This is a genomic window from Herbaspirillum chlorophenolicum (genome assembly GCF_001189955.1).
GTDB classification, from domain to species: domain Bacteria; phylum Pseudomonadota; class Gammaproteobacteria; order Burkholderiales; family Burkholderiaceae_D; genus Herbaspirillum; species Herbaspirillum chlorophenolicum.
This window is the reverse complement of the sequence record NZ_LFLT01000030.1, coordinates 1-56982: the sequence shown is the minus strand read 5'-3', so window position 1 is coordinate 56982 and position 56982 is coordinate 1. Positions and strand designations below refer to the sequence as shown.

The window sequence follows — 56982 nt, the reverse complement described above, 5'->3', positions numbered from 1 at the left end:
CCATGCGCGGCATCTCGATATCGACCAGGAAGATGTCCGGAGTCAGGTCGTGCAACTGGCGGATAGCGTCATAGCCGTCAGTTGCAGTCGCCACCGCATAGCCTTCGCGTGCCAGCAGACGCTGCATCACCTTGCGCACGGTGAGCGAGTCATCGACGACCATCACCATCTTCTGTTCGACGCGCGGCGCGATTTCAGCAGGCCGGCTTGCCAGCCTGCGAATGCCGGTACGGCGCGCCAGCAGCAGCGGGTTGATGATCAAGGCGATCTCGCCGTTGCCCAGCACGGTGGCGCCGACCACACCGACCAGGGTGTCGAGCTGCGGCCCAAGCGGCTTGGCAACTACTTCCCGGTTGCCCAGCACCTGGTCCACCAGAATCGCCACCAGTTCGTTGCCGCCCTTGACGAACAGGACGTAGCTCGATAGCTGCGGCAAGCTGCTGTCTGCCCGCGGCTCGTCGAGCAGCCGGTCCAACGGATGCAGCACCACCATGCGCCCGCCTTCGGGCAACGCTTCTTCGTCCAGCGCCTGCCGCATCTCCTTGCCGCGCAGCTGCACTACCTTATCGATCAGCATCGATGGAATCGCGTAGGTTTGCTCGCCCTGCCGCAACAGGCAGACCTGCTTGACGGCCAGCGACAATGGCAAGTGGATCGTGAAATGCACGCCTGCGCCGGCCTGCGACTCCACCGTGACGCGCCCGCCCAGCGCCGTCACTTCGGAGCGCACGACATCCATGCCCACGCCACGCCCGGCCAGGGTCGACACTTCCGACGCGGTGGTAAAGCCGGGTTCGAAGATCAATTCGCTCACCCGCGCATCGCCCAGCGCGGCGTCTTCGCTGATCAGCCCCTGCGCCGCTCCCTTGCTGCGGATCGCGGCCAGGTCCAGGCCGCGGCCGTCGTCGGCGATGCGGATAATGGCTTCGCTGCCCTCCTGCGCGGCCTGCACACTGAGCCGGCCGGCCGCCTGCTTGCCCGCTGCGGCACGTTCGGCGCCGGCCTCGATGCCATGCACGGCGGCATTACGCAACAGGTGCTCGAAGGGCCCGATCATCCGTTCCAGAATGCCGCGGTCCAGTTCAACGTCGCCGCCGCCGATCTCCAATGCCAGCGCCTTGCCGGTTTCATTGCCCAACTGCCGCACCAGATGATGCAAGCGCTGCTCCAGGCTCTTGAATTTCACCATGCGGGTGTACATCAGTTCCTGCTGCAACTCGCGCGTCAGGCGTCCTTGCCGCCTCAAGCCTTCCTGTGTCTTGCCGGCGGAATCGATCAATTGCTTTTGCAGTGAAGCCGCGTCGTTGACGTTCTCGGCCATCATGCGCGTGAGTTCCTGCAGGTACGTAAAGCGGTCGAGTTCCAACGGGTCGAAGTGCATGCTTTCGCCGCTGGCCTGATGGGAAGCGGCCATCTGGATCTCCGCCTGGATTTCCACGTCGCGCAACTGCGCCGACAACTTGGCGATGTTCTCCGCCAGTTCTTGTGCGCTCTTGTGCAGCGCCTCGACTTCATTCTCCAGCTGCGAGCGCGCGATCGACACTTCACCCACCTGGTTAAGCAATTTGTCGAGCGCGCTGACCTTGATGCGCACCAGCGGCGAAGCCAGCTTACGTTCGCTCTCGGACAGGCGCTGCAACGGCGCGGATGCGCCATCGCCGGCACCCAGCGCGCTCAATTGTTCCAAGGCTTCGAACTGCTTGAGCGCCTGGTCGTATAGCGCCAGCAAACCGGCCACGGCATCCGGCCCTTCTTCCTTGCGCAGCATGCGCTGGACGCCGCTTTCCAGTTCATGCATCAGATGCCCCAGGCGCAAGGCGCCGGCCATGCGCGCACTGCCCTTGACGGTATGCAACGGCCGCTGCAATTCGGAGATGGCCGCGCTATCGGAGGAGTCGCGCTGGAAGCGATGCAATCCCTCGCCCACCGCGGCCAGCAGATCCTGGCCCTCTTCCAGAAAGACCGGCAGCAGGTCGTGGTCGATTTCGTCGCGCAGCTCGCCGGCTTCATTGCCAATGACGTGTGAGGTCGCAGCTACATCTGGCATAGGGCCGGGTACACCTGCGGCATTTGCGCTCGCATGCGGCTGGCGGAAATGCTGCAGTAGTGCCGATAGTGCTTCGCTCTCCGGCACCGGCGCCGCCGGCAGGGTGCCCTGCCGGTACTGATCCTGCATGGCGTTCATGGCATCGACCGCGCGTTCCACCGTCGCCAGTTGGTTGCCGTCGAGCCCGGTCGCGGCAGCCTTGATCTGTTCCAGCAAGTCATCGAGCAAGCCTGCCAATTGCTGCATGCCGGCAAATCCGGCCGCAGCGCTGCAACCGCGCAAGGTATGGATGGCGCGCATGAACAAGGGCGGCGCCGGCACAATCAGGCCGCTGTTTGCCTTGGCGCGCCAACTGCTGCCATGCTGGCGCAAGGTCTTGAACAGTTGGCGGGCCTCGTTCAGATAAATATCGCGCAACTGGGGATCGGCATTGGCGGCATCGGAAGAAGGCTCTTCCGGCCGGGCAACGGCAGGTACGAATACCGGCGGGGCAGCGGCGACAGTGTCCACCTGCAATTGCGGCGTCGCAGGGGCGATCTTATTTTCATGCGCTGCCGGCTCCGCTGCCACCACATTCTTGCGCAACACCAGCGCCGCGGCGACCAGTGACGGCGCGGTACGGCACGAGCCGCCTTGCGTGGAGAGATCCCCGATCCATTCTTCCAACAACAAGCGGCTGTTTTCCAGCAGCGTCAGAACCGGCTGCGCCAGCGCTACGCACCCGGTCGCGCGCGCTTCGGTAAGGCAGGCGTTGAGCAGGATTTCCACTGCGTGCGCCGCATCGGAAAGCGCCACCAGTCCAACCATGCGTCCGCTGCCCTTGAAGGTATGGAAGCAGCGGCGCACGCTTGCCAGCAATTCCGCATCGGCAGATGCGCCTGCGAGCCTGGGCAAATCCTCCCGCAAACTGTCGAGCATCTGGCGCGCCTCGATCAGGAAGATCTCGATCATCTCCTGGTCGCGCTCCTGCGGCTGCCACTCGCCAAGGGCATCCTGCGCGAAATGGCCCGAGGCAGGCGCCGTCGGATCGGACGGTACAGGCTCGCCTCCCTCCTGGTCGAGTACGCGCCGGATATCGGCAACCAGCGCCGGGTCGGCCGGGGCCACCATCTTTTCATCCTGGCGCTGATCCCAGTGATTGAATGGGGATCTGCATGCCTGCGCAATCAACTGCCCCAGGAGGGCGATGTCGCGCACCATCACCGCGCGCAATGCATCACCGCGCCGCTGCGCCTGCAAATCGCCATCCGGCACACGCAAGGTGTCGGGCAAGCGGGCCACTGCCTGGATGCGCAACGTCCGCGCCAGCTCACGTATTTCAACCGATCGCAGTTGGGCCGCCAGCCCCTCGATCTTGGCAAAATCGGTGTTGATGTCCGCCATCAGGGCTGCCAGTGTGGCGCCGGAAGCGGCATCGCTCTCTTCCGGGTCATCTCCCGCTACCGGTACTGCCTGCGGGTAGTCCGGCGACCACAATGTCTCCAGCGCTTGTTCGATGCCGGCGAGCTTGCCTTGTATTTTGCGTTCCACCACACCCTGCATCCGACGCGCCATGTCTGAGCGCAATTCACGCGAGAACCAAGGGAAAGGCTCCGGCTCGGTTTCTCCACGGGCGAGCATGGCAAGATGGTCGACGATGCAATCGACCTGCCCGATGAAATCCTCCTCGTTGTGGATGCGGCGGCGCAGGCCTTCGTCGAAGAAGATCAGGCAACTGCTCACCTCCCGATCGCGGCCATCGGTACGCGGCGACATCGCCAGATCCAGGGCCAACCGGCTCAACGCTGCCAGAAAACCCGAAACGCCCGGGACACGCAGGCGCGGCCAGATCCTGCGGCTCACCGCGAAGGCGCGCAATACGATCTCGCACCACTGCCAAGCGGCACCGACACGTCCGGCGCCTCCGCCAATGCCGACACAATGGTCCCAGACTCCCAGCAACTCGTCAGCCAGGAACATCAGTTTGAGCATCTGTTGCGGTTCTTCGCCCGGCCGCTGCTTGCGCGATGCCTCTTCATCGGCCATCGCCTGCAGGAAAACGATGCGGCGCAAGGCAAAGGCCGTGCGCAAGACGATGCTGGAAGGATCCGAGTGCATCGCGGCCAGCAAGGCTGCCAGCGATGCCAGCACCGACAGCGCATGCGTATCCAGCGGCTGGACACCGGCGGCAATGCGGCCGATGAAGGCCCGCGCCGGCGCCAGTTCGGGCATACTGGACAAGGCGGCTTCCATCGTCCGCACGGCAGCCAGGGTCACATCGAAGCCTCGGTCTGCCTCGAGTTCGCCCAAGGCATGTGCAAACGCCGTGCTGCGCTCATCCTCGTTGACGGGTACCGCAACCTCGATATCGACTGCATCGGCATGCGCAGATTGCAATCGCCGGCTGGCCGTGAACAGCGGCCAGTCGCATATGTCGCTGCTGCCGTCCTTGTCGTGCAAGGCATCGAGATAATCGTGCATGCTCCACAGCGCCTGCACGACGGCGGCACTATCGGCAGGAGGCCAGACGAGTGGATGTTGTTCGGCGGCCAGCAACAAATGCCGATGCGCCATGGCCATCAGCCGCGCCGCGGCATCGGCTCCGGCCAAGGTGAGCACGTGCGTCAGCTCGGACAAGCGGGCCGCCGCAAGCGCTGCCTGCTGCGCCGGCGGCGCTTCACTTTCGGCACCATTCAGGCTGGTGAGAAGCTGGTCGAGCGAATCATGCAACGTCGCCGCCAGCATCCTCAGATTGTCCGAGATTTGCGCGCGCGGCTGCGGCCCGGTGGCCGGGGCAGTTGAAATGGCAATGGAGGCATCCATCGATAAGATTCCAGCCTGCAAAAGCTCAGGACACCGTCACGCGGAAGCGTGACACCGAGCTTTCAAGTTGCCGGGCCGCATCCCACAGTTCGTTGTACAAGGTAGTGACCTGCTCGCGGCTTTGTTCGATGATTTCGTTTTCGGTCAGGATGCTCTGGATATTCTGCGCCACGCCATTGGCCGAAATCGCCTGCTGCTCAGTCGACAGCGACATGCCCTGAATCAGTTCAGCCAATTGGTTGGAAACGCTGCGGATATCCGACAGCGCGGCGCCGGCCGCATCCGACAGCACGGCTCCTTCCACCACGCCGGCAGTGGAATTTTCCATCGCCGCCACGGCATCGTGGGTATCGGTCTGGATCATGCGCACCAAAGCGCCGATTTCACGCGTAGCGGCGCTGGATCGCTCGGCCAGGCGCTGCACCTCTTCCGCCACCACCGAGAAACCGCGCCCGGCTTCGCCTGCCGACGCGGCCTGGATGGCGGCATTGAGCGCCAGCACGTTGGTCTGTTCGGTAATATCGGAAATCAGTTCGGTGATCTCACCGATCACTTGAGAGGACTCGCCCAGCCGCTTGATGCGCTTGGAGGTTTCCTGGATCTGCTCGCGGATTTCATTCATTGCCTTGACCGCATCCTCCACCGCCTTGGCCCCGCGCTCAGCTACCACCACCGAATGGCGGGCCACATCGGCCGACTCGCTGGCAGAGACGGAAACGTCGGTGATCTGCATCGACATCTCCAGCATGGATTGCCCGGTTTCCTGGATACGCCGCGCCTGCATGCGGGCCGCGCTGGCCAGTTCGGTAGTGGTGCTGCGCACATGGTCGGACGACGCTGCCACTTTCGATGCCATCTGCGTCACCTGCCCCACCAGGCCGCGCAGCGCCTCCACCGTGTAATTGACCGAATCGGCGATGGCGCCGGTGATGTCTTCCGATACGGTGGTATGCACCGTCAGGTCGCCATCGGCGACCTTCTGCAATTCGTTCATCAGGCGCAGGATGGCCGCCTGATTGGCGACATTGGTGCGCATGGCCTTTTCTTCCTGCTGTTGCGCCAGCAGGCGTTGCGCTTCGGCTTCCTGGCGCCGCGCTTCGGCATCGGCGGCATTGTTGCGGCTGTTTTGCAGCTGTACCAGCGCAATGCCGATGGCGCTGATCAGCGCGCAGACCGTCGCGGCCAGCATTGCCCAGAACGTCCAGCCGCGCGACTCCTGGACGATGCGATAGTCGGTCTGCAATATGGTCAGATGCTTCTTCAGCAGCTCGTTCTCAAGGAAGACCAGTTGCTCGGATTGCTTGGCGGCGATGAAATTCTGCAGGTTGCCAAGGATGCCGGCCACCTGCGGCTGGTATTCCCCGAAGACCTTTTCCAGTTCAATCAGCTTGTCGCGCGTGTCCTTGTCGGAGACCGGTTTCAGGCGCAACAGCTCACTGCCGTTCAAGAAACCGTCGATGATGTCGTGGAAGGTATTGACGTCCTTGCCGAGCAGGAATGCGGTTTCGGGATTGACGCCTTCGGATGTCAGGAACTCATTGGCGCTGCGCCCCAGCCGCAGCGTCAGCAGCACCAGTTGCCCGGCCGCGGTCATTTCGCGCGGGCTGGCCGATCCTTGCGACTGCAGCATGGAAATCTGCTCGCTCAGGTCAAGCATGGTCGGCAACAAGAGGTTGAGGCGCTTGAGGGTGACGCCGAAACCGGTCAGCTCCTTTTCCAGCTTGAGAATGGTGTCGGAAGCGCGGTTGGTGTGTTCCCAGATCTTTTGCACTTCGCCCAGCACCGGCTTCATCGCGGCATCGGGAAGGCTGATCCGGTAGCCCTGGTAAGAGCCGCCGGCCGTCAGCAGGCCCAGGTCCCGATTGAATTCGTTACGGCTTTCGGCGAGTTGGGCGAACGCCTCCTTGTTGCCCTGGATGGCATTCGGCACGGCCTTGCCGATGCGCTGCGAGTGCATGACCAGGTCGGAGGCGATGTGGGTCTGGAATGTGGCGTGGATATAGTTGCGCGAACCTTGCCACAAGAAAAAGAAGGTGCTGGCCAGCGACAATGCCAGCAGGCCCAGCAGAATACGGGTCTGACTGCGCAGCGAAAAACGGTTGATCAAGGGCAGCCGGGTCCGGCGCGATGGCGGCACGGCGGCATTCTCCTGCTCCTTCCCGGCTGCTTGTGTTTGCTTTTTCGACAGACGCGGCAAACTCAGTGCCATGACTGGTGCTCCTTTTTAATGTCAGATCGGCATATCCCTTGCTGCGGCAGTCCGCCGCAAGCCCCCCCCGCCGTGCTACCGGCCGATATGCAAGAAAGCGGCCTCTTTCAGCAGCGTCGCCAGACCGATTTCACTCCACTCGATTCCAGCCTTGTCTTTATAACGCCCAACAATCCCAATTAATTCATTTTTTGCATCGTGATTTTTCGATATTTGCGTCATTTCAGAGATATGCCGCAAACCCAGCACGGATGACAACAGCAAACCACAGTTTGGCGCCAGCGCAGGAGAAAACACCAGTACGCGGCTATCGCGCTCACGCGCTTGGGCTTCGCACCCGCTCAACACGGCAAGATCGACAATGCCGACCAGATTGCCGCGGAGATTGACCAGGCCCAGGTACCAGGGCTGAGTCAAAGGAACCCGCATCGGTGCGGGCAAGCTGGACAACGGCAGGATCTCGCCGGCATCGGACAGGCGGATCAGGCAATGGGCTTGCCCGATCGTCACCGCCAGCCGACGGGCCTGCAATTCCTCGCTGCTGGCCGCCTCCATGCGGGCCAGCAGCGAAGCCTGGAAGGCCTGCAGCCCCCCGCCCTTCCTGCCGGCTTCGACCAGCCCCTGCACAGGCGTGGCGGCGGCACCCGCTGCCGGTGTGCCTGCTTCGCCGGAACCGGTATTGTCCTGCCCCGTTGTCATTCGATAGCGCCGATCTTTGCCAGTAATTCGTCCGGATCGACCGGTTTGACGATGTAATCGCACGCGCCCTGGCATAACGCCCAGATACGGTCGGTTTCCTGGGCCTTGACGCTGCACATCATGATCGGCAGATCCTTCAGGCTGGGGTCGCGCGTGATCTGGCGCGTGACCTGGTAGCCGTTCTTCCCGGGCATGACCACATCCAGCAGCACCAGTTGCGGCTTGTCTTCGCGAATCTTTTGCAGGGCATCTTCACCGCTCTCGGCCGTGGCAACGGAAAAGCCGTTCTTTTCGAGAATATGACTCAACACATACCGGTCAGTCGGAGAATCGTCGACCACGAGTACCTTTTTTATTCTCATGCTTCCCCCATGGCTACGAAATGACAAACCCCGGTCAGGCGCCATCGACGCCATCGACATACGCTCTTACAATTTGCAGCAATCCCTCTTCGGAAAACGGCTTGGCCAGATACGCATCTGCCCCGGCCATGGCGCAGCGCGCCCTGTCGAACAGCCCCTCGGCATCGGATAGCATGACAATGGGCAAATTGGCATGCCGCGCATTGCGGCGAATCAGCAAACAGGCGCTCAGGCCGTCCAGGCGCGGCAAGGCGATGCCGCACATGAGCATATCGGGCGCATCCCGGTCCAGCACGGCCAACGCTTCGATCCCGTCGGCGGCCGGCAACACCCGATAGCCGGCGGCGGCCAACACTTGCCCGGCCGGACTATCGTCGGCGATCAGGATTTTCTTCACTGGCTGGAGCGAGGGCGCCATCTCTCTCTTCCGCAAATCGTTGGAGCGTATCGAGCCACTTTAGCAAATGCCCAGCCCATCTAGCACTGAAACAGCAGCAACTTCACAGCTTTATTGAAAACACTGGAATGATGCCTTCCAGCAAATTAAGTTTCCATACAAACAAGTTTGATACGAGAAGCGGTAATCCCCGTGGCAAACAATGATTGCCGAAAAAGAAAATTGCTGGCAGCAGGCGCCGGCAATGAAAATCCCGAAGGAAATTGCGCCTCGGCTTGATCCAGATCAAACGCGCAAAAAAGAGAACAACAGGGGGATATGTGCGGCGGCTGGCGGGAAGAAACAGGCCGCCGCATAGAGAAGGGGGAAAAAATTTAGATTTCGACCATTTCGAAGTCTTCCTTGCGCGCGCCGCACTCGGGACAGGTCCAATTGATGGGAACCTCCTCCCAGCGGGTACCAGGAGCGATCCCTTCTTCCGGCAGACCTGCCTCCTCGTCGTAGATCCAACCACAGATCAGGCACATCCAGGTTTTGAATTCGGTTTGGCTATTGCTCACGGCTGACTATCCCTCAAATCAATTCAAGTAAAATGCTTGAAACCCGCTTCATCGGGAAACCCCGGCAAGCCCCGAAACGGCAGCCATGAAAAGTCAAACAGCCGCTCTGCGAAAGCTTGATGAAACGAGTTCTAAACGCGCTATCTTAATATACTCGACGTGCAAAACCAAACCTCCCCTCTCATCCTGACCTTCGGCGCGGCCGACCCGGTCGGCGCCACAGGCATCCAGGCCGATCTCGCCACCTTCGCAGCCATGGGCTGCCATGGCCTGTCGGTAGTGACGGCACTGCTTATCGGGGATACCGCCCGCGTGGAAGACGCGCAGATCATCGAAGTCGACTGGGTGGCGGACCAGGCGCGCGTCATCCTCGAGGACATGCCGGTCGCCGCCTTCAAGGTCGGCGCCGTAGGCAGCATCGAGAACATCTCGGCGATTGCCGAGATCGTCTCGGATTATCCCGACGTGCCGCTGATCCTCGATCCATTTATCTCTTCGCTGTCCAATCTGGAGGAAGAGGAAGAACGCCTGATCGCCATCCGCGAGCTGCTGGTGCCGCAAACCACGCTGATGCTGGTTTCCGCGGCCGAACTGACGCGGCTGGCCGAAACCTGGCGTGAGCCTACCCCCAGCGAAGCGTTGATGCTCGATGCCATGCGCATTATCGAGATGGGCTGCGAATACCTGTTCGTCACCAACACGCAAACCGATCTGCAAGAAATCGGCAACACCCTCTTCGACGAGTCCGGCCTGGTACGCCAGGATGCCTGGCAGCGCTTGCCGGGCTCCTTCACCGGCGCCGGCTCCACGCTTTCGGCCGCGATTGCGGCGATGCTGGCCAACGGCCTCGAAATCCCTGAGGCGGTCACCGAAGCGCAGGAGTTTACCCTGGCCTCGCTGGCCAACGCACAGCGCTTCGGCATGGGCAAGCTGGTGCCGGACCGCTACTTCTGGGCACGCGAAGCAGAAGATCCCAGCAACCCCAGCTAACGTATTTAAGTATTTGAATCGGTAAGGAATATGTCCCAGACTAGCAATGAATCCCTGTTCGCCCGCGCCCAGAAAACCACGCCGGGCGGCGTCAACTCTCCAGTGCGCGCCTTCCGTTCGGTCGGCGGCACGCCGCGCTTCATCGAACGCGCCGACGGCCCCTATTTCTGGGATGCCGAAGGCCGCCGCTACATCGACTACATCGGTTCCTGGGGCCCGGCCATCGTCGGCCACGCCCATCTGGACGTCATCAAGGCCGTGACGGAAGCGGCCGCGCGCGGCCTTTCCTTCGGTGCGCCGACCGAGGCCGAAATCGAGATGGCCGAGGAAATCATCAAGCTGGTGCCCTCGATCGAACAGATCCGCCTGGTGTCCAGCGGCACCGAAGCCACCATGAGCGCGCTGCGCCTGGCGCGCGGCGCGACCAAGCGCGACAAGATCGTGAAGTTCGAAGGCTGCTACCACGGCCACGGCGACTCGCTGCTGGTCAAGGCCGGCAGCGGCTTGCTGACCTTCGGCAACCCGACCTCGGCGGGCGTGCCGGAAGATTTCGCCAAGCACACGCTGGTACTGGACTACAACAACACCGCGCAGCTGGAAGAAGCCTTCAAGGCCTCCGGCAACGAGATCGCCTGCGTGATCGTGGAACCGGTGGCCGGCAACATGAACCTGGTGCGCGCCAGCGACGAATTCCTGCAGGCGATGCGCCGCCTGTGCACCGAGTACGGCGCCATCCTGATTTTCGACGAAGTGATGTCGGGATTCCGCGTGGCGCTGGGTGGGGCGCAAGAGCTCAATGGCATCAAGCCGGACCTGACCGCGCTGGGCAAGGTGATCGGCGGCGGCCTGCCGGTGGCAGCCTTCGGCGGCCGTGCCGACATCATGAAGCACCTGGCGCCGCTGGGCGGCGTGTACCAGGCCGGCACGCTCTCCGGCAACCCGGTGACAGTGGCGGCCGGCATGGCCACGCTGAAGATCATCCAGCAGCCGGGCTTCTACCAGAAGCTGGGCGCGCAGACCCAAAAGCTGGCCGACGGCCTGGCGGCAGCGGCCAAGGCAGCCGGCGTCACCTTCGCCGCCGATGCCGTGGGCGGCATGTTCGGCCTGTATTTCGCCGCCTCGGTGCCCGACAGCTACGCTGAAGTGATGAAGGGCGACAAGGAAAGCTTCAACCGCTTCTTCCACAAGATGCTGGACGCCGGGATCTACTTCGCGCCATCTGCGTTCGAAGCCGGCTTCGTCTCCGCGCAGCACGACGATGCGGTCATTGACGCCACCATCGCAGCCGCCGCCAAGGCATTTGCAGAACTGGGCTGAAACAGAAAGGCCGCCGGTGCATGCGCGGCCTTTTCTTCCCGCCAATAAAAAGGACGCCGAAGCGTCCTTTTTATTGGCTAAAACTTCTTCCTGGCGATCAGGCCGAGAACGACGAACCGCAACCGCAAGTGGTCGTGGCATTCGGGTTCTTGATCACGAACTGTGCGCCTTCCAGATCGTCCTTGTAGTCGATCTCTGCGCCAACCAGATACTGGTAGCTCATCGAGTCGATCAACAGCTGCACGCCGTTCTTGGACATGGTGGTGTCATCTTCGTTGACGATTTCATCGAAGGTGAAACCATACTGGAAACCGGAGCAGCCGCCGCCTTGCACGAATACGCGCAGTTTCAGGTCGGGGTTGCCTTCTTCTTCGATCAGTTGGGCCACCTTGGCGGCGGCACTGTCGCTGAAGTTGATCGGGGTCGGCATTTCGGTTTGTTGCAGTTCGGCTACGGCATTCATTTCGGGCTCCTGCTTGGCTTGGGCGGACAATGATTCATTATAAGCCCTTGCGGATTTTCATGCTTCGGACGACACGGCCAGCTTCAGCAGCGGCGTTTCTTCCGTCTGGTCATGGCTGAGCTTGCCGGAAACCAGCGCGCCGCCATGCATTTCCAGCGCCTTGTAATAGACATTGCCAGTAATGCGGGCTTTGGGTTGCAATTCAAGCAATTCGGTCGAATAGACGTCGCCGACGATCTCGCCGTTGACGATCAGATGCGCCGCGCGCACCTCGCCAACCACCTTGGCATGCTCGGAAATCACCAGCACGCTGGATTGTCCGCTTTCGCCGCTGATGTTGCCATTGATATGGCCGTCAATGCGCAGGCCGCCCTTGAAGCCGATCTCGCCCTTGATGCTGGTCGACATGCCAATCAGGCTGTCAATCGTGCTTTTGGTCTTGCGTCCGAACATGAAATCACCTCACAGGTCTACCGACTGCTGGGCGCGCACCTGGCCGCGGTCGAGAATACGAACTGCAACCGCTTTGATGGTCGCTCCCTCCGGCAAATTCAACACGCCTTCAACCCGCTGGTAGTACTTGAATGCGAGCCTGTAACGCGCAAGATCGGTCGAGTTGGATTCCGGAAAATTTATAATAGCACTCTTACCCGCCTGCCAAATCGTGATACTGAGCTGTAAATTCCCGGCAAATTGCTGGGTACCTCCCCCCCCTTGCATGACCAGAACACGATAACGCACCTGGCTGGGCCCGGCCAACTCAGCCTTGAAGCGCTGAATGGTGATACCGGGCGCGCCAAGATTGGTCGGCAACAGGCTGTCGAAAAAGGCAAGATCCTCCTTCTGGCGGTTGTTTTCCGCTTCCAGGTTCTTCACCTGGCTTGCCAGTTGCGCCTGGGCAGCCTGGGCGATCTTCAGCTCGTTCTGCGACGCGTTCGAGGCGGTTTGCAGCCGCTCGTTTTCCGCCGACAGCTTTTTGACCTGCCCGGAGAGCGTCGATAACTGCTCGCCGGCGTCACTCTGGATCCCGGGCAGGTTGTTACGCCCAAGTTCATAAGCCCATACCGCCAGCGCTCCACCACCGCCCAGCACGATCGCCCACAACAGGGCCTGCAGCGGCCACGGCAGATGGCGCTTGATGGTCATCTTCGGCGCCGAAATCGTCAGGCGCCGTTGCCATAGCTTGTACTTCACGGCAGGACGGGGACTTGCAACAGACCGGTGGTTTCTTCCAGGCCGAACATCAGGTTCATACACTGCACTGCCTGGCCGGACGCGCCCTTGACCAGGTTGTCCTGCACCACCAGCACTACCACGGTGTCGCCATTGTCCGGACGATGCACCGCCAGGCGAAGCATGTTGGAAGCGCGCGTGGTGCGGGTTTCAGGATGCGAACCGAACGGCATCACGTCGACGAAAGGCTCATTCTTGTATGCGTCTTCGAACAAGGCCTGCAGCGCAGCGTTGTCGATATCCTTGGTCAGGCGCGCGTACAGCGTGGAATGCATGCCGCGAATCATCGGCACCAGGTGCGGCGTGAACAGCAGGCCGACCTTATCCTTGGTCAATTTGGAGAGGCGCTCGATGGTTTCCGGCGAATGGCGATGGCCGGATACGCCGTAGGCCTTGAAGTTGTCCGAGGCTTCCGAGAACAGCAGCGACAGCTCGGCCTTGCGTCCCGCGCCGGACACGCCGGATTTGCAGTCGGCAATCAGGTGCGAGGCATCGATCACGCCGGCCTTCAACAGCGGTGCGAAACCCAGTTGCATGGTGGTCGGATAACAGCCCGGATTGCCCACCACGCGCGCCTTGCGGATCTCTTCGCGATTGAGCTCCGGCAGGCCGTAAGCGGCTTCCTTCAGCAGCTCGGTGCAGCTGTGCGGCAGCTTGTACCATTTTTCAAAGGCGGCGACATCCTGCAGGCGAAAATCGGCGGCGAGGTCGATCACCTTCACGCCTGCGGCCACCAGTTCAGGCGCCTGGGCCATGGCCACACCGTGAGGGGTGGCAAAGAAGACCACGTCGCAGTCGGTCAAGCGGGCCTTGTCCGGCGAGGAAAATGCCACGTCGACGCGGCCGCGCAGGGACGGATACATTTCCGCCACCGGCATGCCGTCTTCCTTGCGCGAGGTCACGGCCTGCACGCTGGCTTCCGGGTGACTGGCGAAAATACGCAGCAATTCGACGCCGGTGTAACCGGTTCCACCGACGATACCTACCTTGATCATGTCTTATCCTTGCGAAAAAAAGCGGACGAGAAACGTCGCAGAAGCGAAGTGTCTCAAACTTTTTCATTCTAGCAGGAGAATATTTCCCACTGATTTCTGTTCGGGAAGTTATTTCGCCAGCAAGCTGCAGGAAATCCCACCTCGCGGGAACGGCTGTGCTGGCCTGAAAATCACTATGCCCCCCATCGAACACCCTCTCCAGGCGCCGCAAAAAGCAAAAAGCCGCCAGCAAGCATGCCGGCGGCTTTCTGTGATGCGAGAAACGATTAACGCTTCGAGAATTGCTTTGCGCGACGTGCCTTGCGCAGACCAACCTTCTTACGTTCGACTTCACGCGCGTCACGGGTGACGTAGCCTGCGTTCGACAGAGCTGGCTTCAGGCCGGCGTCGTAGTCGATCAGGGCGCGGGTGATGCCGTGGCGCACTGCGCCGGCCTGGCCGGACTCGCCACCGCCGTGCACGTTGACCATGATGTCAAAACGCTCGACGTTGCCGGTCAGTTCCAGCGGCTGACGGATCACCATCAGGCCGGTTTCGCGGGAGAAGTATTCAGCGGCGGGCTTGCCGTTGACGACGATATTGCCAGAGCCTGCCTTGATGAAAACACGAGCCACAGCACTCTTGCGACGGCCGGTTCCGTAATTGTAGTTACCGATCATGTCTGTTCCTTAGAGCGCGAGGGGTTTCGGTTGCTGGGCGGAGTGCGGATGGTTGCCATCTGCGTACACCTTCAGCTTCTTGATCATGGCATAGCCCAACGGACCCTTGGGCAGCATGCCCTTGACTGCCTTCTCCAGCGCACGGCCGGGGAAACGCTGCTGCATCTTCAGGAAGTTGGTTTCGTAGATGCCGCCCGGATAGCCGCTGTGACGGAAATACGTCTTTTCAGTAGCCTTGGTGCCGGTGACGCGCAACTTGCCAGCGTTGATCACGACGATGAAATCGCCGGTGTCGACGTGGGGAGTAAATTCCGGTTTGTGTTTGCCGCGCAGTCGGAGTGCCACTTCGCTGGCAACACGTCCGAGGACCAAGTCCGTCGCGTCAATCACGAACCACTCGCGCTGAACCTCATGGGCTTTAGCGGAAAAGGTCTTCATGTTTGACTTCCTAAATGAAAAATAACGCTCAAAGTGGCGGTTCCGTTCGTCCGTGCCGACCGTACCTAGATGCTCTAGACGGGCCTTCACGCCTTGCGGACTCATCCTTTTATCTTCCCGAGCGCATGGGAAAGCCGAGAATTATAGCCTTTTCAATGACTTAGCGTCAAAAGGTTTGACGGCTTTTGTCGTATTCCGAGACTCCGGGACACGAAACAAGCGGCGGGCATGTCTTTTTTGATGTCAAAGTAGAAATTTTTCGACGGATCCGACTGGGATTGCGAAAAAGCGGGCAAAAAAAAACCCGGAAACAGTGGTTCCGGGTTTAATCCACACCAATGAGGAGGGTGGAGGAGACATCGTTACGTGCTGCAAATACATCCGTTGAAACCAATATAGCAAAGCATTTTGTGCATTGCAATACACCCTCGGATATTTTTCTTCACTTCTTTAAAAAGCACGCCACTGTTGGGTTTACACGACTCGAGTGCATTTTCAATACAATAATAAACAAACAATTTTTCTGCACCGCAAAACAACCTGCCCCGCCGCAGCCGCACGCCTGTGGATCGCTACAGCAGCGGCCCTGCCCGCCAAAAGCTACAATACGCAGCTCTTTCAACCAATTTGGACTACAAGATGGAATGCACAGTGCGCTGGACCGGATTGTCCGGCATGACCTTTACGGCGGAAACAGGTTCGGGACATCTGGTCACCATGGACGGCGCGCCCGACGGCGGCGGCCGCAATCTGGCCCCGCGTCCGATGGAAGTGGTGCTGGCCGGCACCGGCGGCTGCACCGCTTATGACGTGGTGGTGATCCTGCGCAAGAGCGGCCAGGATGTGCGCGGCTGCGACGTCACGCTCAAGTCCGAGCGCGCCGAGACCGACCCGAAGGTGTTCACCAAGATCCACTTCCACTTCACCGTGCGCGGCCGCAATCTCAAGCCCAACGTGGTCGAACGCGCCATCAAGCTGTCCCACGAGAAATACTGCTCGGCCTCGATCATGCTGGAAAAGACCGCAGAACTGACCCACTCCTTCGAGATCATCGACGATCTCGCCGAAGTGGCGCCGACGCTGGGCCAGCAATAAGAAACGCTTGCCGTTCGCCGCACGGACGGCCATCAAGACAAACGCCGCACCGGCTTGCACCGGATGCGGCGTTTGTTTTTCCCTTGGCGGCGTGGACGTACTCAGACGTAATACGCCACTCCCGTCATCACCTTCGACATCGCCTTCATCAGCCCCTTGATGGGCGCAGGCATCTCGGCTGCGCCCAGATCCTTGGCGGCCTGGCCATGTTCGACCTCATCGATGCGCATCTGCTCGACGATGGCGCGCGACTTGTTGTCCTGCGCCGGCAGCTTTTCCAGGTGGCTCAGCAGGTGCAGCTCGACCTGGCGCTCGGTCTCGGCAACAAAGCCTAGGTTGCGCGCATCGCCCACGCGGGCCGCAATGGTACCCAACACGTAGGAACCGGCATACCAGACGGGATTCAACAGGCTGGTGCGCGAACCCAGCTCGCGCAGGCGTTCGGCGGTCCAGGCCAGGTGATCCTCCTCTTCGATGCCGGCATGCTCGAAAGCCTGCTTGATCTCGCGCTTCTGGGCGAATCGCCCCTGTGCGTCATACAGCGCCTGGGCACATACCTCGCCGACATTGTTGACCCGCATCAGGCCGGCCGCATGCCGCTTCTCGGCCTCGTCCATCACGCCGTCCGCCAGGCCGCGCCCGGGATTGGGCCGGCTTTCGGACACCACGCCGCTGACCACGCGCAGCGCCTTATCGAGATCGGTAATCAGTTGGTCGACGAATTGCATGCTTACCCTTCCCAGTGGTGGCTCAGGCCATCTTCCAGTTGATCTGTTCGCCGGCCGACAGCGGCACCACGGTGGTATCGCCCATCGGCAATTCGGCCGGGATAGTCCAGCTGTCGCGCTTCAAGGTGACGGTGCCCTGGTTACGCGGCATGCCGTAGAAGGCCGGACCGTTGAAGCTGGCGAAGGCCTCGAATTTGTCCAGCGCGCCGGCCTGGTCGAAGGCTTGCGCGTACAGCTCCAGCGCGTGCAGCGCGGTGTAGCAGCCGGCACAGCCGCAGGCGTGTTCCTTGAGGCCCTTGGCGTGCGGCGCCGAATCGGTGCCGAGGAAGAATTTGTCGTTGCCCGAGGTGGCCGCCGCCACCAGCGCCTGGCGGTGGGTCTCGCGCTTCAATACCGGCAGGCAGTAGTAATGCGGACGGATGCCGCCCTTGAAGATCTCGTTGCGGTTGAACAGCAGGTGGTGCGCGGTGATGGTAGCCGCGGTCGGGCCCTCGCCCGCCAGCACGTAATCGGCGGCTTCCTTGGTGGTGATGTGCTCGAACACTACTTTCAGCTCAGGCATGGCCTGGCGCAAAGGCTTCATGATGCGCTCGATGAACACCGCTTCACGGTCGAACAGGTCGATCGCCGGATCGGTCACTTCGCCGTGGACCAGGAACGGCATATCCAGCTCCTGCAGCACTTCCAGCGTCTTGTAGCACTTGCCCAGGTCGGTCACGCCGGCATCGGAATTCGTTGTCGCGCCGGCCGGATACAGCTTGACGGCCTTGACGAAGCCGCTGTCCTTGGCGCGGCGGATTTCGTCAGGCGGGGTGTTGTCGGTCAGGTAGAGCACCATCAGCGGCTCGAACTGCATCCCCTCCGGCAATGCTGCCAGGATACGCTCACGATAGGCCGCGGCCTGCTCGGTGGTGGTGACCGGCGGCTTCAGGTTGGGCATGACGATGGCGCGTGCGAACTGGCGCGCGGTGTGCGGCAGGACATCCTTCAGGGTCGCGCCGTCGCGCAGGTGCAGGTGCCAGTCGTCCGGGCGGGTAATGGTCAGTTGGTTGCTCATTCGATGTTCTTTCTGGTCTGGAATTGGCGGATGGCAGGCATCACGGCGGACGCGCCCGGACGCATGGGCCGGGGCTTCATCATCAAGAACGGTATTCTACCGTAGCCGTCAAGCCCCCTGCCTGCCCGGCGCACACCGGTTTGATGTCGGACAAAAAGAAAAGGCCGCATCGTCGCCGATGCAGCCTTTTCTTCTTCGGATGCGCCCAAAGCGCCACCGGGACAGGATCAGTGGGTAATGATCTTGGCCAGGAAATCGCGTGCACGTTCCGAACGCGGCGAGGCGAAGAATTCATCCTTGGCGCAATCTTCCACGACCAGGCCCTTGTCCATGAACACGACGCGGTTGGCGACCTTGCGGGCGAAACCCATTTCGTGGGTCACGACCATCATGGTCATGCCTTCCTGCGCCAGGCCGACCATGACATCCAGCACTTCGTTGATCATTTCCGGGTCGAGCGCCGAAGTCGGCTCGTCGAACAGCATGGCGATCGGGTCCATCGACAGCGCGCGGGCAATCGCCACACGCTGCTGCTGGCCACCGGACAACTGGCCGGGGAATTTGTCCTTGTGCGCCAGCAGGCCCACGCGGTCGAGATACTTCAGGCCCTTCTCGGTCGCTTCATCCTTGCTGCGGCCCAGCACCTTGATCTGGCCGATGGTCAGGTTCTCGCGGATGGACAGGTGCGGGAACAGTTCGAAGTTCTGGAACACCATGCCGATGCGCGCGCAGTTTGGACAAGTTGGTCTTGGGGTCGCCCACCGAGACGCCGTCCACGGTGATGGTGCCCTTCTGGAACGGCTCCAGGCCGTTGACGGTCTTGATCAGCGTCGACTTGCCCGAACCGGACGGGCCGCACACCACCACCACGTCGCCCTTTTTCACCGAAGTCGTGCAATCGGTCAGGACCTGGAAGCTGCCATACCATTTGCTGACGTTGTTGAGTTCAATCATTTGTTTCTCCTGGATTTCTGGATTCGTTGGGCGGCCGGCGCGTCATCCGCGCCACGCCGCCGTCATTGGGCTTAGCGGATGATGGCGATCTTCTTCTGGAAGCGCTTGACCAGTTGCGACAGGCCAAAGCTCAGGACGAAGTACACCACCGCCACGAACAGGTACATTTCCACCAGACGTCCGTCGCGCTGCGCAATCTTGGATGCGCTGGTAACGAAGTCCGGCACCGAGCCCAGCACGTACACCAGCGACACGTCCTGGAACAGGACAATGGTCTGGGTCAGCAGGATCGGCGTCATGTTGCGGAACGCCTGCGGCAGCACCACGTTGCCCATCATCTGCCAGTAGTTCATGCCGATTGCGTAGCCGGCGAACACCTGGCCGCGCGGGATCGACTGGATGCCCGACCGCATGATTTCGCAGTAATAGGCCGCCTCGAACAGGATGAAGGTGATCAGCGCCGACTGGAATGCCCCCACCTGGATGGGTTCGGACGCGCCGATGATCCACGCGCCGATGAACGGCACCAGGAAGTAGAACCAGAAGATCACCAGCACCAGCGGGATCGAGCGGATCAGGTTGACGTAGCTGGTGGCGATGAACGACAGCGGCTTGTTGCTGGACAGGCGCATCATCGCCAGCAGCGTACCGATGATGATGCCGCCCAGCATGGCCGAGAAGGTCAGGACAAGCGTGAATTTCAGGCCCGTGGTGAACAGGTAGACCCACGAACGCTCGATAACGTCGAAGTCGAAATTGCTGAACATGGATTAATGCCCTCCCGCACTGGTGCTACCGCTGGAGATATAACCAGGGACAGCCGTTACCTTTTCCAGCAGGCGCGCCAACACCAGCGCAATCGCGGAAATAGCAATGTAGATGATGGTTGCACCGGTCAGCGCCTCAAAGGTCTGGAAGGTGAACTCGCGCATCGAGTAGGTGGCGGCGGTCAGTTCGATCAGGCCGATGGTCAGTGCCACCGAGCTGTTCTTGATGATCGCGGCGAACTCGTTGGTCAGCGCCGGGATGATGATGCGGAACGCCATCGGCAGCAGCACATAACGGTAGGTCTGCACCGGCGTCAGGCCGAGCGCGTGACCTGCCATACGCTGGCCGCGCGGCAGTGCCTGGATGCCGGTCGAGACCTGCACCGCGACACGGGCAGATGTAAAGAAGCCCAGCGCCAGGGTGGCAGTGACGAAGGAGGCGTCGGGCAGGCCCTTGAGCCAGTTGCCGATCGCACTGGGCATCAGTTCCGGCATCACGAAATACCAGAGGAACATCTGCACCAGCAGGGGAATGTTACGGAAAAGCTCCACGTAGCCGTTGGCGAGGCGAACAGCCCATGGTTTTGTTGTTGTACGGATGGTGCCGGCGATGGTGCCGAGGATCAGCGCCATGATCCAGGCGGATATCGCTGTTGCGAGGGTCCATTTCAGGCCCGCCATCAGCGTATCAATATAGGGGACGCCGTCGGGAGACATCTCCCAGAAGATTCCCCAGTTCCAGTTGTAATGCATAAATGGCCTCGTCTCTTGTTTCGAGTCAGTCTGTCAGGCGCGATCACCAGGCAAATGCCGCGCCATGGATATTCCGGTCAGTCACCGGCCGCTGTGGATAAAAGCAATTGCACCGCGGCAACCGCCTTTGCCAGCCGGTTAAACAAAACGGGGGACAAGGCCCCCGTTTCGTCACTCATTGCCAAAGGCAATCAGCCTATTACTTCTTCTTGGAAGAAGATTGCTTCTGTGCTTCCGGAACGGCAGCATAAGCAGCCGGTTCGCCCGAATCGGTCGGCTTTGCCAGCACAGCTTGCAGCTGCGGGCTCATCGGCACATTCAGGTTGACGCCCTTCGGAGGAATCGGCGACTGGAACCACTTGGCGTAGATCTTCTTGATCTCGTCACCCTTGTAGACCACGGTCAGTGCATCGTCGACCACCTTCTTGAAGGCAGCGTCGTCCTTCGGCAGGATCAGGCCATAGGGCTCGACCGACAGGGCTTCCGAAGAAACCTGGTAGTCGCCCGGCGCCTTGGAGTTGGCAGCCAGCGAGGACAGCAGGATGTCGTCCATCACGAACGCTGCGGCACGGCCGGTTTCAACCATCAGGAAGGCTTCGGCGTGGTCCTTGGCGGCCAGGATGTTCATGCCCAGGTTACGCTCTGCGTTCAGGGAAGTGATCTGCTTCAGGTTCGAAGTGCCCGAGGTCGACACGACGGTCTTGCCCTTCAGGTCGTCCAGAGTCTTCAGGTTGGCTGCCTTTTTCGACAGGAACTTGTTGGCGGTCACAAATTCGGTCACCGAGAAGGACACCTGCTTCTGACGCTCCATGTTGTTGGTAGCGGAGTCGCAAGAGATGTCGGTGGTGCCGTTGGCGATCAGCGGGATACGGGTAGCCGAAGTCACCGGAACCATCTTGATGTTCAGCGACGTCAGGCCCAGCTTCTTCTGGATCGCGGTAGCGGCCTTCAAGCACAGGTCGATCGAGTAGCCCTGGTAGGACTGCTTGTCATCCAGATAGGAGAACGGGATCGAGGAATCGCGAACGCCCAGAGTCAGGGTGCCGGAATCCTTGATCTTCTTCATCCGGCCGGTGAACTCTTCCGCATGGACAGAGCCCATCAGAACGCTTGCGCCGACCAACACCCCTGCTAGCTTCAATAACTTCATTGTGTGACCTCCTGGAAAAATTTTTACGTAGTGTACCAAAAGCCCTATTCCAAAAACAGCCTGAGCAGTCCATGGAGCAAGGCTTACCGGTCCTGTTGCCATGCCTCTTTTTTATTGTTAAAGCCATATCTTTGCAGGCTTTTTTTCATCTACTTGCAGCCGTTGCCGCCAACTTTGCGGCGGCACGCAACCCACAGCAGTGATCCAGATGCGCAACATGCGGCGGCGGCATTTTACGACAGATAGCCAAGCCAACGTCCCGCAGTGCGCAATATTCCATTCCCGGTGTGACTTCCATCATCTGCCGCACCGCAGCGGCCGATTCCCTCGATAGACAGCCAACACATCTTACATGAGCATCCAGCTTGGCCGGTTATGCTTTCGCGGCATTATTCCCAATTCATTCCCAAAATCACCGCCATACCCTCTTCTCCGTCAGCAATATCCATGCCAGAAAAGCTAATTTGCGATCTTATCCGAAGGGAAGCGAAATGAGTCCCGCAGCACATATCCCATCGGCAGATCCAGCGCCTTCTTGCGCCCTCCCGCCGGCTGCATGAACCAGCGGTTGTACATGCCATTGATATCGCCATCGGAAATCATCCGCACCATCTCGCGGTCGACCAGCGCCTTGAAAGCCCGGTCGTCCTTGCGCATCATCATCGCATAGGGATCGACCGACAATGCCTCACCAACGATCTCCAGCGCCTCGGGATTCTTTATTTCGGTGCGATACGAATACAGCAGCACATCATCGTCGGCATAGGCATCGACGCGCCCGTCCACCACCATCGCCACGGCATCGGCATCCCTGGTCGCCTCGACCCAGCGCATATCGAGAACGCCGCTGGCATCGCGCGCCTTCACATAAGGCAGGATGGAGCTGCCGCGCAGCGTCACCACGCGCTTGCCGCGCATGTCGAGCCACGAGCGGATGCCCGAGTCCTTGCGCACCATCATGCGCGTAGTCGTATAAAAGTGGGGAATGGTGAAATCGAAACGGCTTCTGCGCGAAGCGTTGCTGGTTGTCGAGCCGCACTCGATGTCGGCGGAGCCGCTGGAAATGGCCTCGAAACGGCCATCGGTATCGACCTGCAGGAACTTGAGTTGCAGCTGAGGCAGCCTGGCCTCGCGCCGCACGGCGTCTGCGATCCTCTGGCATATCTCGATGGAATAGCCTATCGCCTTACCGTCGCCATCTGCCTCGGCGAAAGGGAAATGGCCGGCCGGAAAAGCAATCACCATCGTGTTGGTGCGGCGGATCTTGTCCAGCGTATTTTCGGCGTGCGCGAACAACGGCGCCAGGCACAGGCATGCCAGCACCGCCATCATCAGTTTTGCGCACCGCACGGCATCAGCGCCGCCGGTGCGCACGCGCACACGAACCACGTCTCCTCCCTTACCGCTTTTCTGCAGCCGACGATCTTATGCTGTCGCCTTGGCTGCCCATGCTACGAATAAAGCCCTATTACGGGTACAACCCTCGCATTTCACGCGCCTGCAGCACGCGTGTACAAGCCACGATGAACGCCGCGGTACGCAGTGAAACCTTCTTCTCGTCAGCCAGCTGCCACACGGCTGTGAAGGCTTCGCGCATGATGCGGGTCAGGCGCAGATTGATCTCGTCCTCGGTCCAGAAGAAGCTGGAGAAATCCTGCACCCATTCAAAGTAGCTCACCGTCACACCACCGGCATTGGCGATCACGTCGGGCACAATCAGCACACCCTTGTCGCGCAGGATATCGTCGGCAGCAGGCGTGGTCGGGCCGTTGGCGCCTTCCAGGATGATCTTGGCCTTGATGTTGTTGGCATTGGCTTCGGTGATTTGCTGTTCCAGTGCAGCAGGCACCAGAATGTCGCAGTCCACCGACCAGAATTGGGCGCGGTCGGTAATCTCGTCGGCGCCGGCGAAACCCTTCACGCTGCCATTCTGCGCAACATAGGTCTGCAGCGCGGCGACGTCCAGACCACCGGCGTTAAACACAGTCGTCACGTGATCCTGAACCGCCACTACCTTGGCGCCGGCTTCCGCAAACAGGCGTGCGGCGATGCCGCCGACGTTGCCGAAGCCTTGCACGGCAACCTTGGCATCCTTGATGTCGAGGCTGCGCTTGGCAGCCGCTTCGCAGCCCACCACGAACACGCCGCGGCCGGTCGCTTCATGCCGTCCCAGGCTGCCGCCCAGAGAGATCGGCTTGCCGGTCACCACGCCGGAAGAGGTACTGCCCTGGTTCATGGAATAGGTATCCATCATCCATGCCATGATCTGCGAATCGGTGTTCACGTCCGGCGCCGGGATATCCTTGTTGGGGCCGATGATGATGCCGATTTCGCTGGTGTAGCGGCGGGTGACGCGCTGCAGTTCGCCGCGCGAGAGGGTCCGGGGATCAACGCGGATACCGCCCTTGGCGCCGCCGTAGGGAACGTTCACCGCCGCGTTCTTGACGGTCATCCAGGCCGACAGCGCCATCACTTCCGACAGCGTCACGTCCTGGTGGAAACGCACGCCGCCCTTGCCGGGGCCGCGCGAAGTATTGTGCTGGACACGATAGCCCTCGAAGTGGGCGATAGTGCCGTCATCGCGCTCGATGGGAACATCGACCACCAGTATGCGCTTGGGACGCTTCAGGGTTTCCACCCAGCGCGCCAGCGATCCCAGGTAGGGCGTCACGCGGTCGATTTGCTCAAGGTAGACGCCCCACGGGCCGATGCCGTGCGGGACGAGGTAGGAAGGCACTTCGTGGTTAGGTACGTTCGACATGATGCAATCGCTCCTTTTGTTTGCCGTGCTGTTCAAGACGCTGCAAAGAAATCGAGACCTGCCGAGCATAGTACTCCGCCACAGCTAACGATCAAGGTGCACTGCCGCTTGCAGTGCGCAAGAGCGTGAAAATCTTCTCCGTCCGAATCAGCGACGCAATCGTAGCCAGCCGGCTAATACAAGGCTAATGCTTTGTGAGCATGCAACTATGCATGAGATGCATAACAACCGGCTCCCCCTGATGGGAGCGGGATTAAGGGGAATTCGCACCGTCGCCAGATGGTTTTCACGGCTCCCTGCCGGCCGCGCCGGGCATGCATGCAATCACGCCCCGCCAGGCTCAGGATTCGCGCTTTTCGGCGGTGCGGGCAGCCTTCGATGCCGCCCTGCCGGAACCGACCGCCACCCCCTTCTGGCGGTCGGCCCGCGTCGCATTCAGTTCTTCCAGGTATTCCCACAAGCGCGCCACCAGCGCCTTGCCGACGCGCTGCGCAGTGGGCCGTTCGCGGTACAGGCGGATCTCCATCTCCACCTCCCATTCGCCGGCCGGCCCATCGGTACGCGCCAACTGGCGATTGCGCACCTCGCGTACCACCGACGATTCCGGCAGGAAGGCCACGCCGTGGCCCTCCAATGCCATCATCTTGAGGCTTTCAGACATGTCGGTCTCATAGTGCTTGAGCAGGTGCAGCGGACGCTTCACATCCGACATCATCAACTCCACCATTCGGCCCAGATAGGCATTGCTGGTGTAAGACAGGAACGGCACCGGCTCCTTGGAGGTGCCGGGGAACAGGTAATCGGGCTTGCCGTTGCGGTCGCAGCGCGAATACGGGCGCAGCGTCTCGGTTCCCATGGTCAGCATGTCGTAGCGGCTGGCGTCGAGCTGTACCGGCTGGCGCGGATGGTGATAGCACAGCAGCAAGTCGCAGCCGCCTTCGACGATGGTCATCACCGCATCGTGCACGTTCAGCGCGATCAGGCGCGTGTTGATGGAGCCGAAGCCTGACTCCAGCGAACTGAGCCACTTGGGCATGTAGGTCAGCGAGAGCGTATGCGGCACCGCAAAATCGATTGTGGTCTGGGCGGTCGGCCGCTTGCCGCGCAGCAGGGCGCGGGTGTTGTTGATCTGCCCCAGCATCTCCACCGCCTGCTCGTAGAACACTTCGCCGGCCGCGGTCAGCCTAGTCGGATAGGAGGTGCGATCGATCAGATCGGCGCCCAGCCAGGCTTCCAGCGACTGGATGCGGCGCGAAAAGGCCGGCTGCGTGACATGCCGCAAATCGGCGGAACGGCTGAAACTGCGGGTTTCAGCCAGGGAGACGAAATCTTCAAGCCATTTGCTTTCCATTGCCCGCCCACTTCTCGTTCTTGTAAGAATTTATGCGAATGGATGAATTGTGCCGCCGCGCCAGTCGCGGCGCAAGCGAGCACTGCAGCGGATAACCCTTAGCGCCGCCCCCGGAGAATCGGGAGCAGGTTCTCAGCGGCTGCCCGCGGGCATCAGCACCGTCGGCTCGTCACCCGGCCCGGCCGCCACCGCCACAACATCGGCAACGTCAGCCTCCGGCGACGGCGACCCGCCCTCTTCATCGGCGCCAGCCTGCTGGCGCAGCCACATCTGGGCGTACAGGCCGTTGGCCATCAACAGCCCGGAATGGGTGCCGCGCTCGACGATGCGGCCGTGATCCAGCACCAGGATCTGATGGGCGTCCACGATGGTCGACAAGCGATGGGCGATAACCAGCGTGGTGCGTTCGCGCGCGATTTCCGCCAGCTGCTGCTGGATCGCCTGCTCGGCGCGCGAATCCAGCGCCGATGTGGCTTCATCGAAGATCAGGATGGCCGGGTCCTTGAGCAGCGTGCGCGCGATCGCCACCCGCTGCTTTTCGCCGCCCGACAGTTTCAGTCCGCGCTCGCCCACCATGGTGGCGTAACCGTCCGGCAGCGATTCGATGAACTCATGGATATAAGCCGCCTTGGCCGCCGCCACAATCTGCTCGCGGCCGGCGCCCGGCTTGCCGTAGGCGATGTTGTATTCGATGGTGTCGTTGAACAGTACCGTGTCCTGCGGCACGATGCCGATGGCCTGGCGCAGCGACGCCTGGGTCACTTCGCGCAAGTCCTGGCCGTCGATACGGATGGCGCCGCGATCGACATCGTAGAAGCGGTACAGCAGCCGCGACAGCGTCGATTTACCCGAACCGCTATGGCCGACCACCGCGGTAGTGGTGCCGGCCGGCACGGTGAAATCGATGTCGAACAGGATCTGGCGCTTGCTCTCGTAGCTGAAATCGACATGCTCGAAACGCAATGCCGCACCTTGCGCCTTGAGCGGCGCGGCAGCGGGGCTGTCGGCCACTTCGCGGTTCTCTTCCAGCAGCGAGAACAGGCGTTCCATGTCCGCCAGGCTCTGCTTGATCTCACGATAGAGCACACCCAGGAAATTGAGCGGAATGTAAAGCTGGATCATGAAGGCATTGACCAGCACCATGTCGCCCAGCGTCATCGTGCCGTTGATCACGCCCACCGTGGCGCGCCACAGGATCAGCGTGACCGCGATGGCGATGATGGCCGACTGGCCCGTGTTCAGCAGCGACAGCGAACTCTGGGACTTGACCGCAGCGCGCTCGTAGCGCTGCAGGCCTTCGTCGTAGCGGCGCGCTTCAAAACTCTCATTGCCGAAATACTTGACCGTCTCGTAGTTGAGCAGCGAATCGATGGCGCGGGTGTTGGCGCGCGAGTCCAGATCGTTCATCGTGCGGCGGAAATGCGTGCGCCACTCGGTCACCGTGATCGTAAACAGGATGTACAGCGCCAGCGCGCCGGCGGTGATGATGGAAAACCAGATATCGTAATGCAGCACCAGGTAAGCCAGCACCAGCAGGATCTCGATGATGGTGGGCAGGATCGAAAACAGCGTGTACGACACCAGCGTGGAGACGCCGCGCGTGCCGCGTTCGATGTCGCGCGTCATGCCGCCGGTCTGGCGATTCAAGTGAAAGCGCAGCGACAACGCATGCAGGTGCTGGAACACCTGCAAGGCGATAGTGCGTACCGCGCGCTGGGTCACGCGCGCAAACATCAGTTCGCGCAGTTCCGTGAAGACCGAGGTCGCCAGCCGCAGCGCGCCATAGGCGGCCAGCAAACCCAGCGGCAGCACCAGCAAGGCTTGCGGATGCGCAACTGTGGCGCTCATCTGGTCGACCAGTTTCTTCAGGATCAGCGGCACGCCCACATTGGCCACCTTGGCGCCAACCAGGAAGGCCAGCGCCAACATGACGCGCCACTTGTAGATCCACAGATAGGGCAGGAGCGTCTTGACGATAGCCCAGTCGCTGCGTTGCCGCGGTGCGGCGTTGGCTTGCGGGGCGGAGGTATTCGGATAACGGCGCATGAGATGGCTGGAAAATGGCTGGCGGAGCACGGCCGCGAAACATGCCGCTAACGGCGGCAAAGCCCGCTGCGGCGAGGAAACATCCGATAAACTATGGTTCTCGCACTATTGGTGCGAGAACCATTCATATATGCTTTACGTGCCTGTTTGACAAGTGAGGACGCCTTCAGCGCACCTCGCCGTCATCCAGGCGGCGAATCTGGGATTATAAGAACCTATTCGGAATCTCGCCGGGAGTTGGGCAAATGTCATTTCAGGATGGGATGCAAGGCGCAAAACGTAGCCGGGCCGGTGGCCCGGCGAGGCTTTGCAACGCTGCAGACCGCCTGAAAGGGCATTTGGACAACCCCGGCGAGATCCCGAATAGGTTCTAGTCCGCAGGACTTCACGCTTTCAAGGGAGAAGCAATGACCACACCGCTCCGTACTCAACTGCCTGCCGGGAAATCCCCGCAACTGCGCGTCATGCCCATGCCGGCCGACGCCAACGTGTACGGCGACGTCTTCGGCGGCTGGATCATGGCCCAGGTCGACGTGGCCGGCTCGCTGCCCGCCACACGCCGCGCCAATGGCCGCGTGGCTACCATCGCCGTCAATTCATTCCTGTTCAAGAATCCGGTGTTCGTGGGCGACCTGCTCTCCTTCTACGCCGACATCGTCAAGGTCGGCAACACCTCCATCACCGTCAATGTCGAGGTGTATGCCGAGCGCAACCGCCTGCAAGCCGAAGTCGTCAAGGTTACCGAAGCCACGCTCACCTATGTCGCCACCGATGAAAGCCGCAAGCCGCGCGCACTGCCGCCGCTGGGGCCGGACGACAATATCGGCGAACTCAACACCATGCAGGACCTGGGCGGCGGCTGGCAGGCCATTTGATACACCCAACGCTGCCAACGCATCCCGCGCGGCCGCAATGTTGAAAAGAATTCAGCACGCAGGCTGCGCTTAATTTGTATTGTTACGTTCCTCCATCCATCGTTCCCCGAATCTTCACCATGTCCCCATCCATGCCTTCCCGTCCCGATGTCCTGATCGTGGCACGCCTGCCGCAGCACCTGATGCAACTGCTGCATGACAATTTCAATTGCCACAACCTGCTGGACGGCCTGAGCGAAGAAAAGCTCAGCCAGATCGCCCCGGCTATCCGCGCCATCGCCGCCAACGGCGAGGCCAAGGTGCCGCGCGAATTCATGGCGCGCTTCCCGGCGCTGGAGATCGTCTCGGTGTTCGGCGTCGGCTATGACGGCGTCGATGTGCCAGCAGCGCGCGAACGCGGCATCCATGTCACGCACACGCCCGACGTGCTCACCGACGATGTCGCCGACATGGCCATCGCCCTGATGCTTGCCGCGGCCCGCAACGTGGTGCGCGCCGACCGCTTCGCCCGCAGCGGCGAATGGAAGAACGGCCCCTTCCCCTTCACCACCAAGGTCAGCGGCGCCAGGCTGGGCATCGTCGGTCTGGGCCGCATCGGCGAAGCGATCGCCCGGCGCGCGGCCGGCTTCGACATGGACATCTCGTACCACAACCGCTCGCGCAAGGACGTGCCCTACACCTACTACGGCGACATCAAATCGCTGGCGGCGGCAGTCGACTTCCTGGTGATGATCACGCCTGGCGGCGCCGGCACGCGCGCCCTGGTCAATGCCGAGGTGCTGGAAGCGCTCGGCCCCAAAGGTTTCCTGATCAACGTGGCGCGCGGCTCGGTGGTCGATGAGGCGGCGCTGACCCAGGCGCTCAAGGAGGGCAAGATCGCCGGCGCCGGCCTGGATGTGTTCGAAAACGAACCCAATATCCCGGCCGAACTGGCGGCGCTGGAGAACGTGGTGCTGACCCCGCACATGGCCAGCGGCACGCTGGTCACGCGCACCGCCATGGCCGACCTCGCCTTCAATAACCTGCAAACGCATTTCGCCGGCAAGCCGGTGCTCACGCCGGTGCCGAACTGAAAACGGCGATGGATGATTCCACCAAACTGATTGCGCTCGACTGGGGAACCTCCTCGCTACGCGCCTATCGGCTGGGCCACGGCGGCGCGGTGCTGGACAAGCGCGCGCTGCCTTGGGGCATCATGAACCTGCCAGTGGTCGAAGCATCGGCCGCCGGTTCGCAGGCCGGTTTCGAGCAAGCCTTCAGCGAGGCTTGCGGCGACTGGCTGCGCGATGCGCCCGATACCCCCGTGATGGCTGCCGGCATGGTCGGCAGCGCCCAAGGCTGGCGCGAAGCGGCCTATCTCGACGTGCCGCTGCGAGTTGCCGACATCGGCGCCGGCCTGACGACAGTACCCACCCGCAGCGGCGCCATGCTGCACATCGTGCCCGGCCTGATCGAGCGCGGAGCGCTGCCCAATGTGATGCGCGGCGAAGAAACACAGGTGGTCGGCGCGCTGGAAGACGGCGCCGACGATGAACTGCTGATCGGCCTGCCCGGCACGCATTCCAAGTGGGTGCGCATCGCCGGCGAACGTTTCATGCACTTCGATACCTTCATGACCGGCGAGGCGTATGCAGCCCTTTCCTCGCACACCATCCTTGGGCGCACCATGCAGCGCGGCGCGAATTTCAATCCGCAGGCCTTCGAACGCGGCGTGCGGGTGGCCACCGACAGCGCCGGCATCAACGGCGTGTTGTCGACCATTTTCAGCACGCGCACACTGGGCCTGACCGGCGCACTGGATGGCGCGGCCCAGGCCGACTATCTCTCTGGTTTGCTGATCGGACACGAAATCGCGGCGTTGCGCGGCAGCCGAGCCGCAGTCAAGCTGGCGGACGACCCGCGCATCGTCCTGATCGGCGACGGCAAGCTGTGCGAGCGTTACCACCGGGCGCTGGCGATTTACGGCTACACCAATGTCGGCGTATCGGCGCAGGCTACCGAACGCGGCCTGTGGAAGATTGCCGTGCAAGCAGGGCTGGTGCGCCAAGACTGAGCGCGCCGGCCATTTAGACGAAAACGAAAGACGCCATGTTCAAAGAAGCCATGAAGAAATGCCGGCTCATCGCCATCCTGCGCGGGGTACGCCCCGACGAGGTGGAGGCGATCGGCCGCGCCATCTACGACGCTGGGTTCCGCATCATCGAAGTCCCGCTGAACTCGCCTGAACCGCTGGAGAGCATCCGCATCCTGCGCAGCACCCTGCCGGCCGACTGCGTGGTGGGCGCCGGCACCGTGATGTCGCCAGCCCAAGTGCAGCAAGTGGCGGATGCCGGCGGCCAATTGATCGTGATGCCGCACAGCGACCCGGCCGTGATCCGCGCCGCCACCGATGCCGGCCTGGCCAGCGCGCCAGGCGTCGCCACGGTCACCGAAGCCTTCGCCGCGCTGGCGGCCGGCGCCGACATCCTCAAGATGTTCCCGGCCGAGCAGTTGGGGCCCGCCGTGGTCAAGGCCTGGCGCGCAGTGATCCCGGCAAGTGTAGTGCTGGCGCCTGTGGGGGGCATCACGCCGGACAGCCTGCAGACATTCATGCAGGCCGGCGCCACAGCCTTCGGCCTGGGTTCCGCGTTGTACAAACCCGGCATGAGTCCGCAGGAGGTCGGGGCAAATGCCAAGGCGTTCATCCATGCATTGCGCGCCTGCGAAACAGCCTGACCTGCCCCCCTTCCGTCATCCCGCCGCTCAAGCCGGGATGACGGCAAAACAAAAGCGCCGCTGCGAATCTCTTCACAGCGGCACTTTTTGCTTGAAGCCGGAATGCGGTATCAGGCAGCCTTCTTTTCTGCCTCCGGATTCTTTTGTTCGTCGCGCAGCTCGCGGCGCAGGATCTTGCCGACGTTGGTCTTGGGCAGCTCGTCACGGAACTCGATGTACTTGGGCTTCTTGTAGCCGGTGAACTGTTCCTTGCAATAAGCCATCAGTTGCTCGGCGGTGAGCGACTTGTCCTTGCGCACCACGAACAGCTTGACCGCCTCGCCGGTGTGCTCATCCGGCACGCCCACGCATGCGCATTCCAGCACACCCGGATGCTGCGCCACCACGCCTTCGATCTCGTTCGGATAGACGTTGAAGCCGGACACCAGGATCATGTCCTTCTTGCGGTCGACGATCTTGGTGTAGCCGCGCTCGTCCATCACGCCGATGTCGCCGGTCTTGAAGAAACCGTCATCGGTCATGACCAGGGCAGTCTCATCCGGACGCTGCCAGTAGCCGGCCATCACCTGCGGACCGCGGATGGCGATCTCGCCCGGCTGGCCCAGCGCCACCGGCTTGCCGCTGTCATCCAGGATGGCGATGTCGGTAGCCGGCAGCGGCAGGCCGATAGTGCCGGTGTATTCGTCGATGGTGCAGGGATTGGCACTGGCAATCGGCGATGTTTCCGACAGGCCGTAGCCTTCAATGATGGGACAGCCAGTCAGCTTCTTCCACTTGTCGGCCACGCTCTTTTGCACCGCCATGCCGCCGCCCACGCAGCAGCGATAGCCCGAGAAATCCAGCTTGGCAAATTCGGCGTTATTCAACAGCGCGTTGTACAGCGTATTGACTGCCGGGAAGGTATTGACCTTGTACTTGGCCAGTTCCTTGACGAAGCCGGGAATGTCGCGCGGGTTGGGGATCAGCAGGTTCAGCGCGCCTTCGCGCGTGCCCAGCATGTTGCATACCGTCAGCGCGAAGATGTGGTACAGCGGCAGTGCACAGACGAACACCAGCTGGTCGATCGGCTTGCCGGACTTGAGCGCAGGGTTCAGCCACTCTTCAGCCTGCAGCACGTTGGCCACCAGGTTGCGGTGGGTCAGCACGGCGCCCTTGGCCACGCCGGTGGTGCCGCCTGTGTATTGCAGGAAGGCGATGTCCTCATGCCCCAGCGACACCGGCTGCAACTGCTTGCCGGAAGCCTGATGCAGCGCCTGGCTGAACGTGATGGCGTGGGGCAAGGACCAGGCCGGCACCATCTTCTTCACATGGCGCACCACCATATTCACGATGGCGCCCTTCAATGTGCCCAGCAACTCGCCCATGCTGGCGACCACGATGTGCTTGATCCGGGTCTTCTCCACCACCTTCTGCAAGGTACTGGCGAAGTTTTCGAGTACGAAGATGGCCTCGGCGCCCGAGTCCTTCAACTGGTGCTCAAGTTCGCGCGCGGTGTAGAGCGGATTGACGTTGACCACGGTATAGCCGGCGCGCAGGATGGCAGCGATCGCAATCGGGTATTGCAGCACGTTGGGCATCATGATCGCCACGCGCGCGCCCTTTTGCAGGCCCAGGCTTTGCAGCCACGCACCCAGCAGGCGCGACAGGCGGTCCAGCTCGGCATAGCTCAGGTACTTGCCCATGCAAACGTAGGCATTGCGGTCGGCATACTTGGTGAAGGCCTCATCGATCATCTGCACCAGCGAGCCATAGCGGCCGGGATCGATGTCGGCGGGCACGCCCGCGGGGTAGGAAGCAAGCCAGAATTTTTCCATGTTGTTACCTCTGTCTCCGGTCAGAACTTGCGCTGGGCTGAGCGTTGATTGGACATCATTGCTTTGGCACGCACAGAAAAAAAGCACGAGTGTTTTTTTATTTAGAGCAGATGCTATCCAGCATTGGCCGCTTGAGCAAGTAGTTTAGGAGGATTTTTACGCAAAACTTTCTACGCCCCCGGCATGGCTCGTATTTGGCCCGTCTTGCTTTTCGGACAAACCCTCAAGCTTTTGCATCATACCCTTGGGCGCCATGCTCGTGCGCCTTTGCATGCCTGGCGGAAACTCCCCTCTCCACCTCACAGCGGCGTGCGCTCGGTCTTGCGATCCCGCCGGCGCCGGCCCGGCTCCCCCGCCGGCAGCGGATCGCCCAGGGCAATGTGGCGCGCGGCCTTGTCCATCTGCGCCAGTTGCTTCACCTTCGCATAAAAGTCCGGGAAACCGCTGCTCTGCGCGAACAGCGCCTTGAATGCCGGCACCAGGTCGTGATACGCACCGACCAGCGCCAGGTGCGCATTGGACAGCGGCATGGCAAACCAGCGGTCGTAACCGGCATAACCGTCCCAGCGCTGCGCCTTCATCTGTGCATACTCCGCGCGCAGTTCACCGAAGATCTGCTGCTTGCGCTCGCGCTTGGCATCGTCCGGCGCATCGCTGTCGTAATTGGCCTCCAGCTTGTCGCGGTATTTGTCCAGCAAGGAGAGGAAGTCCTGCTTGCGTGCATCGAAGCGGCGGTAAGCCTCGATCAGCTTGTCGTCATGCCTGGCCGACAGCCAGCGGTCGACGCCGATTTCTTCGACCGCGACGGCGAAGCCTTCGTTGAACGGCGTATCGTCGCACGCGTAGACGGTCTGGTGCGCCAGTTCATGGAAGATCAGGCGCGCCAGCTCGCCATCAGGATAATTAATGAAGGTGGAAATCACCGGGTCGTTGAACCAGCCCAGCGTCGAATACGCAGGCACGCCCACCACCTGCACGTCATAGCCCTGCTGCTGCAACTGCGCGCCATACGCTTGCGCCGCCTGCTGGCTGTAGTAGCCCCGATAGTCGACACAGCCGGCGACAGGGAAGCACCACTGGTGGGCCTTGAGCGAAAGCTCCGGCGCCGCCACCACATTCCACAGCACGAAGGGACGGTCGAGCTGGGCATAGGTCTTGTAGCTGCCGTTGTCAGGCAAACCCAGTTCATCGACGGCGAAACGCCGGATTTCACGGACGGTCTGCAATTTGGTCTTCAACCCCGGTTTGGCATCCGGGTCGGCGATCCAGTCATCGAATGGCTTGGCCTGGGCCAGCAAAGAAAACTGGCCGTGGGCTGCCTGCGCATAATAGGAGAGCGAGGTGCAGCCGGCCGTCGATGCGGCAACCACAAGCAGCGCCGCCATGCGCAGCGCACGCCATGTCATGCGCAACGGCTCAGGCAGCGGCGGCCGCATCATCTCCGGCCATCCTTTCAACCTGCACCAGCACATCGTAGAAAGTCGGCGCGTTACCCATATCGGTCAGGCGCTGGCTGGTGACTTCGTTCGCATTCTTGCCGTCGGCGGCGAACTTCTTCCACCAGATCGACAAGCCGACCACCAGGCCGAGGCGCGCCTTGTCCGTCACGCGCACACGCGCCTGCATGCTGCCGCGGTCGTTGAAGATGCGCGCCATGTCGCCGTCGGCGATGCCGCGTGCGGCGGCGTCATCCGGGTGCATGTCGAGATGCGGTTCGCCTTCGGTGTCGCGCAGGCTCTGGACGTTGACGAAGGACGAATTGAGGAAATTGCGCGCCGGCGGCGAAATCATCGCCAACGGATATTTCGCGCCCAATTGCGGGTTGCTGGCCACCGATTCGTAAGGCGGGGTATAAGCCGGCAGCGGATCGAGCCCGGCCACCTTCATCTGTTCCGAATAGAACTCGCACTTGCCCGATGGCGTGGTGAAACCGCCTTCAGCGAACGGCGCGGCCGGCATGGACAAGCGCTGCCAGCCTTTCTCCTTCAATTCGTCCCAGTCGTAGCCGGCGCTGCGCGGATGGTCGCGGCGGAAGGCTGCGGCGGCAATCGCGTCATCGCACTCCTTGAAACAATCCTCCCCAAACCCCATCGCGGCGGCCAGCAGGCGGAAGATCTCGGTGTTCGGCTTGGCCTCGCCCAGCGGCGCGATGGCAGCGTTGTTGGCCATCATGTAGACGTGGCCGTAGGCGCTGTGCACATCCACGTGTTCCAGTTGGGTGGTGGCCGGCAGCACGATGTCGGCGTAGTCGGCGGTATCGGTCTGGAAATGCTCGAGCACCACGGTGAACAGATCTTCGCGCGCGAAGCCTTCGGCCACCTTGGCCGATTCCGGCGCCACTGCGACCGGGTTGGAGTTATAGACGACCACGGCGTCGATCTTCGGACCGAATGCGGGCGACGCCGGCTTCAGCAGTTCATCGCCGATGGTGCTCATGTTGACCATGCGCGCCGGCGCGCCGTGGCGAGCGGCCAGATCGGGGCGTGACAGCGCGGCGCTGTCCCTGGGGAAGGAGTCCGAGGTCGACATCTGGATGCCGCCGGACGGATGGCGCCACGCGCCCACCAGCGCCGGCAGGCAGGCGATATTGCGCGCTGCCATGCCGCCGCCGCGCACACGCTGCAAGCCGTAGTTGGCACGGATCATCGCGCCTTCACCCGCCAGCGCCACGCGGCCGTATTCGCGCGCCAGGCCCTGCACTTCCTCAACGCTGATGCCGCAGATGTCGGCGGTGCGGTGCGGCGTCCATTCCGCGACGCGCTCCTTCAGCTGTTCGAAGCCCAGCGTGTGGCGCGCGATGTAATCGCCATCCAGCAGGTTTTCGGCCACCAGCACATGCATCATGCCCAGCGCCAGCGCGGCATCGGTGCCTGGCAGCAAAGCGATGTGCTGATGGCATTTCTCGGCTGTCAGCGAACGGTAGGGATCGATGGCGATGATGCGCGCACCGTTGCGCTTGGCGGCCTGCACGCGGGTCCAGAAATGCAGGTTGGAGGCAATCGGGTTGCCGCCCCAGATCAGGATCAGCTTGGCGTTGTTGACCTGCTCAAGATCGGTGCCGATGCGCGCGCCGACGGTATAGCGATAGCCGACGCCGCCGGCCGAGGCACAGATGGTGCGCTCCAGTTGCGAAGCGCCCAGGCGGTTGAAGAAGCGCCCCGCCATCGACTCGCCCTGCACCAGGCCCATGGTGCCGGCGTAGCTATAGGGCAAGATCGCCTGCGGATCGCGCAGCGCGATGGCGCCCAGGCGGTCGGCGATGGTTGCGATCGCCTCGTCCCAGCTGATGCGCTCGAATTTTCCTTCGCCTTTCTTGCCCACGCGGCGCAGCGGATGCAGCAGGCGGTCCTTGTGGTAGGTGCGCTCGGTGTAGCGCGCGACCTTGGTGCACAACACGCCGGAAGTCGGCGGATGCTCGGGATCGCCGCGCACTTCGGTGGCGACGCCGTCTTTGACGGTCACCAGCAAGGCGCAGGTATCGGGGCAATCATGCGGGCAGGCAGCGCGGACTATCGTGGTGGACATGGCAAATCGGCAAGAAACATCAAGAAAAGATGAGCTGCAATCCGTGGCTGGCGCCCCGCTTGCAGTAAAGCGGATACTTTATCTTAAAATGCACTTCCCGAGCCTCAGCATGCTCGCAACAATGCCATCATCCATGCAGCCGTCCCTCCATTTTTGGCGCGACCCCGCCCTGCCCTTCCTGGAAGGCCGGCGCGCCACCGGCAGCCTGTCCTGCTATGCGCCGCATACGCATCCGACTTTCTCCATCGGCATCGTCGACGCCGGCCGCAGCACCTTCGCGCTGGCCGGGCGCAGCACGCCTATCGTTCCCGGCGACGTGGTGCTGGTGCGCGCGGGCGACGTGCATAGCTGCAACCCGGAAGACCTGCAACGCTGGAGCTACCGCATGTTCCATCTCGACGCCGCCTGGCTGCGGGACTTGCTGGCAGAGTCGCCGGAGACATGCCGCCTGCTGGCCGCAATGGAGTCCCAGGTGATTCGCTCACCGCAAGCGGTGCAGCTGCTTGACCGCATGACGGCGGCGCTCGACGGCAGCGACGGTCCGGCCAAGGAAGCGGAAGTCATCACCTGCCTGCACGAGCTGATGCTGCTGTGCGCCGAAGCCGGCAGCGAGTCGCCTGCGGAAGAAACCGACAATACCGATGGCCTGCAGCAGGCCCACGACTATCTGCAGGCGCACTGCCGCGAACGCGTCGGCATCGACACCCTGGCGCAAGTCGCCGGCACCGGCCGCTACCAGTTGATCCGCCTGTTCCGCCGCCGCTACGGCCTGACGCCGCATGCGCTGCAGCTGGACATGAAAATCAACCAGGCGCGCACCTTGCTCAAGCAAGGCGCCAGTGCCGCCGACGCCGCCTACGACACCGGCTTTGCCGACCAAAGCCACTTTCACCGCGCGTTCAAGTCGCGCGTGGCAGCCACGCCGGCGCAGTATCAAAAACGCTAATTTTCTTCAGGCCCTGGACAGGGCCAATGCCGCAGCGGCCACCATCAGCAACAGGCCGGCTCCGCGTTCGACCATCGGCAAGCTGCGCACCAGCCATGCCATCGCCCGGCGCTGCGATACCGCGCACACCAGCATCGCATCCCACACGAACACCGCGGCAAACATCCACACGCCGTAAAGAAGCTTCAGCCCGAATCCGGTCTGCGCCCCTACTATCAGCGTGAACAAGCCGAAATAGAAGATGCCGTTCTTCGGGTTCAATACCGCCGACAAAAAACCCGCCCCCATACCGGCAACAAATCCTGAGTAGCTGCGTAACGCCGCAGGCTCCGCGCCCGCCAATGCCTGCGGCTTCAAGCTGGATTGCATGAACAGCCACCCCAGCCATGCGAGGTAGATGCTGGCCGCCCATTTCATGGCCGTCAACAGTGCCGGGCTCTGCTGCAGCAAACTGAATCCGGCCAGCGCCAGCGCGATGTACAGGCCATTGGCCAAGGCGATGCCCAGGCTGGCGCCGATACCGTTGCGTCGCCCATGGCGCAGCGAATTGCGCACCAGCAGCAGGAAGTCGGGACCGGGGCTGGCCAGCGCCAGGAAATGGGCCGAGGCCAACAGGAAAAATTCAGAGGTCAACATGGGGGCACGCGGATCATGGCAATGATGAAGAGCCGCATGCTAGGCCAGCCGCATCGGGCTGTATTGAACAAAATTGCGGAGTGCGATGGGGCGACATCGCATGCAACCGAAGGAAATTCGATTGCCCTTCGGCATTTCCTTAAGGAAAATGCGCTGACGCGGCAAGCAGCATGCCTCGTCAGTTCGTCCATTATCTATAAGGAGACCTCCCCCATGCCATCCCTTCCCTCTTTGCGTCCACACAAGCTGGCCTTGCTGATGGCGGCTGCCGCGCTGTGCGCCGGCGCCTCTGCCCAGCCAACCGCACTGACGCCCGAGCAGCAGCGCTTCCATGACATCTACAAGGAACTGGTGGAAATCAACACCACCCATTCCGCCGGCAGCACCACAACCGCCGCGCTGGCGATGCAAGCCGAACTGGTAAAGGCCGGGTTCAGCAAGGACGACATCCAGATCATCGAGCCCTTCCCCAAGAAAGGCAACATGGTGCTGCGCTGGAAAGGCGACGGCAGCAAGAAACCGCTGCTGCTGATCGCACACATCGACGTGGTGGAGGCCAAACGTGAGGACTGGAAGACCGATCCCTTCAAGCTCAAGGAGGACGACGGCTATTTCACCGCGCGCGGCTCGATCGACGACAAGGCCATGGCCTCGGCCTTCGTCTCCATCCTCTCGCAACTCAAGCGCGAGGGCTACCAGCCCAAACGCGACATCATCCTGGCGCTGACCGCCGATGAGGAGCGCGGCGACATCGACAGCAACGGCGCCTGGTGGATCTTCAAGAACAAACCCGAATTGCTCAAGGCCGAACTTGGCATCAACGAAGGCGGCGGCGGCGAGCTGTACGGCGGCCAAGGCAGCAAGCCCAAGCTGCACCGCGTGCAGGTGGCCGAAAAGCTGTACACCACCTACCAGCTGGAACTGCGCGATGTCGGCGGCCACAGCTCGCTGCCCACGGCCAGCAATCCGATCTATGCGATGTCCGCCGCGCTGGCGCGGCTGGGCGCCTACCGTTTTCCGGTGAAGCTGGCCGATGTCACCAAGACCTACTTCGCACGCAGCGCGCAATTCGCCAGCGGCCAGCAGGCGGAGGACATGCGTGCGGTCGGCAGCGGCAGCACCGATTCCGCGGTGACCGACCGCCTCTCGACGGTACCGCTGTACAACGCCCAACTGCGCACCACCTGCACCGCCACCATGTTCAACGGCGGCCACGCCGAAAACGCCTTGCCGCAATCGGCCAAAGCTACCGTCAACTGCCGCATCCTGCCATTCGACGATCCGGACGAAGTCGAGCGCCAGCTGAAGCAGGTGCTGGGCAACGACAAGATCGCCATGCGCCAGGTGGCGCCGCCGACGCGCAGCCCGGTCTCTCCGATGACGCCGGAAATCGCTTCGGTCGTGGAAGGCCTGACGCAAGAGATGTGGCCGGGCGTGCCGGTGATCCCCTTCATGAGCACCGGCGCCACCGACAGCCGCTTTGCGCGTAACGCCGGGGTGCCGATGTATGGCGTCTCCGGCCTGTTCACCGACCCGGCCGACCTGCGCACCCACGGCCTGGATGAGCGCATCGAAATCCCGCGCCTGTATGAAGGACGGGAATTCATGTACCGCCTGGTGAAACGACTGGGTTCCTGACGCAACCCTGCCCCATGCGCCATCCCGGTCCGCGCCGGGACGGCGCATGGGGAGTAAGATAGACAGACTCTCGCCGCAGAACCAAAGCACCATGAAACTCATCGATCCCATCGTCCAGTTCCACGCCGAACTGCAAAAAATCCGCCGCGACATCCACGCCCACCCCGAGCTCGGCTATGAGGAAGTGCGCACCGCTGAGGTTGTGGCGCAAAAGCTCACCGAATGGGGCATTCCGGTGGTGCGCGGCCTGGGCGTGACCGGCGTGGTCGGCATCATCCGCCATGGCGACAGCCCGCGCGCCATCGGCCTGCGCGCCGACATGGACGCGCTGCCCATGCCCGAACTCAACACCTTCCCGCATGCCTCGAAGAACGAGGGCAAGATGCACGCCTGCGGCCACGACGGCCACACCGCCATGCTGCTGGGCGCTGCGCATTACCTGTCGCAGCACCGCAATTTCGACGGCACCGTGTATGTGATCTTCCAGCCCGCCGAAGAAGGCGGCCGCGGCGCTGAGCGCATGATCCAGGATGGCCTGTTCGAGAAGTATCCGATGGATGCCGTGTTCGGCATGCACAACTGGCCCGGCATCCCGGCCGGCCATTTCGGCGTGACGCCGGGGCCGCAGATGGCCTCCAGCAACGAATTCGAAGTTACCGTCAAGGGCAAGGGTTCGCACGCAGCCCAGCCACACAAGGCAATCGATCCGGTAATGACGGCGGTGCAGATCGCGCAAAGCTGGCAGACCATCGTCTCGCGCAACGCCAATCCGAATGATCCGGCGGTCGTCTCGATCACGCAGATCCATACCGGCAGTGCCACCAATGTCATCCCTGACATCGCCACCATGATCGGCACCGTACGTACCTTCAGCACACCGGTGCTGGACATGATCGAGCGCCGCATGCGGGAGATCGCCGAACACACCGCCGCAGCCTTCGACGCTACGGTAGATTTCCGCTTCTCGCGCAACTATCCACCGCTGATCAACCATGAGAAGGAAACCGCCTTCGCGGTCGAGGTGCTGACCGAGCAGTTCGGCGCCGACCATGTCGATGCGCGCACCGAGCCAACCATGGGCGCCGAGGACTTCGCCTTCATGCTGCAGCACAAGCCGGGCTGCTACGTCTTCCTCGGCAACGGTGACGGCGGCCACCGCGACCACGGCCATGGACTGGGCCCGTGCAACCTGCACAACCCCAGCTACGACTTCAACGACGACTTGCTGCCTATCGGCGCGACCTACTGGGTGCGACTGGCGGAGAAATTCCTGCAGGCGAAATGATTCCTTGCATCGCAATGACAACGGCGCCGGCCTCCACCGGCGCCGTTTTTCATTGCGGCATGACGGTCAATCTCAATGCGCCAGGATCGCCACCGCCTGCGTACCGTAGGCGATCAGGTAGCCGCCGTGTTCGCGCTGCCAGCCTTGCGCAGTCTCCATGTCGGGGAACCAGTTGGTCTCGAAATCGCGAAACATGCCAAGCTCAAGACGATAGCGGTCCAGCAGCGACGACGGTCGTGCATCGACCTGGCGTGCGCAGAGCTCCCAGCTGGCGAAACCGACTTCGCGCGCCAGCGTATGCAGCACATGCTTGAGTTGCAGGCTGCGGCGCAAGGGATGGAGTTCAGCCACGGAAATTTCCGGCGTCACCTGCATGGCGACGATGCGGCGCAGGACGGGCAACGCCTCGCTGCTGCGCTCGGAATGTACGGCGCGCAGCAGCCGCTTGGCATAACGGCGCAGGAAATCGCCGTTGGCGAGGCTGCTGCCGAAACCAGGTTCGGCGATATGGATGGCGTGGGGGAATTGGGTAGACCACATTACGTTTGTTCCTTTCAAGCGTCGTCTCCCGCCACGACTATCAAGGTTCAACGTCTGTGTTCAAGCTGAAGGTGTACTTCCGCAGACGGCAGGTGCATCGGCTTTCGCGGGAATGGGCGCCCTGCCGCGCCCGAGGCCGCATTCTATCCCCTGCGGCGCAAGTCTGCCAAGCCGGCGGTGGCGGCGATGCGACAGCCGCGCCGGAGCGCATCAACAACGCATCGACATTGGCGGGGCCGGCGCTTTCGGGCATGATCGCGAAAGCGCCGGCCCCGCCCGAGCGCTCCCCATAACGACAAAAGGAGAATCCCTTGCAAACGCTCGCCACTGCCCTGCTCATCCTGATCGCCATCGAGCATGTCTGGATCCTGGTGCTGGAGATGTTCCTCTGGACCAAACCCATCGGCCTGAAGACATTCCGCCAGTCGAAAGAAACCGCAGAGGCTTCGCGCGTGCTGGCAGCCAACCAGGGCCTGTACAACGGCTTCCTGGCCGCCGGCCTGTTCTGGGGAGTAGCCGCGGGGGACCGTCCGGTACAGTTTTTCTTCGTCGCCTGCGTACTGATCGCCGGCATCTACGGCGGGCTCACCGCGAAACGCTCCATCCTTTACATCCAGGCCTTGCCTGCCCTGCTGGCCTTGCTCGCCCTGCTGGCCGTGCGATGACGGGCCGGCGCCGGGTTTGCCCTTTGCATTATTAAACAAGCCACCTCAATGAAGAAACTCGTCATTGCCCTACTGGCGCTGCTCACCGCCGGCACACTGCACGCACAGACTTCCGACAATGCCGAATGGTGGAGCTACGTCGCCGCGCACGACGGCAAACCCGGCACCACCCGGCTGGACATGGGGCTGCGCAGGGTGGCGCCGGTCTCCGGCTATCCGTATGTGATCGTGACCGGCGTGGGCTACCGCTCAAGCCGCCCGGACGGCCTTCCCGAGCCGGGCGATACCGGCCGGCTCGACGCCATATCGGAAGCGGTGGCAACCGCCATCGGCCGCAAGACGCGCAGCATTTATGCCGGCACCGTCATCCACAACCTGGAACAACTCAACTACATCTACGTGATCGATCCCAACGGCCTTGGAGAAACCGTCGCGGCGGTCTATGCCAAGCTTTGCCCGGGCTGCGAAATTCATACCGAGATCAAGGCCGATGCCGCCTGGTCAACTTATCGGGATTTCCTGTACCCGGACGAAGAGACACGCCGCCGTTACGGCCTGCTGTCCTATTGAGCCTGCCCCCTGCAACAGGGAGTTTCCGGCCAGCGCCAAGCAAGGAGCGTTATCGGAATGGGAACGAAAATTTCCAAAAATAAAGTTTTCCTTCAATTTGGCCGATAATCATTAATCACGGTTGCCTCTTCGCACAACCTGTAAAGAAATGACAACCATCGGCCGGCCTCCTTCGATGCCGGCACGACAACATCAAACACGCTCGGGGAAGGGCAATGAAACAGATCAAACTCAACCTCAAGGATGAGACATACGAATCGCTGCAACGCGATTACAAGAACTTTGTACGCCTGTCGACGAAAATCGACTCGGGCTTTGTCTCCCCGACATTCGATGGCTTCTTGCTGGCCAAGGTCTCCGAAAACCCTCATTTCCTGACCGAGGACGGCGTGCAGCACCTGATGCTTTCGGGCCAGTACGCCTGGGCTAAACGCGCGCTGGACAAGGATTTTCCGGATGTGGTGGAGATCCTGATCTCGCAGGCGTCGAACTACGGCTTCTACATCGCAGTACGCCATGACTGGGGTCCGGACGACCTGCTGGCTGCTTCCAAGGCCTGGGCCGCATCCATCGTCAAACAGGCCAAGGGCGACGAATCGCAGATCGACATCCTGGCTGCGCAGATCAAGAATTCGGTCACCAGCATCACCGTGGTGCAGGAAAAGCTGAAAACCCCGGCGTCGCAGCTGGCGCACGCATTGGTGCAGGAACTGCGCGAGACGCACATCGCCATTGAGCATGCCTCTGGCGCGGTAGCGCGCGAAAAGCTGGGCGCGCTACGCAGCCTGCTGCGGCTGGGACGCGCCTACGGCAATGTCTCGGAAAAGGCGGAGCAGGAAATGATCGAACGCCTAAAGGCGCAGAAGCCCTGGCTATTCACGGAAGGACCGAAGGGATTCTGGGGCCATGTCGCCGCATGGTGGCGTGGCGTATGACGAAATAGATGCAATAGAAACAAACAAGGCCTGCCGGTGCACACCCGGCAGGCCTTGTTTGCTTGGAGCCTGTTCGCGCCCGCCCTCTGGGCCGGACTCACTCGCCGCCGTCAACCTCACGCATCAGCCTGATGTCGCCATACCAGGCCTCCACCTGTTGGCCGGTGTTATCGGTATCGGTGAGCACGCCCACGCCAATCAGCCGCCCCGGCTTTTCACCGAAGGCCTTCTCGTAATCCTCCGCCACATTGCGCTTGTATTCCACCCATTGCCCGACATTGGCCGGGCCGCTTTCGGCCACCAGCATCTGGATGCGCCCGGTACGGGTATTGGCGATCACGCTGCCCACAGGCGCCTTGTTTTCCCAGATGTACATCAGCGTGGCATAGGGCAGCTCGTGTCCGGTCAGCAGCTTGGCCGTGTCGAACAGGATGGTGTCCATCAGCGACAGCTTGTCATGGTCGCCATCGAAAGCCAGCACGATGCGCACCGGCGAATCCTCGGTCTCGCGCTGGGTATTGTCGGCGGTGGGAATCAGGGCCGAGGTCTTCCAGCTCCATGACAGCCAGGGTTTCTTGTTGATGTCGATATTGACCTGGTGGCGCAGGCCGGACGATGCCTTGTCCGCATACGCACGCAGCACCGTGCGGCCGGCATCTTCGACCAGCTGGTATTCGGTGCTCTTCTTCCTGCGTGTAAACAGCAGCGGCTCCCATTCTGCCGGCAGCCCGCCCGGGGCATTGGCAGAGAACAGCGCCAGGGCCTTGTCCAGTCTCGCCTGTTTGGCCGCTGCTTCAGGCGCCTGCTTTTGCCCCGCGCAGCCTGCCAGCGCCAGCGTGGCAATAGCAAACGCCACTACCTGCAACGGACGGCGCAAGCGTGCCAAAGAGCCGGGGCCCGGAATGAAAAATCCAACAGCTGGGGAACGCAATGTCATGGAGAACAACCAGAAGAGCCGGCCTGGCTTGGCCGCAATAATGGAAACTGCTTGAAACCACGGCTGTCGCCATGCGAGAGCGGTGAACATGCAGGAAGGAAATCGCACCACATCATACGCGAAGCCGTGTCCGGCCCGGCAGCAACGTCAGTTCTGCTGGCGCAAGATCTGGATGAACATCTTCGATAACGAAGACAAGGTCGTATTTTTTCGCGTGACGATGCCGTAATGTTCGATCCGGGTTTTCAGCCCCACTGGCAAGATGCACAGCATCTGCTTGGCGGCGAAGAAATGGGCAATGTCCAGCGGCATGACGGCCACCATGTTGGACTGCGCCAGCAACGTCACCGTCACGAAGGGCGATGCCGTTTCGATCACATTGCCCGGGACTTTCAGGCCATCCAGCTTGAACTCGTGCTCGATCCAGATGCGCATGGGCATATTGCTCGAATACAAAATCCAGGAGGCGTCCGACAGTTCCTGCAGCCGTACCTTCTGCGCGGTCGCCAGCGGATGGTCGATGCCGCTGACGATGCACATGGGCTCGCCGCGCAGCATTTCATAGTTGTACAGGTTGGGTTGGGAACTGACCGAGGAACGCCCGATCATCAGGTCGATGCGCCCCTGGTCGAGCAGCAGCAACTGGCGCGCGCTGGTGTCTTCGGTAATTTCAATGGAAACGTCCGGCTGGATCTCGCGCAAGCGCGACAGCGCGCGCGTCACGAAGGGCGCTGCGCCCATGATCGTACCGATGGACAAGCGCCCGCCGCGGCCGCTGATCATGTTCTGCAGTTCGTCGCGCAAGTTGGCAACGTCGCTTTGAATCAGGCGCGCGTAGCGGATCACGCAGCGCCCAAGTTCGGTGGCCTCGATGCCGCGCGGCGAGCGGTCGAACAGGGTGACACCCAAGGCATCTTCCATTTCATGCAACGCCTTGGTCGCGGCCGGCTGCGTCATGTGCATCACTTCGGCCGCCTTGTGCAGCGAACCCTGCTCATCGAGCGCCGTCAGCAGGGCGACCTGCCGGAAACGCAGGCGGCTGACAATAGAACCGACCGAGGGCAGTTCCCCCCCGGCAGTCTTGAGTTGGTTATCACCCGATGAATTAACCTCATTAGACATCGTTTTGTAAGCCTCTTATATTCGGTGCTGCGAAAAACCACAATGCTAGCGCATCTATCGTCCAGCCAAAGCGATGCGTGAAAAAAGCAGGAGACTTTTGCGAAATTGACCCGGCGGCGCACGAATTCCCGCCGACTGCGAATCACTGCTCTCCAATTGCCATTGTGCCTATCGTGCACTGCAGCGTAACGGAAGCGGGTGAAGAACCGGTCTAATTCCGCAACAGCCGATACGACATGGGAGTCGCGCTGTTCAAGCAACAAGAATGACCATCGGAGACAAGGTGAGGCTGATTCAATTTGCAGATCGCGAAGGTGCGCGCCGCGTCGGTATCGTCAACGGGACGAATATCCAGACGCTGTCGCAGGTCGCCACTATGCGCGAACTGGCGTTGCTGGCCATGCGCAGCGGAAATGGCCTGGAACGCCAGGCCCAGTTGCTCAATGGGAACCGGCAGGAAGACTACGCCGCCATCCTGAAAGAACAACGCATCCTGGCCCCGCTGGACCATGAAGATCCGGCGCATTGCCTGGTGTCCGGCGCCGGCGTTACGCATCTGGGCAGCGCGTCCACGCGCGACAAGATGCACCGCAAGGTCAACTCCGAGGAGATGGCCAGGACCGACACCATGTACATGTTCGAATGGGGCCTGGAAGGCGGCCGCCCGGACGCAGGCGAGATCGGCGTGCAGTCGGAATGGTTTTACAAGGGCGATGGCGACATTGTGGTCGCCCCCGGCCAACCCGTTCCCAGCCCCGACTTTGCGCTGGATGCCGGCGAAGAACCCGAGCTGGTCGGCCTGTACGTGATCGACGACGAAGGCTGCCCGCAGCGCCTGGGGTTTGCCATCGGCAACGAATTCTCGGATCACGTGATGGAGCGCAGGAATTACCTGTACCAGGCGCATTCGAAACTGCGCCATTGCTCCTTCGGGCCGGAACTGCTGGTGGGTACGCCACCTTCGCACCTGGTTGGAATGACCCGTATCCGCCGCAATGGCCGCGTGATCTGGGAACAGGAATTCCTGACCGGCCAGGACAACATGTGCCATGACATCAGGAACCTGGAGTACCACCACTTCAAGTACAACCAGTTTCTGCGTGCCGGCGACGTGCATGTGTATTACATGGGCGCGGCCAATCTTTCGTTCGCTTCCGGTGTACGCACACAGACCGGCGACAGCTTTGAGATCAGCATTCCGGACTTCGGCGAGCCGCTGGTCAATGGCATTGAAAAAGTCGAAACGAAATTCGGCGGCGTCAAGACCTTGTAAACCTTGCGAGCACCGTCCGTGAAAAATCGCCGCAAGGCGCATGCAGTACAGCAGTAACAAGCCACCCTGGCACATGGGCCGACAAGAGCCCGCCCACCGGTAGCCGGATCCTTCTCCGCAACCGGTGGCACGCCAGGCGTCAGACCTCAGGTAACAAGAAAGGAGACCACTTCATGCCAGCAACCCATCACTTCCGGCCAGGAACGGCGCACATCTGCCGCCGCCACACGTAATCCTGCCACCCGCCCCGTTTCACCGGAGTATCAATGAATTACACATTTGATTTCATGAGTGTGTTCGCCAACTGGGAGCGCCTGCTGTACGGCGCCTGGCTGACGATCCAACTTTCCGCCCTGTCCATCGTGCTCGGCTTCGTGGTCGGCACGCTGTGCGCGATCGCCTACAGGAGCAAGAACCCGCTGCTGCATGGCCTGGTGAAGGCTTACGTGGAGATCATCCGCAATACGCCGCTGCTGGTCCAGGTATTTCTGGTGTTCTTCGGCCTGGCCAGCATCGGCTGGAAGCTGACCGCCGAAACCGCCGCCGTGATCGCGCTCACGCTCAACGTCGGCGCCTACACCACCGAGATCATGCGCGCCGGCATCAACTCGATCCATCCCGGCCAGATCGAGGCGGCCGAATGCCTGGGCATGTCCAAGCTGCATGTCTACTGGCATGTGGTGCTGCTGCCGGCGGTAGAACGCGTCTACCCGTCGCTGACCAGCCAGTTCATCCTGCTGATGCTGGCATCCTCCATCACCTCGCAGATCTCCGCCGAAGAACTGACTGCCACCGCCAACCTGGTGCAATCGGAAACCTTCCGCAGCTTCGAAGTGTATGTGGTGATCGCGGTGGCCTATCTGGCGCTGTCCTTCCTGTTCCGTGCGGCATTCTGGCTGATCAGCCAGGTCGCGTTCGTCCGCAAGCGCAAGCTCGGCACCAGCCTATAAGGAGACAACGTGAATTCATTCAGTTTTTTGCACGTTGAATACCTGCTGCAAGCTGCCGTCTGGACCGTGGTGCTGTCACTGGTGGCCTTCGTGTTCGGTGGCGTCGCCGGCATCGTGATCGCACTGTGGCGCGTCTCGCCCAACAAGGTACTGCGCACCATCGCCAGCTGGTACATCCAGATCGTACAGGGCATTCCGCTGCTGGTGATCCTGTTCGTGGCCTACTTCGGCCTGGCGATCGCCGGTTTCAAGCTCACGCCGCTGGTGGCAGCCGGCATTTCGTTTGCGATCTACTGCGCGGCCTTCCTCGGCGAAATCTGGCGCGGCTGCATCCAGGCGGTGCCCAAGACCCAATGGGAAGCGTCGGAATGCCTGGGCTTCAACCGCTTCGAGCAGTTGACCAAGGTCATCCTGCCGCAGGCGACCAAGATCGCCATCCCGCCGACCGTAGGCTTCATGGTGCAAATCGTGAAGAACACCTCGTTGGCCTCGGTGATCGGTTTCGTCGACCTCGCGCGCGCCGGCCAGATCATCAACAACTCGACTTTCCAGCCCTTCACCGTTTTCGGTTGTGTGGCGCTGATCTATTTTTGCCTTTGCTATCCGCTGTCGGCGCTCTCCAAGCATTTCGAAAGGAAATTGAATGTCAGCAATCGTTAAGATCAAGGACCTGCACAAGAGCTTCGGCACCAACAAGGTGTTGAACGGCGTCTCGCTGGATGTGCAGAAGGGCCAGATGGTGGCCATCATCGGCCGTAGCGGCTCGGGCAAGAGCACCCTGCTGCGCTGCCTCAACGGCCTGGAGAAGGTCGATGCCGGCGACATCAACGTCTGCGGCCACGACATCCACCATCCGGACAAGCTCAACCTGCGCGAACTGCGCAAGCAGGTCGGCATCGTGTTCCAGAGCTACAACCTGTTCCCGCACCTGACGGTGGAGCGCAACATCACGCTGGCGCTGACGACGATCAAGAAGATGTCGTCCGACGAAGCCAAGAAGATCGCGCAGAACGTGCTGCAACTGGTCGGCCTGGAAAACAAGAAGGAAGCCTATCCCGAGCAGCTCTCAGGCGGCCAGCAGCAGCGCGTGGCGATCGCCCGCTCGCTGGCAATGGCGCCGGAACTGATGCTGTTCGATGAAGTGACCTCGGCGCTGGACCCGGAACTGACCTCGGAAGTGCTCAAGGTCATGGAAGACCTGGCCAAGCAGGGCATGACCATGGTGCTGGTCACGCACGAAATGGCCTTCGCCCGCAAGCTGGCCGACGTGCTGGTGTTCATGCATCAGGGCAAGGTGTGGGAAGTGGGTCCGCCGGATGAGCTGTTTTCCAACCCCAAGACCGCCGAGCTGCAGAAATTCGTATCCAGCGATCTGTAATCACGCTGCATCCCGATCGCACCAGTCGCATCATCAAGACGACGTACCCAAGCAGTACCTTTCATCTCAGGAGACATCAATGAAAAACCTTTTGAACTTCACCAAAAAAGCCGCTGCCGTGGTGCTGGGCATCGCCTGCTTTGCACAGGTCGCACACGCCGATGCGCTGGCCGACATCAAGGCCCGCAAGAAAGTGCTGGTCGCCATCGACCTGGGCGCGCCTCCGTTCGGCATGACCAGCGCCAAGCTGGAGCCGCAGGGTTCGGACGTGGAAACCGCACGCGCCCTGGCCAAGGACCTGGGTGTGGAACTGGAAATCGTGCAGGTTACCGGCCCCAACCGCATCCCGTTCCTGATGACCGGCAAGGCCGATATGGTGATTGCATCGTTCTCGATCACACCGGAACGCCAGAAGGTGGTCTCGTTCTCGCAACCGTACGGCGCCTCGCAGTTCGTGGTGGCCGCCCCCAAGGGTGAGAACATCAAGGGCCTGAACGACCTGGTCGGCAAGCGCGTGGCCGTGGTCCGCGGCAACATGCAGGATTCGCTGCTGACCCCGATCGCTCCCAAGGGCGCGACCATCGTGCGCTTCGATGACGACGCCACCGTGACTGCAGCCATCGTCTCGGGCCAGGTAGATGCCTTCTGCACACCCAACTCGCTGGCGTCCGCCGTGTCCAAGCAAAACCCGTCCAAGAACATCGAAACCAAGTTCGTGATCAAGGACATCCCTTACGCCATCGGCATCCGCAAGAACGAGCCGGCGCTGGAAAAATGGCTTAACGACTGGATCGGCGCGAACCTGAAGAACGGCAAGCTGGCCGGCATCTACCAGCAATGGGTGGGTAGCCCGATGCCTGACCTGTCGCAATTCGCAGCCAAGTAATTCCCGAAGTCGCAACCTGAATGCAAGCCGGACCGGCACGCCGCACGCGGCGGCGCTTTGCAGAACCGGCTTGCATGTCGCCGCCAGCATGCCTTTTGCCAGCGGACTGTTTGAAACGCTCTCACTGAGATCATCATGAAACCTATTTCTCCCATCATTCGATTGAATCCGGTCGATGATGTCGTCATTGCGCGCCGGCAGCTCATTTCCGGTACCGTGCTGGAAGAGGAAGGCGGCCTCAAGGTCGTCGGCCTGATCCCTGCCGGCCACAAGATGGCGACCCGCGCTATCGCGGCCGGCGAGTCGGTCAAGCGCTATGGCCAGATCATCGGCACCGCCAGCCAAGCCATCGAGCCAGGCCAGCACGTGCACACGCACAATCTGGCGATGGCTGAATTCTCCCGCGAGCACCACTTCGGCGCCGACGTCAAACCGGTCGACTTCGCCGCACAGCCGGCGACCTTCATGGGCATCGTTCGCCCCGACGGCCGCGTGGCCACGCGCAACTACATCGGCGTGCTGACCTCGGTGAACTGCTCGGCCACGGCCGCACGCGCGATCGCCGACCATTTCCGCCGCGACATCCATCCCGAAGCGCTTGCCGATTTCCCCAACGTCGACGGCGTGGTGGCGCTGACCCACGGCCTGGGCTGCGCGGTGGACTCGCTGGGCGAGCCGCTGCAGATCCTGCGCCGCACCCTGGCCGGCTACGCCAAGCACCCCAACTTCGCCGCCGTGCTGGTGGTGGGCCTGGGCTGCGAGACCAACCAGATCTCCGGCCTGATGGAAAGCCATGACCTGAAGGAAGGCGAATACTTCCACACCTTCACGATCCAGAGCACCGGCGGCACCGCCAAGACGGTGGCGCTGGGCATCGAGAAGATCAAGAAGATGCTGCCCAAGGCCAACGACATCAAGCGCGAACCGGTACCGGCCAAGCACCTCACGCTGGGCCTGCAATGCGGCGGCTCCGACGGCTACTCGGGCATCACCGCCAATCCGGCGCTGGGCGTGGCGGTCGACCTGCTGGTGCAAAACGGCGGTACCGCGATCCTGTCGGAAACGCCGGAAATCTACGGCGCCGAACACTTGCTGACGCGCCGTGCGGTGTCGTCGGAAGTGGGCCAGAAGCTGCTGGCACGCATCGACTGGTGGGAAGAGTACTGCCGCAAGAACGACGCCGAAATGAACAACAATCCTTCGGCCGGCAACAAGGCGGGCGGGTTGACCACCATTCTGGAAAAATCGCTGGGCGCGGTTGCCAAGGGCGGCACCACCAACCTGGTGGACGTCTACAAGTACGCCGAGACCGTGACGGCCAAGGGCTTCGTGTTCATGGACACGCCGGGCTACGACCCGATCTCGGCCACCGGCCAGGTCGCCGGCGGCGCCAACATGATCTGCTTCACCACCGGCCGCGGTTCGGCCTATGGCTGCGCACCGTCGCCGTCGCTGAAACTGGCGACCAACACGGCGCTGTGGCAGCGCCAGGAAGAAGACATGGACATCAACTGCGGCGAAATTGCGGATGGCACCGCGACGCCCCAGGAGATCGGCGCACGCTTCTTCCAGATGATCCTCGACACCGCATCCGGCAAGAAGACCAAGAGCGAATTGCACGGATACGGACAGGATGAGTTCGTACCCTGGCATATCGGCGTGTACACCTGAGCTGCATCCCCTGCTGCCGTTGGCGTCGATGCCAACGGCAGTTTTGTTTGCGCCGTCCGTCGTCCACCATCAGATGCGCAGCCGCCGGCAAAGCGCCCTTCCCCTTGCATTCGTGCATGAGGGTGCTTTGCCAGCGGTTACGCCAACAAGCCAAGTCTGGTCCGCTTCATGCGGCCTCAACAACCTAGGAGTCAAGAATATGGCACATGCATTCACCATCCAGGCGCACTTGCCTGAAGACCACGCGCAAGCGACGCTGATCGGGCGTGTCTGGCAGCCGAATGTCGGCCCGGTGCTGGTCAAGGTCAACGCCGATGGCGTGTATGACCTGAGCACGGTTGCCGCTACGTCCAGCCAGTTACTGGAACTGGATGATCCGGCCGCAGCCGTGCAGGCCGCGAGTGGATTGCCACGCCTGGCTTCGCTGCAAGAACTGCTGGACAACGCCGACACGGCCAGGCGCGACACCGGCAAGCCCTGGCTGCTGGCGCCGATCGACCTGCAAGCGGTCAAGGCCAGCGGCGTGACCTTCGTGGCCAGCATGTTGGAACGCGTGATCGAGGAACAGGCACGCGGCGATGCCGGCCGTGCGGAGTCGGTGCGCAAGGCCATCACCGCCGTGATCGGCGACAACCTCTCCAGCGTGGTGCCCGGTTCGCCGGAAGCGGCCAAACTGAAAGACGTGCTGCTGGAACAAGGCGTGTGGTCGCAATACCTGGAGGTGGGCATCGGCCCGGACGCCGAGATCTTCACCAAGGCGCAGCCGCTGTCGTCGGTCGGCCTGGGCGATGAGGTGGGCATCCACCAGAAATCGGCCTGGAACAACCCCGAACCCGAGATCGTGCTGGCCATCAATAGCCGCGGCAAGGTCGTCGGCGCGACGCTGGGCAACGACGTCAACCTGCGCGACTTCGAGGGCCGCAGCGCCCTGCTGCTGGGCAAGGCCAAGGACAACAATGCCTCCTGCTCGGTCGGGCCTTTTATTCGTCTGTTCGACGCAAACTTTTCAATTGACGATGTGCGCCGCGCCGAACTTACAATGCGGGTCGACGGTACGGAAGGCTTTACGCTCAAGGGCAGCAGCTCGATGTCGATGATCAGCCGCGATCCGCTGCAACTGGTGGAACACGCGATCGGGCCCAACCACCAGTACCCGGATGGGCTGGTACTGTTCCTGGGCACCATGTTCGCGCCGACCCAGGACCGTTTCGGTCCGGGCCAGGGCTTCACCCACCAGGTCGCCGACATCGTGACGATCGCCACGCCCAAGCTGGGCGCGCTGGTCAACACCGTGAACTTCAGCGACAAGACGGCGCCCTGGACTTTCGGCCTGACCGCGCTGCTCAAGAATCTGGCAAAACGACAACTCATCTAAAGGAATAGAAATGGCCTCATCCACTGGACGCCTCGCCGGCAAGACCGTTCTGATCACTGCCGCCGCCCAAGGCATCGGCCGCGCCTCGACCGAATTGTTCGCCAAGGAAGGTGCGCGCGTGATCGCCACCGACATCAGCAAGCCTCACCTCGACGCGCTGGCCGGCATCGCCGGCGTCGAAACCCACTTGCTGGACGTGACCGACGACGCCGCCATCAAGCAACTGGTGGCCAACATCGGCACCATCGACGTGCTGTTCAACTGCGCGGGCTATGTGGCCGCCGGCAACATCCTGGAATGCGACGACAAGTCGTGGGACTTCTCCTTCAACCTGAATGCCAAGGCAATGTTCCACACCATCCGTGCGGTGCTGCCGGGCATGCTGGCCAAGAAGGCCGGCTCGATCGTCAACATCGCCTCGGCCGCCTCCAGCGTCAAGGGCGTGGCCAACCGCTTCGCCTACGGCGCCTCCAAGGCGGCGGTGGTCGGCCTGACCAAGTCGGTCGCTGCCGATTTCGTGGCGCAGGGCGTACGCTGCAACGCGATCTGCCCGGGTACCATCGAGTCGCCGTCGCTGGAACAGCGCATCGCCACCCAGGCCAAGGAAACCGGCAAGAGCGAAGCCGAGGTGCGCGCCGCCTTCGTCGGCCGCCAGCCGATGGGCCGCATCGGCAAAGCAGAAGAAGTTGCCGCACTGGCGCTGTACCTGGCGTCCGACGAGTCGAACTTCACCACCGGCTCGATCCACATGATCGACGGCGGCTGGTCGAACTGATCGCGACATCGCAGGGCCGGGCCTGCCCGGCCTGAATGCCTGCAAAAAGAAAACGGCATGTGCTGAAGCACATGCCGTTTTTCATTGCTGGCGCAGCTTGCGGTACAGGTTTGTGAATCGGCGGCTGCGGCGCATAATGTGCCTTTCCGTCATCTTTTTCCCTCCCATGACCGACACATCCTCGCCATCCAAACAGATCACGGCTGCCTTTGACCAACCGATGCTGCTGGGCGAGTCGCCGTTGTGGCATGCCGAAGAGGCGGCGCTGTACTGGATCGACATTCCCGGCAAGGCGGTGCATCGCCTGCATATCGAAAGCCGGCAGCACAAATCCTGGCCCATGCCGCAGGAGCCCGGCGCCATCGTCAAACATGCCCAGGGCGGCCTGGTGGTCGCGCTACGCACCGGCATGTCGCACCTCGATACGCAGACCGGTGCGCTGTCGCTGCTGCTGGAGGCGCCTTACGACACCAGCCGCATCCGCTTCAATGATGGCCGTTGCGATGCCACGGGCCGTTTCTGGTGCGGCACCATCTACGAACCGCGCGACCGTGAAGCCGGCACATTGTACTGTTTCGAACGCAACAGCCTACGCGATGCCCACCATCCGGTGACCACCTCCAACGGTGTGGCGTTCAGCCCCGACCAGCGCCTGCTGTACCACTCGAACACGCCGGCGCACCGCATCAACGTCTACGACTATGACCTGGCCACGGGCACGGCCGACAACTGCCGTCTGCTGCGCCAGTTCGACGCCGACAAGAGTTCGCCCGACTACGGCGGCCGCCCGGACGGCGCCGCGGTGGATAGCGAAGGCGCCTACTGGTGCGCCATGTTCGAGGGTGGACGCGTGCTGCGATTGTCGCCGCAGGGTGAGATCCTGCAGGAGATCCGCTTGCCGGCGCGCTGCCCGACCATGGTGGCCTTCGGCGGCGTCGACCTGCGCACGCTGTACATCACTACCGGGCGCAATGGCCGCAGTGACAGCGAACTGCAGCAATATCCGCTGTCGGGATGCGTGCTGTCGGTGCGCGTGGAAATACCGGGGCGCCTGGAATACAGCTACCGGCCCTGATTTTCCCGGCGCACCGGATTACAAGAAAACCAGCATCGGGAGACTATGCCATGAGCCGTTACCTGCTCGCACTCGACCAGGGCACCACCAGTTCACGCGCCATTCTGTTTGACCGCCAGGGCCGCATCGCGGCCATTGAGCAGAAAGAGTTTGCGCAACATTACCCGCAATCCGGATGGGTAGAGCACGATGCCAACGACATCTGGCGCTCCCAGCTCGAAGTCGCCCAGGCCGTGCTCAAGAACAACCACGTGAAAGCCGATGACATCGTCGCCATCGGCATCACCAACCAGCGCGAAACTACTGTGGTGTGGGATCGGAAGAGCGGCGAACCGGTCTGCCCCGCCATCGTGTGGCAGGACCGCCGCACTGCCGGCCTGTGCGACCGACTGCGTGGCGAAGGCAAGGAAGAGCTGTTCGCCCGCAAGACCGGCCTGGTGCTGGACGCCTATTTCGCCGGCACCAAGCTGAACTGGATCCTCGAAAACGTGCCGGATGCCCGCGCGCGCGCCGAGCGCGGCGAACTGGCTTTTGGCACTGTCGATTCCTGGCTGGTCTACAAGCTCAGCGGGGAACATGTCACCGACAGCAGCAATGCCTCACGCAGCCTGCTGTTCGATATCCATCGCTGCGAATGGGACGACGAACTCATGGCAGTGCTGGAAGTACCCCGCTCCATGTTGCCACGTGTGGTGGCCAGCAGCGGTGTTGCCGCGCAGACCAAAGCCGAATGGTTTGGAAGTCCCCTTCTCATTGCCGGCATCGCCGGCGACCAGCAGGCCGCCACTTTCGGGCAGGCTTGCCTGCGTGAAGGCATGGTCAAGAATACCTACGGCACTGGTTGTTTCATGCTGATGCAGACCGGCGCGCAAGCCGCCGTGTCGAAGAACAAGTTGCTCACGACAATAGGCTGGACGCTGGCGGCAGAAGATGGCGCCGCGCCCCAGACCTCGTACATGCTTGAGGGCAGTATCTTTGTCGCGGGTGCGGTAGTGCAGTGGCTGCGCGATGGCTTGGGCGTGATCACGAAATCGTCCGATATCGAGGCGTTGGCAGCACAGGCGCCGGACAACGGCGGCGTGTATTTCGTGCCGGCATTTACCGGACTCGGCACGCCGTATTGGGATCCTTACGCACGCGGCAGCATCAGCGGACTCACGCGCGGCTCGACCAAGGCGCATCTCGCGCGCGCCGCACTGGAAAGCATCGCCTACCAGACTGCAGATGTATTGGAAGCAATGCAGAAGGATGCGGCTATTCCGCTCAAGGAACTGCGAGTAGACGGCGGCGCTGCACGCAATGACTTGCTGATGCAATTCCAGGCTGACATGCTGGGTGTGCCGGTAGTCCGTCCGCAGGTCACGGAAACGACTGCGCTGGGCGCGGCCTACCTGGCTGGGCTGGCCACCGGATTCTGGCATTCCCAGGAGGAAATTTCTGCCATGTGGCAAGTCGATCGCTTGTTTGAACCGGGAATGGCGGCCGATTTGCGCGATGAACTCCTGATGCGCTGGCATAAGGCGGTCGGATGCTCCCGGGGATGGATGCTGGACTGAAATCCAT

53 protein-coding genes and 1 pseudogene (1 of these 54 only partly in view) are annotated in these 56982 nt (G+C 61.9%); 25 read left to right on the top strand and 29 right to left on the bottom strand.

Features of this window, described 5'->3' with window-relative positions; genetic code table 11:
• The 5 genes from AKL28_RS17215 to AKL28_RS17195 form a co-directional block, all read right to left on the bottom strand.
• Window positions 1–4849: the 5' portion of a hybrid sensor histidine kinase/response regulator gene (locus AKL28_RS17215; RefSeq protein ID WP_050469379.1), read on the bottom strand. Its footprint begins 233 nt before the window's first position; the window shows 4849 of its 5082 coding nt (coding positions 1–4849); its start codon is at window positions 4847–4849; its stop codon lies beyond the left edge, outside the window.
• A gap of 25 nt (window positions 4850–4874) precedes the next feature.
• Complete coding sequence (locus tag AKL28_RS17210; RefSeq protein ID WP_050469378.1) at window positions 4875–7058, bottom strand: methyl-accepting chemotaxis protein; 2184 nt, start codon at window positions 7056–7058, stop codon at window positions 4875–4877.
• Between the two features lie 75 nt (window positions 7059–7133).
• Complete coding sequence (locus AKL28_RS17205) at window positions 7134–7757, bottom strand: chemotaxis protein CheW (RefSeq protein WP_050469377.1); 624 nt, start codon at window positions 7755–7757, stop codon at window positions 7134–7136.
• Window positions 7754–8119 (bottom strand): response regulator, encoded by a 366-nt coding sequence (locus AKL28_RS17200; RefSeq protein WP_050469376.1) that lies wholly within the window; start codon window positions 8117–8119, stop codon window positions 7754–7756. The genes AKL28_RS17205 and AKL28_RS17200 overlap by 4 nt, the downstream gene beginning before the upstream one ends.
• A 34-nt stretch (window positions 8120–8153) precedes the next feature.
• Window positions 8154–8537: a response regulator gene (locus tag AKL28_RS17195; protein WP_050469375.1), complete on the bottom strand. Its 384-nt coding sequence runs from the start codon at window positions 8535–8537 to the stop codon at window positions 8154–8156.
• Between the two features lie 181 nt (window positions 8538–8718).
• On the opposite strand from AKL28_RS17195, the gene AKL28_RS24535 reads away from it, so the two are divergent.
• Window positions 8719–8874, top strand: a complete 156-nt coding sequence (locus AKL28_RS24535; protein ID WP_156226382.1) for a hypothetical protein — start codon at window positions 8719–8721, stop codon at window positions 8872–8874.
• 16 nt (window positions 8875–8890) lie between these two features.
• Here AKL28_RS24535 and AKL28_RS17190 read toward each other — a convergent pair whose 3' ends face one another.
• The gene (locus AKL28_RS17190) at window positions 8891–9043 is read right to left on the bottom strand and encodes a rubredoxin (RefSeq protein ID WP_050469386.1); all 153 of its coding nucleotides are present in this window, start codon (window positions 9041–9043) and stop codon (window positions 8891–8893) included.
• 192 nt (window positions 9044–9235) lie between these two features.
• On the opposite strand from AKL28_RS17190, the gene thiD reads away from it, so the two are divergent.
• The gene (gene thiD, locus AKL28_RS17185; RefSeq protein ID WP_050469374.1) at window positions 9236–10066 is read left to right on the top strand and encodes a bifunctional hydroxymethylpyrimidine kinase/phosphomethylpyrimidine kinase; all 831 of its coding nucleotides are present in this window, start codon (window positions 9236–9238) and stop codon (window positions 10064–10066) included.
• 30 nt (window positions 10067–10096) lie between these two features.
• A complete protein-coding gene (hemL, locus tag AKL28_RS17180; protein WP_050469373.1) occupies window positions 10097–11383 on the top strand; it encodes a glutamate-1-semialdehyde 2,1-aminomutase in 1287 nt (428 codons plus the stop codon).
• Window positions 11384–11480: 97 nt separating this feature from the next.
• Here the strand turns inward: hemL and erpA are convergent, their stop codons facing one another.
• The 6 genes from erpA to rplM all read right to left on the bottom strand — a co-directional run bounded on the left by erpA (window position 11481) and on the right by rplM (window position 15171).
• Window positions 11481–11846 (bottom strand): iron-sulfur cluster insertion protein ErpA, encoded by a 366-nt coding sequence (gene erpA, locus AKL28_RS17175; RefSeq protein ID WP_050469385.1) that lies wholly within the window; start codon window positions 11844–11846, stop codon window positions 11481–11483.
• Window positions 11847–11903: 57 nt separating this feature from the next.
• On the bottom strand, window positions 11904–12299 hold the full coding sequence (locus AKL28_RS17170; protein ID WP_050469372.1) for a bactofilin family protein: 396 nt from the start codon (window positions 12297–12299) through the stop codon (window positions 11904–11906).
• Between the two features lie 9 nt (window positions 12300–12308).
• Window positions 12309–13013, bottom strand: coding sequence for a DUF6776 family protein (locus AKL28_RS17165; RefSeq protein WP_050469384.1), 705 nt, complete (start codon window positions 13011–13013; stop codon window positions 12309–12311).
• A 23-nt stretch (window positions 13014–13036) separates the two neighbouring features.
• Window positions 13037–14074, bottom strand: a complete 1038-nt coding sequence (argC, locus tag AKL28_RS17160; RefSeq protein ID WP_050469371.1) for an N-acetyl-gamma-glutamyl-phosphate reductase — start codon at window positions 14072–14074, stop codon at window positions 13037–13039.
• 266 nt (window positions 14075–14340) lie between these two features.
• Window positions 14341–14733: a 30S ribosomal protein S9 gene (rpsI, locus tag AKL28_RS17155; RefSeq protein ID WP_050469370.1), complete on the bottom strand. Its 393-nt coding sequence runs from the start codon at window positions 14731–14733 to the stop codon at window positions 14341–14343.
• 9 nt (window positions 14734–14742) lie between these two features.
• The gene (gene rplM, locus AKL28_RS17150) at window positions 14743–15171 is read right to left on the bottom strand and encodes a 50S ribosomal protein L13 (protein ID WP_050469369.1); all 429 of its coding nucleotides are present in this window, start codon (window positions 15169–15171) and stop codon (window positions 14743–14745) included.
• 639 nt (window positions 15172–15810) lie between these two features.
• Here rplM and AKL28_RS17145 point away from each other — a divergent pair.
• A complete protein-coding gene (locus tag AKL28_RS17145; RefSeq protein ID WP_050469383.1) occupies window positions 15811–16266 on the top strand; it encodes an OsmC family protein in 456 nt (151 codons plus the stop codon).
• A gap of 101 nt (window positions 16267–16367) precedes the next feature.
• Here AKL28_RS17145 and coq7 read toward each other — a convergent pair whose 3' ends face one another.
• The 6 genes and pseudogenes from coq7 to AKL28_RS17115 form a co-directional block, all read right to left on the bottom strand.
• Window positions 16368–16994, bottom strand: coding sequence for a 2-polyprenyl-3-methyl-6-methoxy-1,4-benzoquinone monooxygenase (gene coq7, locus AKL28_RS17140; protein ID WP_050469368.1), 627 nt, complete (start codon window positions 16992–16994; stop codon window positions 16368–16370).
• A gap of 22 nt (window positions 16995–17016) precedes the next feature.
• A complete protein-coding gene (gene pyrC, locus AKL28_RS17135; protein ID WP_050469367.1) occupies window positions 17017–18051 on the bottom strand; it encodes a dihydroorotase in 1035 nt (344 codons plus the stop codon).
• 227 nt (window positions 18052–18278) lie between these two features.
• Window positions 18279–19005 (bottom strand): annotated as a pseudogene (locus AKL28_RS17130) (amino acid ABC transporter ATP-binding protein).
• A gap of 71 nt (window positions 19006–19076) precedes the next feature.
• Window positions 19077–19772 carry an amino acid ABC transporter permease gene (locus AKL28_RS17125; RefSeq protein WP_050469366.1) on the bottom strand — a complete coding sequence of 232 codons (696 nt, stop codon included), beginning with the start codon at window positions 19770–19772 and terminating at the stop codon, window positions 19077–19079.
• Between the two features lie 3 nt (window positions 19773–19775).
• Window positions 19776–20525, bottom strand: a complete 750-nt coding sequence (locus AKL28_RS17120; protein ID WP_050469365.1) for an amino acid ABC transporter permease — start codon at window positions 20523–20525, stop codon at window positions 19776–19778.
• 199 nt (window positions 20526–20724) lie between these two features.
• Window positions 20725–21675: an amino acid ABC transporter substrate-binding protein gene (locus tag AKL28_RS17115; protein WP_050469364.1), complete on the bottom strand. Its 951-nt coding sequence runs from the start codon at window positions 21673–21675 to the stop codon at window positions 20725–20727.
• Between the two features lie 71 nt (window positions 21676–21746).
• On the opposite strand from AKL28_RS17115, the gene AKL28_RS25320 reads away from it, so the two are divergent.
• On the top strand, window positions 21747–21878 hold the full coding sequence (locus AKL28_RS25320) for a hypothetical protein (protein ID WP_269432198.1): 132 nt from the start codon (window positions 21747–21749) through the stop codon (window positions 21876–21878).
• Window positions 21879–22134: 256 nt separating this feature from the next.
• Here the strand turns inward: AKL28_RS25320 and AKL28_RS17110 are convergent, their stop codons facing one another.
• The 4 genes from AKL28_RS17110 to AKL28_RS17095 form a co-directional block, all read right to left on the bottom strand.
• Complete coding sequence (locus AKL28_RS17110; protein ID WP_156226381.1) at window positions 22135–23064, bottom strand: amino acid ABC transporter substrate-binding protein; 930 nt, start codon at window positions 23062–23064, stop codon at window positions 22135–22137.
• Between the two features lie 79 nt (window positions 23065–23143).
• Window positions 23144–24436: a Glu/Leu/Phe/Val family dehydrogenase gene (locus AKL28_RS17105; protein WP_050469362.1), complete on the bottom strand. Its 1293-nt coding sequence runs from the start codon at window positions 24434–24436 to the stop codon at window positions 23144–23146.
• Between the two features lie 340 nt (window positions 24437–24776).
• A complete protein-coding gene (locus AKL28_RS17100) occupies window positions 24777–25787 on the bottom strand; it encodes a LysR family transcriptional regulator (RefSeq protein WP_050469361.1) in 1011 nt (336 codons plus the stop codon).
• Between the two features lie 132 nt (window positions 25788–25919).
• Window positions 25920–27833, bottom strand: coding sequence for an ABCB family ABC transporter ATP-binding protein/permease (locus tag AKL28_RS17095; RefSeq protein ID WP_050469360.1), 1914 nt, complete (start codon window positions 27831–27833; stop codon window positions 25920–25922).
• Window positions 27834–28240: 407 nt separating this feature from the next.
• On the opposite strand from AKL28_RS17095, the gene AKL28_RS17090 reads away from it, so the two are divergent.
• The 4 genes from AKL28_RS17090 (at window position 28241) to AKL28_RS17075 (ending at window position 31423) form a co-directional block, all read left to right on the top strand.
• The gene (locus AKL28_RS17090; RefSeq protein ID WP_050469359.1) at window positions 28241–28708 is read left to right on the top strand and encodes an acyl-CoA thioesterase; all 468 of its coding nucleotides are present in this window, start codon (window positions 28241–28243) and stop codon (window positions 28706–28708) included.
• Window positions 28709–28827: 119 nt separating this feature from the next.
• Window positions 28828–29781: a 2-hydroxyacid dehydrogenase gene (locus tag AKL28_RS17085; protein ID WP_050469358.1), complete on the top strand. Its 954-nt coding sequence runs from the start codon at window positions 28828–28830 to the stop codon at window positions 29779–29781.
• A gap of 8 nt (window positions 29782–29789) precedes the next feature.
• Complete coding sequence (locus AKL28_RS17080) at window positions 29790–30761, top strand: 2-dehydro-3-deoxygalactonokinase (protein ID WP_050469357.1); 972 nt, start codon at window positions 29790–29792, stop codon at window positions 30759–30761.
• A gap of 35 nt (window positions 30762–30796) precedes the next feature.
• Complete coding sequence (locus AKL28_RS17075) at window positions 30797–31423, top strand: 2-dehydro-3-deoxy-6-phosphogalactonate aldolase (protein ID WP_050469356.1); 627 nt, start codon at window positions 30797–30799, stop codon at window positions 31421–31423.
• 110 nt (window positions 31424–31533) lie between these two features.
• Here the strand turns inward: AKL28_RS17075 and AKL28_RS17070 are convergent, their stop codons facing one another.
• The 3 genes from AKL28_RS17070 to AKL28_RS17060 form a co-directional block, all read right to left on the bottom strand.
• Window positions 31534–33237, bottom strand: coding sequence for a long-chain fatty acid--CoA ligase (locus tag AKL28_RS17070; protein WP_050469355.1), 1704 nt, complete (start codon window positions 33235–33237; stop codon window positions 31534–31536).
• 299 nt (window positions 33238–33536) lie between these two features.
• Window positions 33537–34643 carry an aminopeptidase gene (locus AKL28_RS17065; RefSeq protein WP_050469382.1) on the bottom strand — a complete coding sequence of 369 codons (1107 nt, stop codon included), beginning with the start codon at window positions 34641–34643 and terminating at the stop codon, window positions 33537–33539.
• 10 nt (window positions 34644–34653) lie between these two features.
• Window positions 34654–36762: a molybdopterin-containing oxidoreductase family protein gene (locus tag AKL28_RS17060; protein ID WP_050469354.1), complete on the bottom strand. Its 2109-nt coding sequence runs from the start codon at window positions 36760–36762 to the stop codon at window positions 34654–34656.
• Between the two features lie 133 nt (window positions 36763–36895).
• Here AKL28_RS17060 and AKL28_RS17055 point away from each other — a divergent pair, with 133 nt between their 5' ends.
• Window positions 36896–37708 carry an AraC family transcriptional regulator gene (locus tag AKL28_RS17055; RefSeq protein ID WP_050469353.1) on the top strand — a complete coding sequence of 271 codons (813 nt, stop codon included), beginning with the start codon at window positions 36896–36898 and terminating at the stop codon, window positions 37706–37708.
• A 6-nt stretch (window positions 37709–37714) separates the two neighbouring features.
• On the opposite strand, the gene AKL28_RS17050 is transcribed toward AKL28_RS17055, so the two are convergent.
• The gene (locus AKL28_RS17050) at window positions 37715–38344 is read right to left on the bottom strand and encodes a LysE family translocator (RefSeq protein ID WP_050469352.1); all 630 of its coding nucleotides are present in this window, start codon (window positions 38342–38344) and stop codon (window positions 37715–37717) included.
• A gap of 213 nt (window positions 38345–38557) precedes the next feature.
• Here AKL28_RS17050 and AKL28_RS17045 point away from each other — a divergent pair, with 213 nt between their 5' ends.
• On the top strand, window positions 38558–39982 hold the full coding sequence (locus tag AKL28_RS17045) for a M20/M25/M40 family metallo-hydrolase (protein ID WP_050469351.1): 1425 nt from the start codon (window positions 38558–38560) through the stop codon (window positions 39980–39982).
• 91 nt (window positions 39983–40073) lie between these two features.
• A complete protein-coding gene (locus AKL28_RS17040; protein ID WP_050469350.1) occupies window positions 40074–41267 on the top strand; it encodes a M20 aminoacylase family protein in 1194 nt (397 codons plus the stop codon).
• Window positions 41268–41339: 72 nt separating this feature from the next.
• Here the strand turns inward: AKL28_RS17040 and AKL28_RS17035 are convergent, their stop codons facing one another.
• Window positions 41340–41807, bottom strand: coding sequence for a hypothetical protein (locus AKL28_RS17035; RefSeq protein WP_050469349.1), 468 nt, complete (start codon window positions 41805–41807; stop codon window positions 41340–41342).
• A gap of 311 nt (window positions 41808–42118) precedes the next feature.
• Here AKL28_RS17035 and AKL28_RS17030 point away from each other — a divergent pair, with 311 nt between their 5' ends.
• The 3 genes from AKL28_RS17030 (at window position 42119) to AKL28_RS17020 (ending at window position 43977) form a co-directional block, all read left to right on the top strand.
• The gene (locus tag AKL28_RS17030; protein WP_050469348.1) at window positions 42119–42472 is read left to right on the top strand and encodes a DUF1304 domain-containing protein; all 354 of its coding nucleotides are present in this window, start codon (window positions 42119–42121) and stop codon (window positions 42470–42472) included.
• 48 nt (window positions 42473–42520) lie between these two features.
• Window positions 42521–43042, top strand: coding sequence for a DUF695 domain-containing protein (locus AKL28_RS17025; protein WP_050469347.1), 522 nt, complete (start codon window positions 42521–42523; stop codon window positions 43040–43042).
• Between the two features lie 215 nt (window positions 43043–43257).
• Complete coding sequence (locus tag AKL28_RS17020) at window positions 43258–43977, top strand: DUF4088 family protein (protein WP_050469346.1); 720 nt, start codon at window positions 43258–43260, stop codon at window positions 43975–43977.
• 97 nt (window positions 43978–44074) lie between these two features.
• On the opposite strand, the gene AKL28_RS17015 is transcribed toward AKL28_RS17020, so the two are convergent.
• Both AKL28_RS17015 and AKL28_RS17010 read right to left on the bottom strand, forming a co-directional pair.
• On the bottom strand, window positions 44075–44914 hold the full coding sequence (locus AKL28_RS17015) for a DUF3047 domain-containing protein (protein WP_082221552.1): 840 nt from the start codon (window positions 44912–44914) through the stop codon (window positions 44075–44077).
• 147 nt (window positions 44915–45061) lie between these two features.
• Window positions 45062–46036, bottom strand: a complete 975-nt coding sequence (locus AKL28_RS17010; RefSeq protein ID WP_050469344.1) for a LysR family transcriptional regulator — start codon at window positions 46034–46036, stop codon at window positions 45062–45064.
• Between the two features lie 283 nt (window positions 46037–46319).
• Here AKL28_RS17010 and araD1 point away from each other — a divergent pair, with 283 nt between their 5' ends.
• The 10 genes from araD1 to glpK all read left to right on the top strand — a co-directional run bounded on the left by araD1 (window position 46320) and on the right by glpK (window position 56975).
• Entirely contained in the window at window positions 46320–47309 is a 990-nt protein-coding gene (gene araD1, locus AKL28_RS17005; RefSeq protein WP_050469381.1) for an AraD1 family protein, read from the top strand.
• A 266-nt stretch (window positions 47310–47575) separates the two neighbouring features.
• Window positions 47576–48259 (top strand): amino acid ABC transporter permease, encoded by a 684-nt coding sequence (locus AKL28_RS17000; RefSeq protein ID WP_050469343.1) that lies wholly within the window; start codon window positions 47576–47578, stop codon window positions 48257–48259.
• Between the two features lie 9 nt (window positions 48260–48268).
• Window positions 48269–48919 carry an amino acid ABC transporter permease gene (locus AKL28_RS16995; protein ID WP_050469342.1) on the top strand — a complete coding sequence of 217 codons (651 nt, stop codon included), beginning with the start codon at window positions 48269–48271 and terminating at the stop codon, window positions 48917–48919.
• Window positions 48903–49637, top strand: a complete 735-nt coding sequence (locus AKL28_RS16990; protein ID WP_050469341.1) for an amino acid ABC transporter ATP-binding protein — start codon at window positions 48903–48905, stop codon at window positions 49635–49637. Before AKL28_RS16995 ends, AKL28_RS16990 begins: the two co-directional genes overlap by 17 nt.
• A 79-nt stretch (window positions 49638–49716) precedes the next feature.
• Complete coding sequence (locus AKL28_RS16985) at window positions 49717–50523, top strand: transporter substrate-binding domain-containing protein (RefSeq protein ID WP_050469340.1); 807 nt, start codon at window positions 49717–49719, stop codon at window positions 50521–50523.
• A 135-nt stretch (window positions 50524–50658) separates the two neighbouring features.
• The gene (locus AKL28_RS16980) at window positions 50659–52194 is read left to right on the top strand and encodes a UxaA family hydrolase (protein WP_050469339.1); all 1536 of its coding nucleotides are present in this window, start codon (window positions 50659–50661) and stop codon (window positions 52192–52194) included.
• A 199-nt stretch (window positions 52195–52393) separates the two neighbouring features.
• Window positions 52394–53569, top strand: a complete 1176-nt coding sequence (locus tag AKL28_RS16975; RefSeq protein ID WP_050469338.1) for a fumarylacetoacetate hydrolase family protein — start codon at window positions 52394–52396, stop codon at window positions 53567–53569.
• Window positions 53570–53579: 10 nt separating this feature from the next.
• A complete protein-coding gene (locus AKL28_RS16970) occupies window positions 53580–54344 on the top strand; it encodes an SDR family oxidoreductase (RefSeq protein WP_050469337.1) in 765 nt (254 codons plus the stop codon).
• Between the two features lie 166 nt (window positions 54345–54510).
• A complete protein-coding gene (locus AKL28_RS16965; protein WP_174525389.1) occupies window positions 54511–55419 on the top strand; it encodes an SMP-30/gluconolactonase/LRE family protein in 909 nt (302 codons plus the stop codon).
• A 50-nt stretch (window positions 55420–55469) separates the two neighbouring features.
• A complete protein-coding gene (gene glpK, locus AKL28_RS16960) occupies window positions 55470–56975 on the top strand; it encodes a glycerol kinase GlpK (protein WP_050469335.1) in 1506 nt (501 codons plus the stop codon).
• The last annotated feature ends 7 nt before the right edge of the window (window positions 56976–56982 follow it).

Excerpts from the sequence above, each read along its gene's own strand:
- AKL28_RS17210 (WP_050469378.1), bottom strand. The coding sequence starts at position 7,058 with ATGGCACTGAGTTTGCCGCGTCTGTCGAAAAAGCAAACACAAGCAGCC.
- AKL28_RS17205 (WP_050469377.1), bottom strand. The coding sequence starts at position 7,757 with ATGACAACGGGGCAGGACAATACCGGTTCCGGCGAAGCAGGCACACCG.
- AKL28_RS17200 (WP_050469376.1), bottom strand. The coding sequence starts at position 8,119 with ATGAGAATAAAAAAGGTACTCGTGGTCGACGATTCTCCGACTGACCGG.
- AKL28_RS17195 (WP_050469375.1), bottom strand. The coding sequence starts at position 8,537 with ATGGCGCCCTCGCTCCAGCCAGTGAAGAAAATCCTGATCGCCGACGAT.
- AKL28_RS24535 (WP_156226382.1), top strand. The coding sequence starts at position 8,719 with ATGATTGCCGAAAAAGAAAATTGCTGGCAGCAGGCGCCGGCAATGAAA.
- AKL28_RS17190 (WP_050469386.1), bottom strand. The coding sequence starts at position 9,043 with ATGTGCCTGATCTGTGGTTGGATCTACGACGAGGAGGCAGGTCTGCCG.
- hemL (WP_050469373.1), top strand. The coding sequence starts at position 10,097 with ATGTCCCAGACTAGCAATGAATCCCTGTTCGCCCGCGCCCAGAAAACC.
- erpA (WP_050469385.1), bottom strand. The coding sequence starts at position 11,846 with ATGAATGCCGTAGCCGAACTGCAACAAACCGAAATGCCGACCCCGATC.
- AKL28_RS17170 (WP_050469372.1), bottom strand. The coding sequence starts at position 12,299 with ATGTTCGGACGCAAGACCAAAAGCACGATTGACAGCCTGATTGGCATG.
- argC (WP_050469371.1), bottom strand. The coding sequence starts at position 14,074 with ATGATCAAGGTAGGTATCGTCGGTGGAACCGGTTACACCGGCGTCGAA.
- rpsI (WP_050469370.1), bottom strand. The coding sequence starts at position 14,733 with ATGATCGGTAACTACAATTACGGAACCGGCCGTCGCAAGAGTGCTGTG.
- rplM (WP_050469369.1), bottom strand. The coding sequence starts at position 15,171 with ATGAAGACCTTTTCCGCTAAAGCCCATGAGGTTCAGCGCGAGTGGTTC.
- AKL28_RS17145 (WP_050469383.1), top strand. The coding sequence starts at position 15,811 with ATGGAATGCACAGTGCGCTGGACCGGATTGTCCGGCATGACCTTTACG.
- coq7 (WP_050469368.1), bottom strand. The coding sequence starts at position 16,994 with ATGCAATTCGTCGACCAACTGATTACCGATCTCGATAAGGCGCTGCGC.
- pyrC (WP_050469367.1), bottom strand. The coding sequence starts at position 18,051 with ATGAGCAACCAACTGACCATTACCCGCCCGGACGACTGGCACCTGCAC.
- AKL28_RS17125 (WP_050469366.1), bottom strand. The coding sequence starts at position 19,772 with ATGTTCAGCAATTTCGACTTCGACGTTATCGAGCGTTCGTGGGTCTAC.
- AKL28_RS17120 (WP_050469365.1), bottom strand. The coding sequence starts at position 20,525 with ATGCATTACAACTGGAACTGGGGAATCTTCTGGGAGATGTCTCCCGAC.
- AKL28_RS17115 (WP_050469364.1), bottom strand. The coding sequence starts at position 21,675 with ATGAAGTTATTGAAGCTAGCAGGGGTGTTGGTCGGCGCAAGCGTTCTG.
- AKL28_RS25320 (WP_269432198.1), top strand. The coding sequence starts at position 21,747 with ATGGAGCAAGGCTTACCGGTCCTGTTGCCATGCCTCTTTTTTATTGTT.
- AKL28_RS17105 (WP_050469362.1), bottom strand. The coding sequence starts at position 24,436 with ATGTCGAACGTACCTAACCACGAAGTGCCTTCCTACCTCGTCCCGCAC.
- AKL28_RS17100 (WP_050469361.1), bottom strand. The coding sequence starts at position 25,787 with ATGGAAAGCAAATGGCTTGAAGATTTCGTCTCCCTGGCTGAAACCCGC.
- AKL28_RS17095 (WP_050469360.1), bottom strand. The coding sequence starts at position 27,833 with ATGCGCCGTTATCCGAATACCTCCGCCCCGCAAGCCAACGCCGCACCG.
- AKL28_RS17090 (WP_050469359.1), top strand. The coding sequence starts at position 28,241 with ATGACCACACCGCTCCGTACTCAACTGCCTGCCGGGAAATCCCCGCAA.
- AKL28_RS17085 (WP_050469358.1), top strand. The coding sequence starts at position 28,828 with ATGTCCCCATCCATGCCTTCCCGTCCCGATGTCCTGATCGTGGCACGC.
- AKL28_RS17080 (WP_050469357.1), top strand. The coding sequence starts at position 29,790 with ATGGATGATTCCACCAAACTGATTGCGCTCGACTGGGGAACCTCCTCG.
- AKL28_RS17075 (WP_050469356.1), top strand. The coding sequence starts at position 30,797 with ATGTTCAAAGAAGCCATGAAGAAATGCCGGCTCATCGCCATCCTGCGC.
- AKL28_RS17070 (WP_050469355.1), bottom strand. The coding sequence starts at position 33,237 with ATGGAAAAATTCTGGCTTGCTTCCTACCCCGCGGGCGTGCCCGCCGAC.
- AKL28_RS17065 (WP_050469382.1), bottom strand. The coding sequence starts at position 34,643 with ATGACATGGCGTGCGCTGCGCATGGCGGCGCTGCTTGTGGTTGCCGCA.
- AKL28_RS17060 (WP_050469354.1), bottom strand. The coding sequence starts at position 36,762 with ATGTCCACCACGATAGTCCGCGCTGCCTGCCCGCATGATTGCCCCGAT.
- AKL28_RS17055 (WP_050469353.1), top strand. The coding sequence starts at position 36,896 with ATGCAGCCGTCCCTCCATTTTTGGCGCGACCCCGCCCTGCCCTTCCTG.
- AKL28_RS17050 (WP_050469352.1), bottom strand. The coding sequence starts at position 38,344 with ATGTTGACCTCTGAATTTTTCCTGTTGGCCTCGGCCCATTTCCTGGCG.
- AKL28_RS17045 (WP_050469351.1), top strand. The coding sequence starts at position 38,558 with ATGCCATCCCTTCCCTCTTTGCGTCCACACAAGCTGGCCTTGCTGATG.
- AKL28_RS17040 (WP_050469350.1), top strand. The coding sequence starts at position 40,074 with ATGAAACTCATCGATCCCATCGTCCAGTTCCACGCCGAACTGCAAAAA.
- AKL28_RS17035 (WP_050469349.1), bottom strand. The coding sequence starts at position 41,807 with ATGTGGTCTACCCAATTCCCCCACGCCATCCATATCGCCGAACCTGGT.
- AKL28_RS17025 (WP_050469347.1), top strand. The coding sequence starts at position 42,521 with ATGAAGAAACTCGTCATTGCCCTACTGGCGCTGCTCACCGCCGGCACA.
- AKL28_RS17020 (WP_050469346.1), top strand. The coding sequence starts at position 43,258 with ATGAAACAGATCAAACTCAACCTCAAGGATGAGACATACGAATCGCTG.
- AKL28_RS17015 (WP_082221552.1), bottom strand. The coding sequence starts at position 44,914 with ATGACATTGCGTTCCCCAGCTGTTGGATTTTTCATTCCGGGCCCCGGC.
- AKL28_RS17010 (WP_050469344.1), bottom strand. The coding sequence starts at position 46,036 with ATGTCTAATGAGGTTAATTCATCGGGTGATAACCAACTCAAGACTGCC.
- AKL28_RS17000 (WP_050469343.1), top strand. The coding sequence starts at position 47,576 with ATGAATTACACATTTGATTTCATGAGTGTGTTCGCCAACTGGGAGCGC.
- AKL28_RS16990 (WP_050469341.1), top strand. The coding sequence starts at position 48,903 with ATGTCAGCAATCGTTAAGATCAAGGACCTGCACAAGAGCTTCGGCACC.
- AKL28_RS16985 (WP_050469340.1), top strand. The coding sequence starts at position 49,717 with ATGAAAAACCTTTTGAACTTCACCAAAAAAGCCGCTGCCGTGGTGCTG.
- AKL28_RS16980 (WP_050469339.1), top strand. The coding sequence starts at position 50,659 with ATGAAACCTATTTCTCCCATCATTCGATTGAATCCGGTCGATGATGTC.
- AKL28_RS16975 (WP_050469338.1), top strand. The coding sequence starts at position 52,394 with ATGGCACATGCATTCACCATCCAGGCGCACTTGCCTGAAGACCACGCG.
- AKL28_RS16970 (WP_050469337.1), top strand. The coding sequence starts at position 53,580 with ATGGCCTCATCCACTGGACGCCTCGCCGGCAAGACCGTTCTGATCACT.
- AKL28_RS16965 (WP_174525389.1), top strand. The coding sequence starts at position 54,511 with ATGACCGACACATCCTCGCCATCCAAACAGATCACGGCTGCCTTTGAC.
- glpK (WP_050469335.1), top strand. The coding sequence starts at position 55,470 with ATGAGCCGTTACCTGCTCGCACTCGACCAGGGCACCACCAGTTCACGC.